The sequence below is a fragment of the Serratia sp. NA_13 genome (assembly GCF_052691735.1).
In genome coordinates this window covers 633,233-689,644 of sequence record NZ_JBQZFV010000001.1, presented here as the reverse complement: position 1 = coordinate 689,644, position 56,412 = coordinate 633,233, and the positions used below count along the sequence as shown (strand labels likewise).

Sequence of the window (56,412 nt, the reverse complement as noted above, 5' to 3'; positions counted from 1 at the left end):
AGGCTCAGTCCTCCGTCATTAGGCGTAACCGGGCAAACATTCTTATTACGTTTGGGTCAGTTTATCCCCAGGGATCTCTGCGTCTTCAGCGCCTGTTTGCGCCTGTCTGACGAGATAAATCGGGATAAACATGCCTTAGCGTGCGTTATTCGCCGTTTGGGAGAGAAATCATGATTTATTGGATCTTTTTAGGTTTGGCTATCGTGACCGAAATTATCGGTACCCTGTCAATGAAATACGCCAGCGTCAGCGGCGGCATGACCGGCCATATTGTGATGTATGTGATGATCACTGCATCATACGTCATGCTGTCATTGGCGATTAAACGCGTTGCCCTTGGCGTTGCTTACGCGCTGTGGGAAGGGATCGGTATCCTGTTTATTACCTTGTTCAGCGTATTGTGGTTCGATGAGCCGATCTCGGTTTTGAAGGTGTTGGGTCTGGTGACGTTGATCGCCGGGATCTTGTTGGTGAAGTCCGGTACCCGCAAACCACGAAAACAGGCCAGCCCGCGAGGTGACAACCATGCAACAGCTTGAGTTGTACCACATTGGGTTCTTGGGACTGGCGATTGTGTTGGAAATTGTCGCCAACATCTTCCTGAAGATGTCGGACGGTTTCCGTAAAATCTGGTTAGGCCTGCTTTCATTGCTGTCGGTGCTGGGGGCGTTCAGTGCTCTGGCACAGGCGGTGAAGGGGATAGACCTGTCGGTGGCTTATGCATTGTGGGGCGGTTTCGGTATTGCCGCGACAATCGCCGCTGGCTGGATCCTGTTTGGCCAGCGGTTGAATGCCAAAGGATGGATTGGTCTGGTGTTGTTACTGGCGGGGATGGTGATCATCAAACTGGCTTAATCAGCAGCAAATACGACCAAATAAAACCGCAGGCGTTATCGTCTGCGGTTTTTTGCGTTACAGCGCGGCAATGATTTTGATTTCAACCTTGTACTTCGGGTTCATCAATTTGGCTTGCACGGTGCAGCGCACTGGGGCGCTACCCGCAACTACCCAGGCATCCCAGGCGGCGTTCATCGCAGCAAAATCGGCACCGTCGGCCAGAAAAATGGTGGCGTCCAGCACCCGGCTTTTATCTGACCCAACGCGTGCCAGGATCACGTCAATTGCTGCCAGGGCGTTAGCAGTCTGCGCGGTCGCATCATCATCCAGATTTTCCGGCACGCTGGTGTAATAAACAGTGTCGTTATGAACTACGGCTTCAGACCAGCGATCGGCAGGATCAATTCGTTCAATATTCATTCGGTTATCTCCATATCATAGTCACGTGTAGGGTATCACAGCCATCGGCAGAAATACTCGACGTTAAAGTCGGTGGTAGCCGCGCGGCAGGATTGGCATAATCAACGCTGAATAATTCCTGCAGAGAGATAGCGTGACAGACGATTTCGCAACAGACGGCGCCCTGGCGCAGGCAATCAAGGGTTTCAAACCGCGTGAAGCACAGCGGCAGATGGCGGAAGCGGTCACCGAAGCCATTAACTTCAAGCAGGAGTTGGTGGTCGAAGCGGGCACCGGCACCGGTAAAACCTTCGCCTACCTGGCACCGGCACTGCGGGCCGATCGCAAAGTGATTATTTCCACCGGTTCTAAAGCGCTGCAGGATCAGCTTTATGCACGCGATCTGCCCACCGTTGCCAAGGCGCTGAACTACAAAGGCAAGATGGCGCTGTTGAAGGGGCGATCCAACTACCTGTGTCTGGAACGTCTGGAACAGCAGTCGATGGCTGGTGGTGAACTGGCCGGACAGGCGCTGATCGACCTGGTCCATCTGCGCAAATGGTCATCAATGACCAAAGAGGGTGACATCAGCAGCTGCAGCGACGTGGCAGAAGACAGCTTCGTCTGGCCGCTGGTGACCAGCACCAACGATAACTGCCTGGGCAGCGACTGCCCGCTGTATAAAGATTGCTTTGTGGTCAAAGCCCGTCGCCGTGCTATGGATGCGGATGTGGTGGTAGTGAACCACCATCTGTTCCTGGCCGACATGGTCGTGAAAGAGGGCGGCTTTGCCGAACTGATCCCCGAGGCCGATGTGATGATCTTCGATGAAGCACATCAGATCCCGGACATCGCCAGCCAGTATTTTGGCAAACAGCTAACCAGCCGCCAGTTGCTGGATCTGGCCAAAGACATTTCCATTGCTTACCGCACCGAAGTGCGCGACGCGGCGCAGCTTCAAAAAAGCGCCGACCGTCTCAGTCAAAGTACCCAGGATTTCCGCTTAATGCTGGGAGAGCCAGGCTTTCGCGGTAATCTGCGCGAGGTACTAAGCCAGCCTAATGTGCAGCGCGCCTTGCTGTTGCTCGATGATGCGCTCGAACTCTGCTACGACGTAGTCAAGCTGTCCCTCGGCCGTTCAGCCTTGCTGGATGCCGCCTTCGAACGCGCCACGCTTTATCGTGCGCGCCTCAAACGTTTGAAAGAGGTGACGGAACCGGGTTTCAGTTACTGGTACGAGTGCAACTCACGCCATTTTGTTTTGGCGCTGACGCCGTTGACGGTGGCCGATCGTTTCCGTGAGCTGTTGGATGAGAAACCAGGCAGTTGGATTTTTACCTCGGCAACCTTATCGGTTAATGAGCAAATGGGGCATTTTACCGATCGTCTGGGCCTGAACAAGGCCAAAACCTTGCTGCTGGCCAGCCCGTTCGACTATGCGAAACAGGCATTGCTGTGCGTGCCGCGCTTTTTGCCGTCACCGAACCAGCCGGGTGGTGCCCGGCAATTGGCGCGTATGCTGCGGCCATTGATTGAGGCCAATAATGGCCGCTGTTTCTTCCTCTGTACCTCGCACCAGATGATGCGTGAATTGGCGGAAGAATTCCGTGCAACCATGACCTTGCCGGTGTTGTTGCAGGGGGAAACCAGTAAGGGCCTACTGTTGGCGCAATTTGTTGAGTCCGGTAACGCGCTGCTGGTGGCGACCAGCAGTTTCTGGGAAGGGGTTGACGTGCGCGGCGACGCCCTGTCGTGCGTGATTATCGACAAGCTGCCGTTTACTTCGCCCGACGATCCTTTGTTGAAAGCGAGGATTGAAGATTGCCGGCTGCGCGGTGGCGATCCTTTTAACGATGTGCAATTGCCGGATGCGGTCATCACTCTGAAACAGGGCGTTGGGCGCTTGATCCGCGATACCGACGATCGCGGTGTGTTGGTGATCTGTGATAACCGCCTGGTGATGCGGCCCTATGGCGAAGTATTCCTCAACAGCCTGCCGCCGACGCCACGTACCCGTGATATCGCCCAGGCGATTGCCTTCCTGCAGGCGGAGCGCTAGCGGATAGGCGTGACCACAGGGCTATGCTACAATGCGCGCCCTGTATGAAAAACCCTGTTTTTTTCCCGCCTGAGGTTGGCATGTCCACGCGAATTTTAGCGATCGATACAGCGACGGAAGCCTGTTCCGTTGCCATCTGGAATCAAGGCGAAATCCACGCCCTGTTTGAACTGTGCCCACGTGAGCATACGCAGCGCATTTTACCTATGGTGCAGCAAGTGTTGGCGGAATCCGGCGTCATTCTTAATCAACTCGATGCTCTGGCCTTTGGCCGTGGGCCAGGGAGTTTTACCGGCGTGCGTATTGGCATAGGTATCGCGCAGGGTCTGGCACTGGGAGCCGGCCTGCCGTTATTGGGCATATCCACGTTGCAGACTATGGCGCAAGGTGCCTGGCGCGTCACCGGGGCAGATCGAGTGCTGGCGGCGATAGATGCGCGCATGGGTGAAGTTTACTGGGGCCAATTTGAGCGTCAGCAAGACGGGCATTGGCTGGAAAGCGAAGGTGAAGCGGTACTTTCACCCCCGCAGGCGCTGGCGCGTGCGCAAGGTCTGCAGGGGCTCTGGGTGCATGTTGGCACAGGCTGGCAAACCTATCCGGATCTGGTCACCGGTTCCTCGTTAAGCTTGAGCGATGGCCAAATGCTGTTGCCGCAGGCGGAAGATATGCTGCCGTTGGCGTTGCATGCCTGGCAACAGGGGCTGGCGGTAGCGGTAGAAAATGCCGAGCCGACCTACCTGCGTAACGAAGTCACCTGGAAAAAATTGCCGGGGCGTGAATAGCGCGGCCTATTGTGCTTTGCTGGCGATCGGCATATGAATGAACTGCAACTTGCTCGGTGAAATGATGTCAAAGTTACAGCTATTTCAGGAGATTGCGACGATGCTAACCCGCACTGTAAGTAAAAAAATGGCGCTGCTGGCTATTGCCGGTGGCGCGTTTGCGTTGTCGGGCTGTGTTACCGTGCCCGATGCAATTAAAGGCAGCACGGAAACGCCGGTGCAGCAGTTGTCCTCGGTGCAAAATGCACCGAACCTGTTTGTGGGGGCAGAAGCCCGTTTTGGCGGCACCGTGGTGAATGTTGCCAATGAACAGGGGCGTACGGTGCTGGAAATTGCCGCCGTGCCGCTTGATTCCGGTGCCCGACCGATTTTGGGCGAGCCTTCACGAGGACGTTTGCTGGCCTCGGTTAACGGTTTCCTGGAGCCGGTTGATTTCAAAGGTCAGTTGGTTACCGTGGTAGGGCCAATTACCGGCGTCAGAGACGGCAAGATTGGCATGACGGCGTACAAGTTTGTCACCATGAACGCCACCGGTTATAAACGCTGGCACCTTAGCCAACAGGTGATGATGCCACCAGCACCGATGGGCCCATGGGGCTGGCGTAGCGGTACCTGGGGCCCTGGCTGGGGCGTGGGCTACGGGTGGTACAATCCAGGTCCGGTGCAGGTGCAAACCATAGTTACCGAGTAGTGTTCGCGAGAAGTTAAGAATTTTGATAGGGCGGCTACGGCCGCCTTTTCTTTTGGCGCAGGGAAACGGCGCCAATTAGTGACGTACATCGCAACCTTAATATTGTTTAAAACTCAGACTGGTCTGCTGAGTTAAAATATTGTTATGGTTTGGCTGCATGTTTAGAGGCTGCGATGATAATGAATAATGATTTCAGGAGTAATACCTTGGATAAGGTTTGGTTAAAACGTTACCCGGCAGATGTTCCGGCAGAGATCGACGCCGATCGTTATTCATCTTTGGTCGAAATGTTTGAAAATGCGGTTCAGCGTTACGCGGATCAACCTGCTTTCATGAACATGGGTGAGGTCATGACCTACCGTAAGCTGGAAGAGCGCAGTCGAGCTTTTGCCGCTTACCTGCAAAATGAATTGGGTCTGCAGAAGGGTGACCGCGTTGCCCTGATGATGCCGAATCTGTTGCAGTATCCGATCGCGTTGTTAGGCATTTTGCGAGCCGGTATGGTGGTGGTCAACGTCAACCCGCTGTATACGCCGCGTGAACTGGAGCACCAATTGAACGATAGCGGTGCCAGCGCCATCGTGATCGTCTCCAACTTCGCCCACACCTTAGAGAAAGTGGTGTTCAACACCCAGGTAAAGCACGTGATCCTGACGCGAATGGGCGACCAGCTCTCCGCCGCCAAAGGCACGCTGGTTAACTTTGTGGTGAAATACATTAAGCGGTTGGTGCCGAAATACCATTTGCCGACTGCTATTTCTTTCCGCAGTGCACTGCAACGCGGACGCCGGTTGCAGTATGTCAAACCCGATATCATCAACTCTGACCTGGCATTCCTGCAATATACCGGTGGCACTACCGGTGTGGCGAAAGGCGCGATGCTGACGCACCGCAACATGCAGGCTAATCTGGAGCAAGCCAAAGCAGCCTATTTGCCGCTGTTTCGTGAAGGGCAGGAACTGGTGGTGACGGCGTTGCCGCTGTATCACATTTTCGCGTTGACGGTGAACTGCCTGCTGTTTATCGATCTGGGGGGGCGCAATTTGCTGATCACCAACCCGCGTGATATTCCGGGAATGGTCAAAGAACTGGGTAAATACCCGTTCACCGCCATGAGTGGGGTGAACACCCTGTTCAATGCGTTATTGAACAATGAGGACTTCCACAAGCTGGATTTCTCCACGCTGCGTTTTTCCGTCGGCGGTGGCATGTCCGTACAGAAATCGGTGGCGGACAAGTGGGAGAAAACTACCGGTAAACACCTGCTGGAAGGATATGGCCTAACGGAATGCGCACCGTTAGTGTCGGGCAACCCTTATGATCTGAAACACTACAGCGGCAGCATCGGTTTGCCGGTGCCGTCGACGGATATTCGTCTGGTGGATGATAATGGTAATGATGTGCCGGTCGGCGAGCCGGGTGAACTGTGGGTTAAAGGGCCGCAAGTTATGTTAGGCTACTGGCAGCGGCCGGATGCCACTGATGAAGTGTTAAAAGATGGCTGGCTCGCGACAGGCGATATAGTTACAGTGGACGAGATGGGCTTTGTGCGCGTCGTCGATCGTAAGAAAGACATGATCCTGGTTTCCGGTTTCAACGTATATCCGAACGAGATTGAAGATGTGGTCAGTCAGCACCCTAAAGTGTTGGAATGCGCGGCGATTGGCGTGCCAAGTGACGTCTCCGGTGAAGCGGTCAAGATCTGCGTGGTGAAGAAAGACGAATCCTTGACCAAAGAAGAGCTGTTGACCCATTGTCGTCGGCAGCTTACCGGGTATAAAGTGCCTAAAATTGTTGAGTTCCGCGACGAGTTGCCGAAGTCTAACGTCGGTAAAATTTTGCGGCGAGAACTGCGTGATGAGCAGAAAAAACCTGTGGCGGCCGATGCCGCCTAGGCTATCATCTACGCCTTACAGATCAACAACGCCGGTGAATGCCGGCGTTGTTGTGTTTGAATCATGAAAGCGACCAAGAGAATGACGTTTTGAACTATCAGTTGATCACTACCGATGCCGGATTGCAGCAGGTCTGCGAGCAGGCGAAAAAGCATGCCCAGATTGCGCTGGACACCGAATTTGTCAGAACGCGCACTTACTATCCGCAGTTAGGCCTGATTCAGTTATACGATGGTGAACAACTCTCCCTGATTGACCCCTTGCCAATCAAGCAGTGGCAGCCGTTTATCGAGCTGCTGAGCAACACCCAGGTGGTGAAATTCCTGCACGCCGGCAGTGAGGATCTGGAAGTATTCCTCAACGCGTTCAAAACGCTACCGACGCCAATGGTGGACACCCAGATCCTGGCGGCCTTTACCGGTCGACCAATGTCTTGTGGCTTCGCAACCCTGGTGGCAGAGTACATGCAGGTGGAGCTGGACAAAAGCGAAGCCCGGACCGACTGGCTGGCGCGTCCACTGACGGAAAAACAGTGTGTCTACGCCGCTGCTGATGTGTTCTATCTGTTGCCAATGGCCAAACGGCTGGTGCAGGAGACGGAAGAGGCCGGTTGGACGGCGGCTGCTGGCAATGAATGCCTGCTGTTGTGTCAACGCCGTAGCGAGACGCTGGCGCCAGAGTTGGCCTACCGCGAAATTACCAACGCCTGGCAATTACGCCCCCGCCAGTTGGGTTGCTTGCAGAAACTGGCTGAATGGCGACTGCGTCAGGCACGTGAGCGTGATCTGGCGGTGAACTTCGTGGTTCGTGAGGAGAATCTCTGGCAGGTAGCACGTCATATGCCAACCTCGTTGGGTGAACTGGATTCGCTGGGGCTGAGCGGCCCGGAAATTCGTTATCACGGTAAAACGCTGGTGGCGCTGGTGGCAGAGGCCGCCGAGCTGGAAGAATCGGCATTGCCGGAGCCGTTACCGAACCTGATCGACCAGCCGGGTTATAAGAAAGTGTTTAAGGAAATCAAAGCGGCGATCGTCATTGCCAGTGAGAAAAGCGGGTTGAGCAGCGAATTGCTGGCATCACGTCGGCAGATTAACCAGTTGTTGAACTGGCATTGGAAATTGAAGGTTGGCGACAATTTGCCAGAATTAGTCAGCGGATGGCGCGGTGATTTATTAGCGGCGCCACTTCAGGATATTTTGAAGGATTATTAATCGGACTGTGAAAACGTTGGGGTAGGGTAAGGAAACCCTGCTCTGATAATGTATTAGAAATAATCGAAGTAGAGACTCTTACCGGCAGCATTTACTTTAAACAACCGTGACGCAAGATTAATTGAGATTAATCCCAAAGGATAAAAACGTTTAATAAGTCTTTTTTATCTCAATAACTGGTTATGCATACAGTCACCCCCTGTATAAAATACACAGGGGGTAATTAATGCGTCACACTCATTTAGTTACTTCTTCCGATTCCGGTAATGTCACGTTGAGTTCAAGCACCGAAATATCGTCCCCTTTCTGCTCAAACTGCACGTGCAGCATTTCAGGGTCGATTTGAATGTATTTGCAAATTACCGCCAGAATATCGCGTTTCAAATCAGGCAGATACGGGGGCTCACTGTCCCCCCGACGACGCTCCGCGACGATAATCTGCAGCCGTTCCTTGGCTATATTGGCTGTCTGCTTTTTGCGGGACAGAAAGAAGTCTAGTAATGCCATGGTTTATCCCCCAAAAAGGCGTTTCAGGAAACCCTTCTTCTCTTCTTCAATGAAGCGGAAGGGGCGTTCTTCCCCTAACAAGCGGCTAACGGTGTCATCATAGGCCTTGCCGGCGTCTGATTCGGCATCAAGGATCACCGGTTCACCCTGGTTGGAGGCCCGCAGCACGGACTGGTCTTCCGGGATAACGCCGACCAGTGGAATGCGCAGGATTTCCAGGACGTCTTCCATGCTCAGCATATCGCCACGGCTCACGCGGCCCGGGTTATAGCGAGTCAGTAGCAGGTGTTCCTTAATCGCCGACTCGCCTCTTTCAGCGCGACGGGATTTGGACGACAAAATGCCCAGGATACGGTCGGAGTCACGTACTGAGGAAACTTCCGGGTTGGTGGTGATGATGGCTTCGTCTGCGAAGTACAGGGCCATCAGCGCGCCGGTTTCGATACCTGCAGGAGAGTCACAGACCACGAAGTCAAAATCCATCTCGCCCAAATCGTTGAGGATCTTTTCAACGCCTTCACGGGTCAGCGCGTCTTTATCGCGCGTTTGCGAAGCTGGCAGGATAAACAGGTTATCGGTGCGCTTGTCTTTGATCAACGCCTGGTTCAGCGTGGCATCACCCTGAATGACGTTAACGAAATCATAAACAACCCGGCGTTCACAGCCCATGATCAGGTCAAGATTCCGCAGACCGATATCAAAATCGATCACCACGGTTTTCTTACCTTTTTGGGCCAGGCCGGTAGCGATGGCCGCGCTTGAAGTGGTCTTGCCAACGCCCCCTTTACCCGATGTAACAACAATAATGCGTGCCATGAAATGGATTCCTTGTCAAAAGGGCTTAATTTAAAGGTTGTATGGTTAAAGCGTTATCCAACAGGCTGAGTCGTACTGCCTGCCCGACATAGTCGGACGGGATTTGGTCGCTCAACCAGTACTGCCCTGCGATAGAGACTAGCTCAGCACCCAGGTGCGTGCAAAAAATCTGGCACTGTGTATCACCTGAAGCACCAGCCAGCGCACGACCGCGCATCATGCCGTAAACGTGAATATTGCCGTCGGCAATTAATTCAGCGCCGGCGCTGACGCTGCTGGTCACGATCAGATCGCTGTTGCGGGCATAAATCTGTTGGCCGGAACGAACAGGGGTACTAATGATGCGCGTCTTGGCGGGGGCGTTGGGATCCACCGCCGGAGCTGACGCGGGCGCCGATTCCGGGGTAGCCATCTTCTGGCCTTTGCCTTCGTTCAATAACGGCAGCCCGGCACGGGCTATTGCACGTTTTTGCCGCTCATCTCTGCAACCGCTGATGCCCACAACGCGCAGCCCTGCTGCCGTGACAGCCTGTTGAAGTTCTTTCCAGTTTGCGTCGCCGTTCAGCGTTGCAACGTTGATAACAACAGGGGCATTTTTCAAAAAAGCGGGCGCTTGCTCGACTTTTTCTTGTAACGCCTGACGTATTACCTCGGGTTCCGAATTATACAAATGAACAACCGATAGGGTAAAACTGCTGCCTTTTAGCTCAATTGGCGATTGTGACATCTATCCTGACTCAGTCTCAGCAACTTTAAATCCCCGGAATACCAATCGGGGTGCGATATTCCGAAGTACTATAAGCATGTTATAGTCAGAGTTATATCCAGGCAAGACGCTGCCCCAATTAAATAGAGTTAAAAACATGCTTTGTGTGATCTATAGAAGCTCGAAACGCGATCAAACTTATCTTTATGTCGAAAAAAAAGACGATTTCTCCCGAGTACCGGAAGATCTGCTGAAAAGTTTCGGCACGCCGCAATTGGCAATGGTGCTTTCTCTTGAGGGACGGGAGAAATTAGCCTCGGCAGATATTGAGAAAGTGAAAGAGGCCCTGAAAGAAGAAGGGTTTTATCTGCAGGTTCCACCGCCTCTGGAAAATTTATTAAAACAGCACTTGTCTGACGACAAAAAATAACCGTCGTTGGTGTGCAGGGGCTACTCTGGATCAGTAACCCCAAACTGACAAAGGAGCTGGGTGATGAGAGAGTCGGCGAAGACAGCGATAGTGGTTCTGCTGGCACTGGGAACTGGCGTCTGTCCGCAACTGATGGCACAGGTCGCTTCACCAGTCACAACTGCTGCGCCAGCACAAAGCACGTTGGCTGAAACCGGTCGCGATCCGGCACAGTTCCCAGCCTATATTGAACAACTGAAACGTCAGGCGCTGGCGCAGGGCATTAGCCCGGCTATCGTCGACAGTGCTTTTGCCAACGTGCATTTTGTCGATCGAGTGATCAAGGCAGACCGCAATCAGCCGGAAAAGAAAATAACTCTGGATGATTATCTAAAACGCGTATTGCCACCGGCCAAAATCGCGCAGGGCCGTGCTCTTTACCGGCAATATCAACCCCAGCTGTCTCGCGTTACCGCTCACTACGGTGTTCCTGGGCGTTATGTGGTGGCGCTGTGGGGGATGGAAAGCGCCTTCGGCAAAATCCAGGGGCGTGAGGATGTGATATCTGCGCTGGCTACACTGGCGTTTGAAGGTCGTCGTGAAGCCTTCTTCAGCCAACAGCTCATGGCAGCACTGCAGATCCTCGAACAGGGGCATGTCAGTCGCGAACAATTGAAAGGCTCCTGGGCCGGTGCGATGGGCCAGTGCCAGTTTATGCCGACTTCATTCCTGAACTATGCGGCGGATGGTGATGGCGATGGCCGTATTGATATCTGGAACAACGTTGACGATGTGTTTGCCTCTACGGCCCGTTATCTGTCGCGTGAAGGTTGGCAACCGGGCGTGGGCTGGGGCAGGGAAGTTATACTGCCTGCCGGTTTCAGCAGCGAGAACCTGGGGCTGAAAGTTAGCCAGGCCCACAGCGTCAATGAATGGCAAAAGCGTGGCGTGCGCCGTGCAAATGGTTCACCTTTGCCGCATTCTACCCTGCGCAGTTGGGTGATTACGCCGGATGGCATGCAGGGCCGGGCGTTCATGGTTTATGACAATTTTCGCACGATCATGCACTGGAATCGCTCTTACTATTTTGCCATCGGTGTGGGTATGATGGCTGACGGTATCGGGCAATAAGTCAGGGCCAGAGTACCTCCACCCGCGCGTGGGATAACGGGTTTAGCAAGCTAAGCCCCGACATGATTGTAGGGAGAAGCGGTATGTATCAACATAGAGACTGGCAGGGTTCATTACTTGATTTTCCGGTAAACAAAGTGGTTTGTGTAGGCAGTAACTACGCCGATCATATAAAGGAAATGGGGAGTGCGACCTCGGCAGAGCCGGTAGTGTTTATCAAGCCTGAAACGGCGCTGTGCGATATCCGCCAGCCGGTGGCGATCCCCAAAGAGTTCGGTTCGGTACATCATGAAGTTGAACTGGCGGTGTTGATCGGCACGCCGTTAAAACAGGCTAATGAAGATCGGGTGGCTCGAGCCATCGCCGGTTACGGTGTTGCGCTTGATTTGACGCTGCGTGAGCTGCAGGCGGGTTTCAAGAAGGCGGGGCAGCCCTGGGAAAAAGCCAAGGGTTTTGACGGCTCCTGCCCTATCTCCGGTTTTATTCCGGTGGCAGAGTTTGGCGATCCGCAAAATGCCGAGCTGACACTGACGGTCAATGACCAGGTGCGTCAGCAGGGCAATACTCGCGATATGATTACCCCGATCCTGCCGCTGATCAGCTATATGAGCCGCTTCTTCACGCTGCGCGCTGGAGACATTATTCTTACCGGTACTCCGCAAGGCGTTGGCCCGATGAGCTCAGGCGACATGCTGAAAATCACGCTCAACGGTAAATCATTAACGACTCGCGTGATTTAATGCCAGGCAAGACCCACTAAAAAAGGCCCCTCGGGGCCTTTTAGGTTGCTGACAAAGCAGGAAAAAGCGTGGTTTTTCCTGCTTTGTGGTGAGCAGCCGAAAATCAATAAATTGATTTTCCTGATTTTTATTTATCGGCCTCTACTCGCTTTGGGCAGGAATGAGGTTTGTCATCAGTCTGAAAGGCCCCTCGGGGCCTTTTGTCTTTTTCTTCGGTCAGGGGTGGGCAAAGTACTTATTTACGGCCCAGCAAGAAACCGAAAACAATCCCGACGGCAGCGGCGATAGCCACACCGGCAAGTGGGTTGGATTCAACCTGAGTCCGCACCGTATCAGCCGCATCGCGAGCCGCGTAGCTGGCCTGAGAGGCATATTTGCGGGCTGCGCCTTTAACCTGATGATCCGGTGCGTCCGTTGCCTTACCAAAGGCTTCTTCAACGGCACCGGCAGCTTCATTGACCTTGTCTTCTGCTTTTCCAAACATACTCGGCTCCCTATCTCGGTTATCAAAGGCGAACATTAAACATAGCAGGATTATGTCGTGTTTGGCGGCAAATCGTGCGTTATAAGATGAATCTTAGCGGTAAGTTGCAGAGTTGCCAGGCAATAATCCTGGTGCAAAACGAAAAGGTGATAGGCTTGTGATTTGTACGTATAATTAAGCGATAAAAGCCGTGTTTTTATCCGCAGGAAGCAAACCACCGTCGGCTTATAGTTACGGTGCTGAAGGTTGAATGCCGTTGTTTTAAATGGCATTTTTTTTAAGCGCATATGTTGTTATCGCTATGATTATATTGTGTTTTCAGCCTTTCCATTTGGCTGGGATATCTATATAGTGCACCCTCAAAACCTGTACGCAGGTTATCTATTCATTTACCTATACCGGACGCGAACATGTCACAAACCCCTTTTTGGCAACAAAAAACGCTGGCAGAAATGTCAGAACAAGAGTGGGAATCTTTGTGCGACGGTTGTGGGCAATGCTGTCTGAATAAGCTGATCGACGAAGATACCGACGAGATTTATTTCACCAACGTAGCCTGTGACCAGCTGAATATTAAATCGTGCCAGTGCCGCAACTATGAACGTCGATTTGAGCTGGAAGAGGACTGCATCAAGTTGACACGTGAGAACCTCACGACATTTGACTGGCTGCCACCGACCTGCGCATATCGCCTGATTGGCGAAGGCAAACCGTTGTTTTCCTGGCACCCACTGGTTAGCGGTTCCAAAGCGGCAATGCACGGTGAGCGCATTACGGTGCGGCATATTGCGGTACGTGAAAGTGAAGTGGTGGACTGGCAGGACCACATAATGAATAAGCCAGACTGGGCGCGATAGGAGTTAACTTCTTATAGGGAGATAAGAATGAGGAAGCCTGCATTGTTTTTTTTGCTTTTATTAGCCAACACGGTAAGTGCCGCAGATTGGAAAGTAGATGACAGTAGGGAATTTATTCACAATGGTATACTGACAATCAGACAGATTGACGGTCACTATAAAATTACATTCCCTGACCAGTCTATTCTTAGAACAGGGAGCATTGTAGTTGATGGTGATATCTTGTATGTGAATGAGCCCAATGGTTTTAGCGGCATTTATGGTGACAGGATAATCAAACACCTGCTTTCAGCGCAAACAGCAGTTGCAAGATATGACGACAGGTATAAAACCAAGTCATCACAAGAGATCATCGACCTTCCAGATTTGAAATTGAAGCTGGAACAGCTAAAAAATGAACCCGCTTCGGCGGGTTTTTAGTGGCTGGGTTGAGGTGATAGTCTTAACCCCATCAGACTTGTAGTGGCAGTTTCCGGCCCTTGTTAGTTTGAACAAGCACTGGTAGGGACGCTAAATGAAAAAAGCCCCTGCAAAGAAGAGGGGCAAGACACACAACAACACCAGGGAAATCGTTAATACTAACTTGCGGATACTATAAGGTTTTCGCGGTAAAACTTCATCAAAATATCGATGCAATAATGCATCACTATGATGAGTTTTTTTGTATAAGGCGAGTGAGAGCAGATAAGTCGTTCGGCTATAGTACGATTCCAAACTGGAAAAGTGAGGTTGTCATCGCGCGAATAAGGCTTTTTTCCTCTCTAACTTAATGTTATGTAAATTACATGCCAAATGTTGCCCGGATGCTTCTTTTTATACAAAAGGTTAGGTAATTTGACCGTTCTCACGCTAAGTTCCGAGAGTAAAATAATGAAAATGATACGTTTGTTTGCCGTGGCTGGGGCGCTGATAGTGCTCGTTTACTACCTTACGCACACCTAATATAACTATATCTCTGAAAAATATTCGCAAATCCATAAAAAATGGCGCCCTAAGGCGCCGTTTTTTATTCGGGCATGCTTAACGACCAAACAGGTCACGGCGACGCGGACGAACAAACTGCGCAGCCAATACGATGATGGCGAACATCAGATAGGCCGTGAAGATCCCAACCAACCACTGTGGCATTTCCAGAGTCAGGAACTCCCATTGGCGCACGGAACAGTCACCTGATGCGTGAAACACGGCTGGCAGCCACTTATCCAGCGGCAGCCAGGATGGGAAACTGACAAAGAAATCACAGGTATTAAACGGTGAAGGATGCAGTTGGATCATGGTGTGCTTCCAGGCCAATTGCAGGCCTTCCCAGGCGCTGTAAATCCATAGCAGGATCGCGGCATAACGTAGTGGTGTTTTCGGTGCTATGGCACCGAGCAGCGAGGCGCCAAGAATACCAAACAGCGCGCAGCGTTCGTAAATGCACATCACACAGGGTTGCAGCAGCATTACGTGCTGAAAATAGAGAGCAACCAATTCCAGCACCAGCGCAGTCAGGGCCATCAGCAGCCAAGCACCGCGCCCCTGCGAGCAGCGGTTAAAGAATTGCAACATATATTTATTCTTCCATGCAGTAAGCAATTGAACTGGCAGTGTAAACCAATTCAACTCTGCTGCCAGCTACCTGAGCCTGATTCAGCACAAAAATAGTCGCTGACAGCGGAGTGGGTTAACAGGATCAGTGAGCCGCGGCTTCAATCGATGGCAGCGTCAGCCAATGCCACTGGGTCAGCAGGTCAGTCATGGGTGCCAAGGTAAACTGGACGCACAGCAGACCCACAAGGGTTAATACCACAGTATAGGGTAAAGCCATCCATACCATCCGCCCGTAAGACAAACGCACCAGCGGTGCCAGCGCAGAGGTCAGCAGGAACAGGAAAGCCGCCTGGCCATTCGGCGTGGCGACCGACGGCAGATTGGTGCCGGTATTAATGGCGACCGCCAGCATTTCGAACTGCTTCAGGGAAATCGCACCGTTTTCAAACGCAGTACGCGCTTCATTGATGTATACCGTACCGACGAACACGTTGTCAGATACCGAAGACAGCAGGCCATTAAACAGATAAAACAGCGCCAGTTGTGAAGAGGGTTGCGCTTGCAGAACAAACTGAATAATCGGGGTAAACAGGTGTTGCTCAATAATCACCGCCACCACGGTGAAAAATACCGTCAGCAGCGCGGTAAAAGGCAGCGCTTCCTGAAATGCCTTGCCGATGGCGTGTTCATCGGTGACGCCGCACAGAGAAGTGGCGAGGATAATGACCGACAGACCAATCAGGCCCACTTCCGCCAGATGAAAGGCCAGCGCCACCACAAGCCAAATGCCGATCAGTGCCTGAATGACCAATCTGACCTGTTCTTGTTTACTGCGTCCGGCGGTAGCCTGGCGGTCAAATTCGGTCAGCACATCACGTACGCGCTTCGGCAGTTTTGCTCCGTAGCCAAAGACGCTGAAGCGTTCGAGCAGTAAGCAAACCAGCAGACCGCACACAAACACCGGCAGGGTCACCGGCGCCATACGCAGGAAGAAGTCAACAAATCCCCAGTCGGCGCTTTTGGCGATAATCAGGTTCTGCGGTTCACCCACCATGGTCATTACGCCGCCCAGTGCGGTACCGACGCCAGCATGCATCAGCAGGCTGCGCAGGAAGGCTCGGAACTGCTCGAGCGTCTGTTTATGATCGTCACTGGCCAGGCTGCTGTCATCACCGACGTCGACATTATCGTCAGAACGGTTTGAAGCCACGTTGTGATAGATAGAGTAAAAGCCGGTTGCGACGCTGATGACCACCGCCACTACCGTCAGTGCATCGAGGAAGGCTGACAATAGCGCCGCTGCAAAGCAGAACGCCAACGAAAGCAGCATTTTCGAGCGGATATTGAGCAGTAGCTTGGTGAAGACGAACAGCAGCAACTGCTTCATAAAGTAGATGCCCGCCACCATAAAGATCAGCAACAGCAGTACTTCCAGATTATGGGCAATTTCTTCACCCACTCTATCGGGACTGGTCATGCCAATCAGCACCGACTCAATGGCCAGCAGACCGCCTGGCAGCAGTGGGTAACACTTCAGCGCCATTGCCAGGGTAAAGATAAATTCAACCACAAACAGCCAACCCGCGATGAACGGATCGACCAGGAAGAAAACCAGTGGGTTGACCACCAGGAAAATCAGAATGGCCAGTTTGTACCAGTCCGGTGATTGCCCGAGGAAGTTTTTCACCAAGGCACTGCGTAAGGTCGTTTCCATTGTGTGTTACACGTCCTGAAAATAAGTTGTCTCATACTAGCCTAACAATGCCGCCGGGGCAGATGCAATAAGGGCTTACTTTACGATGAGAAATTTCTCTAAGCGGTGTTTTTGCAGGTTTTTTGCCACTTTATGCACAGTTTCGTTCAATGTTTTTCGCTCACGCTAGGTCATGCAATAGCGATCTGGTATGATCAGCCGACTACTATTACTGATTATCGTCGCTACGGAACGTCAAACACATGGTCATAAAGGCGCAGAGTCCTGCCGGTTTCGCGGAAGAATACATTATCGAGAGTATCTGGAATAATCGCTTCCCTCCTGGCACTATTTTGCCCGCGGAGCGTGAGCTTTCAGAACTGATTGGTGTTACGCGCACCACGTTACGTGAAGTTTTACAACGCCTGGCCCGAGATGGCTGGTTGACCATTCAGCATGGCAAACCGACCAAAGTAAATAATTTCTGGGAAACATCAGGCCTCAATATTCTTGAGACAGTGGCACGCCTCGACCATCAGAGCGTTCCACAATTGATCGACAACCTGCTGTCTGTGCGCACCAATATTGCGGCGATCTTTATTCGCGCAGCGGTGCGTAACCATCCAGAGGCCGCTCAGGAAGTGCTGGCGAAAGCCACTCAGGTGGAAGATCAGGCGGATGCTTTCAACCTGTTGGACTACGAAATTTTCCGTGGTCTGGCGTTTGCTTCCGGCAACCCGATTTACGGCCTGATCTTTAACGGTCTGAAAGGCTTGTACACCCGCGTTGGCCGTTACTACTTCTCAAACCCGGAGTCTCGCAAGCTGGCGCTGACTTTCTATAGCAAGCTGTCGACGCTGTGCCATGAGAAGTCGTACGATCAGGTAATGGACTGCGTGCGTAACTACGGTAAAGATAGCGGCGCCATTTGGCAAAGCATGCAAGGCACTATGCCAAGCGATCTGACCGAAGCCCGTCGCTAATCTCAACACCACATTACGTAAAAGGGGCGCCATTTGGCGCCCCTTTAGGTTGCTGACAAAACAGGAAAAAGCGTGGTTTTTCCTGTTTTATGGTGAGCAGCCGAAAATCAATAAATTGATTTTCCTGATTTTTATTTATCGGCATCTACTTGCTCTGGGCAGGAATGAGGTTTGTCATCAGTCTGAAGGGGCGCCATTTGGCACCCCTTTAGTTATTGTAGAGTCTTACAGCGGTGTTGGGCGCGGTGGGCAACGCTCCAGCAGCTCGACGCTGCCGTCTTCGTTCTGTTGCTCCAAAATAATATCGAAGCCCCACAGACGGTGCAGGTGTTTCAGCACTTCACGCCGACTTTTATCCAGCGGCGCGCGATCCTGCGGGATATAACGCAATGTTAATGAACGGTCGCCGCGTAAATCTACATTCCAGATCTGTATGTTCGGCTCGTGATCGCTCAGATTATATTGCGCCGACAGCTCCTGACGGATTGCGCGGTAACCGGCTTCATCATGGATCGCGGCTATTTCCAGGTAGTTATTGCGATCGTCGTCCAGCACGGTGAACAGCCGGAAATCACGCATGATCTTCGGCGACAGGAACTGACTGATAAAGCTTTCATCCTTGAAGTCACGCATGGCGAAGTGAAGTGTTTCCAGCCAGTCTTTACCGGCGATGTCCGGGAACCAGTAACGATCTTCTTCCGTCGGCGATTGGCAGATGCGCTTGATGTCCTGGAACATGGCAAAGCCCAGAGCGTAAGGGTTAATGCCGTTGTAATAAGGACTGTTGTAAGGCGGTTGATACACCACGTTGGTATGGCTGTGCAAAAACTCCAGCATAAAACGTTCGGTGACCCGACCCTCGTCGTACAGATGATTGAGGATGGTGTAGTGCCAGAATGTCGCCCAGCCTTCGTTCATTACCTGGGTTTGTTTCTGCGGATAAAAATACTGGCTCACTTTGCGCACAATACGCAGAATCTCACGCTGCCAGGGTTCCAGCAGCGGCGCATTTTTTTCCATAAAGTAGAGAATGTTTTCCTGCGGTTCGCTTGGATAGCGGCGCGCCTGCTCCGGTGCCTCTTCACGTTCAACCCGTGGCAGGGTCTTCCACAGCGTGTTTACCTGGCTTTGCAGGTACTCTTCGCGGCTTTTTTGCCGGGCTGTTTCTTCGATCAGTGAAATTTTCTGCGGCCGTTTGTAACGGTCCACACCGTAGTTCATCAACGCATGGCAAGAGTCGAGTAGCTTCTCCACTTCTTCAACGCCGTAGCGCTCTTCGCACTGACTGATGTAGTGGCGGGCGAATAGCAGGTAATCGACAATCGAACTGGCGTCGGTCCAACTGCGGAACAGGTAGTTATTCTTGAAGAAGGAATTGTGCCCATAGCAGGCGTGCGCCATCACCAAAGCCTGCATGGTGATGGTGTTTTCTTCCATCAGGTAGGCGATGCAGGGATTGGAGTTGATCACAATCTCATAGGCCAGGCCCTGCTGCCCATGCTTATAGCGCTGCTCGGTCTCGATGAACTTTTTACCGAATGACCAATGGGTGTAGTTAATCGGCATGCCGACGCTGGAATAAGCGTCCATCATCTGCTCTGAGGTAATGACCTCGATCTGATGCGGGTAGGTGTCGAGCTTGTAATGTTTGGCTACGCGATCGATATGCTCCAGATACACCTGTAGCAACTCGAACGTCCAGTCCGGTCCATCGCTCAGACGTTTATCTTCCTTGACCTTATCATGTGTTGAAGTAGTCATCAGCGCACCCTCGTTATTACGGACCTTGCTCGAACGGCAGACCCTGTATCAATCGTAGCTCAATCTGCGCAGAGGTAATAATCATATAAAGCTTAAAAATTCAACGATCTGTCACCGGGATCCCCCTGGATAGCTACCGGGGAGCTTTAACCCTGAGTTTTTTCTGCTGGAACAGAATCTCACGCCGGCAAAGCGTTATATCAGTAAGGTTGTAATTTATTAGTTTATTATTCTGTTGCACTGGCGCTGTTTCATTTTTATCTTCTGTTAAATCCTTGTTGCTTTCTTGGCTTTGCCTTGATGCAATCAATGCAATCATTGATTGCATAACGGCCCGTGTTTCGCTCTGAAATCCTTCTTTCACCGCATCTTATCGCTATTTATAGGTAGCTATTGCAAAAGAGACGGCCATGAACGATAAATTAGTTGTGAATGTTGTCACGTTTGATGACGAAGATGTTGGAAGGATTTTTCCACTGAGTTAATTTCCTGTGAGCAGAAGATTATGCTTTGTGAAGCCTTAAGCTGGAGTCAGCGATGCGAGTGGTAATTTTAGGTAGTGGAGTGGTGGGTGTTGCCAGCGCCTGGTATTTGGCGAAAGCGGGGCATGAGGTGACGGTTGTCGATCGTCAACCCGGCCCGGCTATGGAAACCAGCGCGGCGAACGCAGGTCAGATCTCTCCGGGCTATGCGGCTCCGTGGGCTGCGCCTGGTGTGCCTTTGAAGGCGGTCAAATGGATGTTCCAGCGCCATGCACCTTTGGCGGTTCGTCTGGACGGCAGCAGCTTCCAACTGAGCTGGATGTGGCAGATGCTCAAAAACTGCAATACCGAACACTACATGACCAATAAAGGGCGTATGGTGCGGCTGGCGGAATACAGTCGTGACTGTATCAAGGCGCTGCGCCAGGAAACCGGCATCCAATACGAAGGCCGTCAGGGCGGGACGCTGCAACTGTTCCGTACCCAGCAACAGTTTGAAAGTGCGTCCAAAGATATTGCGGTGCTGGAAGATGCCGGCGTGCCCTACAAACTGCTGGAAGCCAGTCAGTTGGCCAGCGTTGAACCTGCGCTGGCGCAGGTGGCGCATAAGCTGACCGGTGGGCTGCAACTGCCTAACGATGAAACCGGCGATTGCCAACTCTTTACCCAGCAACTGGCCAAACTGGCACAGCAGGCCGGGGTGACCTTCCTGTATAACCGCAGCGTCGACCGTCTGTTGGTGGAAGGGGACAAGATCAGCGGTGTGCAGTGTGGTGGGGAGATTTTCAAAGCCGACAGCTATGTGGTGGCCTTTGGTTCTTATTCCACCGCGCTGTTGCGCGATCTGGTGTCGATCCCTGTCTATCCGCTGAAAGGCTACTCGCTGACCATTCCTATTACCGATGAGTCCGCCGCGCCGTTCTCAACCGTGCTGGATGAAACCTACAAAATTGCCATTACCCGTTTTGATCAGCGTATTCGCGTCGGCGGCATGGCGGAAATCGTGGGTTTCAATACTCAGCTTGAACAAAAGCGTAGAGAGACGTTGGAGATGGTGGTTCGCGATCTTTACCCTAACGGTGGACGGGTAGAAGACGCGACCTTCTGGACCGGTTTGCGGCCGATGACGCCGGACGGCACGCCGATTGTCGGCAAGACCTCGCTGAAAAATCTGTTCCTGAATACCGGCCACGGTACCTTGGGCTGGACAATGGCCTGTGGTTCCGGCCAACTGCTTTCCGATTTGATTTCCGGTATCACTCCGGCCATTCCTTCAGACGATCTGGGGGTGGCACGTTACAGCGCCGGATTTCGCAGCCTTTACACCGGCCCCTTGAACGATGTGCATCCTGCGCGTTAAAAACCCTAATTTATAATGTTATTGTCACGGGCGTTGGCCCGTGACCGCATTTGCCGGCCCCTAGGAGTGCCCATGCCTCGCCCGATTTCCGCTACGTTACACCTTGGCGCTTTTGATAATAATCTGCAGGTGGTCCGTCGTTTCGCCCCCACCGCCAAAGTCTGGTCGGTGGTCAAGGCCAATGCCTATGGTCACGGTATCAAACATGTCTGGCGCAGTATGGCGCAGACCGATGGTTTTGCCTTGCTGGATCTTGCCGAAGCCATTTTGCTGCGTGAGTCCGGCTGGCAAGGACCGATTTTGCTGCTGGAAGGTTTTTTCAAACCACAGGATTTGGCCCTGCTGGACCGCTATCGTTTGACGACCTCGGTACACAGCGACTGGCAACTGGCGGCGATAGCCGAGGCCAAACTGTCGGCACCGCTGGATGTTTATCTGAAAGTGAACAGCGGCATGAATCGTCTGGGGTTTACGCCGGAACGTTTTCACGCAGCCTGGATGAAGGCCCAGGAGATCGGCAACATAGCCAGCCTGACGCTGATGAGTCATTTCGCCACCGCTGACGGCGCACAGGGCGTCGATGCGCAAATGGCCGCCATTGAGCAGGCGGCGACGGGTATCACTTCACCGCGCTGCCTGGCCAACTCTGCCGCCACCTTGTGGCATCCGCAAACCCACGGCAGTTGGGTGCGGCCGGGCATCGTGCTCTATGGTGCTTCGCCCAGCGGCCAGTGGAGCGATATTGCAGATAGCGGTCTGCAACCTACCATGACGCTGAGTAGCGAAATTATCGGTATTCAAACGCTGAAATCCGGTGATCAGGTGGGTTATGGCTGGCGTTACCGAGCCGAGGGAGCACAACGCATCGGCGTGGTGGCCTGTGGTTATGCCGATGGCTATCCGCGTCATGCGCAAACCGGCACGCCAGTCTGGGTGGACGGTGTGCTGACACGAACGCTAGGCACGGTTTCAATGGATATGCTGGTGGTCGATCTGACGCCTTGTCCGCATGCGGGTATTGGGGCAGAGGTGGAGCTGTGGGGACGACGCCTGCCGGTTGACGATGTCGCCGCCGCGGCAGGCACGCTGGGTTATGAATTACTGACGGCGTTGGCCGCCAGAGTGCCAATTATCACCGAGGCCTAAGCCTCAGGCAATTTTCTTCAACTGACCCTTTATTTGCTTGCTGCGCTGTCGTGCGTGCAGCGCCAGCAGGCAACCCACCAGCATTACCAGTGCCAGTGACAGCTTGGGCGGCAACGGCAGCGCCATCGCCAACAAGCCCAGAGCGGCACCGCCGGCCATCTGCACAAAACCGACCAAGGCAGAAGCTACCCCGGCTTCATTGGAATATGGCTCCAGCGCGTAACTGGTTGCCGGACCCATCACAAAAGCCAGCCCAGCGCAGGCAAAAGCGACCGGCAGCATATAGGCCAGCCAGTGACTTTGCGCCGTACCAGACAGTAATGAAACGCCCAGCAGTAGCCCAATAGCCCCGATACCCATCAAGATACCGCCGGTTGCCAGACAGACGGGACGCCCGACCTTGTGAATGATGCGGTTGGCGAAAAAACTCACCAGCATGATCCAAAAGCCGTTGGCGCCAAACACCAACGAGAATTGCAACGGCGTCAGCCCGGCGGTTCCCATTAGCACGTTAGGGGCTAGCGAGACGTAGGTCAGCGCCATGCCCATGGCACCGGAGTTGACCACGGCGAAGGACAGAAAGCGGCGGTCGCAGGCGATGCGGGCATATTGTCGCACCGGCAATCCTTTGACGTGCACCGTGTCCGCCGGACGGGTTTCCGGCAGGCGGAGGGCGATCAGTACCAGTACCGCCAGCGAGTAACACACCAGGAACCAGAATGGTGCGCGCCAGCCATAGGCTTCTGCCAGCAGCCCACCCAGCAAGGGGGCCAGAGCAGGAATAATATTCAGCGTACCGTTGAGAAAACCGAAGGCACGGGCCGCATCGTCGCCGTTCATCCGATCGCGCACGCCGCTGAATGCCACCACGGCGGTACAGCAGACCGCCACACCCTGCAACAGGCGTGAGGCGACAAACATCGTTGGCGTGGTGGCCAGCGCCGCCATTGCCGCGCCAATCATGTAAATCACAATACCGGCCAGAGCCACCGGCTTGCGGCCGTAGTTATCCACCAGCGGGCCGGCAATAACCTGGCCGAGGCCCAACACCAGAATAAACAGAGAAATGGTGGACTGAATCAGCGCTTCACTGCTGTTAAGGCCAGCGGCGATGGCGGGAATGGTCGGCAGATAGAGATCGATACCCAATGGGCCGAGCAGCACCAGGCTAAGAAGCAGAAACAGAAATTTTTGCATAACAAAAACAGCACATCCGAGTGACAAAGAGGGCTAGAGTAGAGATTCTGGCGCTAAATGGAAAGAGGCAAAGTCCAGGCTCGCCGCCGGTACGCCAGTCCTGTTCTATTTATGACGCAGTGGCTTTGCGATAGTAAAGTGCCGATACCGTATCCGCCACGTAACGCGCCTGATGTTTGGCGTCATCCAAGGCCCGATGGGGCGTGCCTTCAAATGCCCGTTCTTTCTTCGGGTTAAAGCCCAGCATTTCTGCGAGGGTGATCACCGTGCGCACATCTTGCGTGTCCCAAAACTTCCACGGACAGGGCATCTCAAGCTGCTGGAAGGCATGCTCGAGAATGGCGCAATCGAACTCCTTGCCGTTGCCCCAGACCTTGACCTTATCGGTGCTGTTCATATGGATAAATCGGCTCAGGTTGGTCAGCGCGCGTTTGAGGCTTTCTGTGCCGCCGAAAGCCAGCTTGCGCGCTTCGTCGGACTGTTTCGCCCACCAGGCGACGGTATCCAGGCTGATGGTTCTGCCGGGCTGATCTTTTTGGCTGCTGACGGCGTTTTCAAACTCCGCGCCGAGCTGCCCGGTTTGGGGATCGAAAAATACCGCAGCGACCACCAGGATAACCGCGCTGGGTTTTATATCCAGCGTTTCAATATCTAACATCAGATGGTGCATTGGCTCTCCCGGCCGGTTGAGGTACCACATAATATTACTACAAACCGGGCCAGGATGCGCCGTCAGCCCCGACGGTTGCCGGCGGTATTGGCCAGTGTTACCGCGAGCACCGCCAGTAATATCAGGGCCATGGCCGGTGCCAGCACTCCCCACGGCGCCCGTTCGATATAGGGCATGCCTTCCGCCAGCACCAGCCCCCATTCTGCGCTGGGTGGCTGTGGACCCAGGCCAAGGAAACCCAGGGCGGCCAGCGCCAGCGCAATGCCCGGCAGGCGCAGCATGGCATGGCGCAGAAGTGGCCCCCATAAGACAGGCAGCAGGTAATGCGTCAACGTACGCAGTCGACCCACCCCCAATACCGGCAGCATGCGGATATAGGGCTGAGTGCGGGCTTCCATCAGCAACGAAGCGCAATGGGCGGCCAGCGGAGCCCAACTGATCAACATCACCGCGCAGGCGGCACCGTGGGCCGAAGGGCCACTAATGGCAACCACTAACAGGCCTGCGATAATCGGTGGTGTGGCGTTGGCCAGTTCAATCATTCCGCACATCAGACGGGGCATCAGCCCGAACATGATCCCGAGGAACAGCGAAGCGAAGCTGACCGCCAATGCCAGCAGGCTGGTATTCAGCGCACCGTAAGCAACGCGTGCCAAAATGTCCCGACCGGTGGCATCCGCGCCGAAGGGCAGGTCAAGGCTGGGCGGCTGGAGGCGAATATGCAGTGACGAAAGTGGATCGCGAATGATCCCGCTCAGTACCAACCAGCACAACAACAGCGCGGCCAAGGCGGCGAAAACATAACTGCCTTTGCCGCTGTGCTGTGGCGGCGTCGAATTGGCCAGACTTGGCGCTACCCGACCCAGCAACAGATAATGCGCGCCCTGTGCCAAAAAACCGGTGCTGAAGGCGATCAGCAACAAGATCAGAACGCCGCACTGCAGCGTTGGCAGATCTTGTGCGATGGCGGCGCCTAATGTCGCTCTGCCCAGACCGGGAATGGCGAACACTTTCTCGACGGCGATGGCGCCGCCGGTAAGCCCAACCAGCACCAAACCGATTTGCGGTAACAAGGCGGGTAGCGTGCGGTGCAACACCGCCAGCAGACAAGGCCACCGGGGGATACCGGCCAGGCTCCAGGTGATTAACCAGCGCTCGGATAAGGTCGCAGCCAGGCCGTCACTGAACAACAGGCCCAGCAGGCCACCGGCAGGTAAACCCAATGCCAGAGCCGGCAGCACCACATGACGCAAACTTTGCCAGCCGTAGGGGGGAAACCAGTTTAGCCAGACGGCGCCGAGGATCAGTAACAGCGCGGCCAGTAGAAACTCGGGCAGGGCGGTCAGCGCCACCGCCAACACGCCTGCAGGGCGGCGGTATTCGCCATGCAAGCCGCGCCAAAGGGTTGGTAACGCCAGCAACAATGCGACCAACAGCGCTATCGCCAGCGCATAGCCCATTAACGTCAGAGAAACCCCGGTAGCCTGTAACAGCCCCTCCAGTACCGGACGACCGGAGATCCATGAGTGACCGGCGTCGCCATGCAATACGCCATTAAGCCAGCGGCCAAGCAGCAGCAGCGGTCCATCGTCCAGACCAAAGCGTTGGCGAATGGCATTCAGGGCTTCGGGCGTCGCTTCCTGTTCGGCCGAACGAGCACGCAGCAGGCTAATTGCCGGGTCGCGACCGGATAGCCAGGGCATCAGACCGATCAGGGATATCATTGCCAGCAGGGCAAACAGGCGCGAGGCCAGAGGCAATAGCCGTTGCGCTAGTCGCATCAGGGCTGTCCGCTGGCGATCATGCTGCGCACTGTCACCAGTTGGCGTTCTCGCGGATCGCGCTCTGCGTTCTTCATGCCTGCGGCTTCACCCTGGATCACTCGTTCATGCAGTAGCGGGATCGCGGCATTGGTGGCCAGTATGCGGTTTTCCGCCGCCATGATCGCCTGACGCCGCTGTGCACCGGCCGCAATGGCGGCAGCCTGGGTCAAAGCTGCATCCACCTGCGGGTCGCACAACTGGGCGATATTGAACGAGCCCTGACAGGCGAAATCGCTGAACATATAAGCCAGCGGATCGCCAGAGTCCAACACCGTGGCTCGCGACAGAATAAATGCGTCGAATTTACCCGCCAGCGCATCGGCTTCAATATGCGCATATTCCCGCACTTCCTGTTTCACCACAAAGCCTGCCGCGCTGAGCTGTTGAGCCAGATAGACGGCGACTTCCGGCAACTCGGCGCGATCGCTGAAGGTGGCCAGAGTGATTACTTGTCCCTTCACCGTCGTGGTTGGCCGCAAGGGGTGAGGCTGCCGCAATGGTGCGGCCCAGGGCAGTGCCGGTCCAAGCAGCCCGCTGGCGACATCGGCACGGCCTTCGTAGACATTGTCCACCAGAGGCTGACGCTCAATAGCCGCTGCTGCGGCGGCACGCATCTGCGGATCGCGAAAGGCACCCACTCGGGTGTTCAGGTACAGGGTGTTGGTGCGCGGCATCGGCACTTCATGGATCAGTTCTGCTGCAATCAGTGGCAATTGTGATACCGGCACGGCCTCAACCAGATCGGCACTGCCGGTGCGCAAGGCAGCAGCACGGGCGGAGCCGTCCGGTACAAAGCTGACATCGATGCCCGGCGCTGCGGCTTTTTGGCCCCAATAACCTTCAAAACGCTTTAATCGTGCGCTGCTGGTCCCGTTGATTTCCGTCAGTACAAAAGCGCCGGTCCCGGCCAGCAAAGGATTAACCACGCCGTTAGCACCGTAAGCCCGTTCGGCAAGGATAGCCAGTTGTGGGCTGGACAGCCGTTGCGGAAGTAAAGGGTCGGGGACCACGGTGGAGATAATCACGGCGCGAGCGCCTTCTGTGCTGACTGATAATTCAATGCCGTCCAGGATACGCGGTTTTGGCGCGGCGTTGATTGCCGCCGAAAGTGAGCGCACGACGCTCTGTGCCGTCATCACACTGCCGTCGTGGAAGCTAACACCCGGCCGCAACACAAAGCGCCAGCGGTGTTGATCTATTTGCTGCCATTCGGTGGCCAAGGCCGGTTCGGCATCACCATTGGCATTCAGCAGCACCAGCGTTTCGGTATTGCTCCAGCGCGAAAGTTTAAACGCGTCATCGCTGAGCGGCGTGAGCCCAGAACGAGGCGGTTGCAGCATGGCCAGCCGGATGCGCCGTTCTTCGCCGGCACTGGCTTTCGGTTCGGCAGGATCAAAACAGCCGCCAAGCAGCAAACTGCTGGCGAGCAGGCAGCCGGTGGGGCCAATAAAGCGCAGATTCAACATGAAAAGGTCCTCAGAATGTCAGGGCTGATAAAGGGCGGGTAACGATGGAATTGCAGCCAGCAGTTTGCAGGTGGCGGTATGCCTCGGGCTGCGCAGTAGTTCATCGGTTGGGCGATCTTCCACGATGGCGCCGCAGGCCATCACCAACGTTCGTTGGCATAGGGCGGCGACCAGTGAAATATCATGAGAGACAAGCAACATGCCCATATTTTGTTGACCAGTAAGCTTGTCGAGCAGGCCGATGATCTGCTGACGCAGCGGCAGATCCAGACCGCTGACCGGTTCATCGGCGATTAAAAAACGGGGTTGTAACGCTATAGCACGCGCCAACGCCACCCGTTGTGCCTGCCCACCGGAGAGCTGGCCGGGGCGGGCGTGTAGCAGATGCTCATCCAATTCGACCTGCCGCAATGCCCGTTCAGCGGCAATGCTCAAATCCTGCCAGGGTGCCAGTTGACGCAGAGGAGCAATAATCAACTCGGCCACGGTGTGGCGCGGGTTAAGTGAAGCATGGGCATCTTGTGGTACGTATTGCACCAAACGTCGATACCAGCGCAACTGGCTCATGGGGGTTGGGCGGACGGCGTTGCCCTGGCACAGGATATGACCGGCATCTGCTGTATCCAATGCCAGCAACAGCCTGAGTAGCGTCGATTTCCCCGCGCCGGAGCAACCTACCAGCCCGACGCGCTCCCCAGGGTACAGATTCAGGTCGGTAGGTTTCAGTCCGTCAGATGGTGATGAATATCGGAGGCAGACTTGCTGCAGGCTGATGAAGGGCAGCGTTTCACTGATTGACATGCCATTCACTCCGTTAACCTGCCAGACTCAACGGCGATGTCTGTTTGAAGGTTGGACGCTGCGCTGTGGCAACCAACTGCCGGGTATAGGGGTGAGCAGGGTGATTCAATAATTGTGCGAACGATCCCTGCTCGACTATTTTGCCATCCACCATGACGATGGCACGCTGACACAGGTTGGCGGCAACGGTGAGATCGTGAGTAATAAACAGCAATGCCGGTGCGTGAGGACGTTCGGTGTAACCTTTCAGGATAGCGAGCAGTTGATGTTGGCTGACCATGTCCAACGCAGTGGTGGGCTCATCGGCGATTAGCAGGCTTTTCTCACCCACCAATGCCAGCGCTGCGCAGACTCGCTGGCATTGTCCGCCAGACAGTTGGCCCGGATAGCGTGACATGATGATCTCTGGTGGCAAGCCTAATGCCGCCAGCAACTCGGCAGCGCAGCGCTGTGCCGGTTGTTTTTTCATGTTGTTCTGACCGCGTAGTGCCAGGATTAACTGCTCGCCCACGCGGGTCAGGGGATTGAGGCTAGTAAAGGGATCCTGAAAGATGGCCGCCAGTGCAGGGCGTTTGTGCCGTTGCAAACGCCGGCCAGCGAGTTCTTGTCCTTGCAGCCTAATTGAGCCATTGACTGTCGCGTCAGTCGGCAGCGTTCCCAAAATGGCGGCGGCAGTGAGTGATTTACCTGAACCCGATGCACCCAACAGACACAGACGTTCGCCGGCATACAGCGTAAAATTCAAATCGTGAATTTTGACGTCTCCGTCAAGCGACAGCGTCAGGTGTTCTACGGTGAGTAACGGCGAGGTTTGGTTATCCATTGATGCATCTTTTGGGGTTTTCTTGTTATGTAATAACATAACACTTGTGAGCTCAAAATAACCAGCGGATTTAGGAAATACTTTGGAATAGTCTAAAGCGGGGTAAGCAAGGTATGATGCTGAGGGTTTTGTTGTCAGGTTGGTCTTATCGGTGAGAACGCTTATTTTTATTTTGTGTATGGCGGGTTATCTGCTGGTGTTGAGTTACCTTGGTGTTTTCGTCACGGATAAAATATGTGAGAAATCCAATAACTACACCAAGGTGTGCCACCTGGTCGATATTTCGGAGCCGTATATTCCAAAGTAATCGGCTGTCAGCTCAAATAATCAGCGGTGATAAGCGGCGTCAACAGCCCTGATAATGCCGCCAGCGTTGCCCACTGCCGCCACCCAAGGTGTGCCAGCCAATCCTGGCGCAGTGGCGGTGTCGCAAGCTGACCCACCGCAACAGTACCGGCCAGCAGCAGCGTCAGAAAAATGAATACCAACCCACGGCTCCATGCATTGAATTCGATGTGCAGCACATTGGCGTAGTACAGCCGCATTAGAATATAATAGACCAGCATCACCCAGGCGAAATGGGGGCGTTTTTTCAGCACCTGATAAAGTAGAAATGCGATGAAAATGCTGTGGCATACGGAGATCAGCGGCGCTTCAATTGGGCGCCTGACGCAACCGTTATAGACCGCCAGATAAATATTAAACACCAACTGGGCATAGATAGTATAGATATACCAGCCATAGATGATTTTGAGTTTTTTGGGGGTTGGCGGGGTTGGGCAATAATCCGTTATCATTGGAGCCTCCAGAGCTGGCTAGCGTTATACCACCTAAAAACTAAATGAAATTTAAACGCCAAACAGACTTTATTTTACCCCTGACCTGGAACTAAGCCGCATTCGCCAGGTTTGTTGAACACGGCAACATGCAAGGTGTTTTTATGTGGTTAATAATGGTAATTCATTGATATGAAAGATTATAAAAGCGATAACTCCGCAATATATCTGCTGATTATCACTCTGGGACTCTATTTTTTCCTGCCACCGGCGCTGGTCGCTTTCTTCTTTGATTGGTTAAACCTCAACCCCTTTAGCATTATTCGCTTCTGGCATTTTAATCCGTTTTCCGCCGATCGCGGTATCCCCCTCTATCAAACCTTTATATACATATTAACCTTATGGGTTATAGCGAATATCCTGCTGGTGCTTATTTTGCTGTTGGCTCGGCGTCTCTATGCCCGGTTAGTCAGAAGAACTTGTTGAGCACGGGCACCAGGTAGATCAAATTGCTTCCAGTTGGTATGCCAGCCAAATGCTGGCATTAGTTTGATGACCAACACCCGAAGTTTCCGCAATCAGCCCAGGGTTTCTGCCTACGGCCAGTTAGTTCGCCTGCTGAAAAAGTATCCTCATGCTTGTAATCCCTTATCGATAAAGATAATAATTATCATTAATATTTCCTTTCTTTACATACAGCACACCGATAGAACTTTTGCGCTTTTGTCAGCCAGCGCTGCTGATGGGGGGCGGGTCGGGGCTGACTTAATGATACTTTCCGGGGATTACCAATATGCAGATGATTTTTCCTGTCAAACGGTCGCGTGTTTTGTGTGCGCTCGCGATGTTCCTGCCGTTGACCTCGCTTGCCGAAGATACCCTGGTGGTTAGCGCCAGACCTGCGGATACCGCCGAGTCTGCGACTCAGGGTTACCAGGCGACCACCAGCCAAGGGGCGACCAAAACCGACCAGCCGCTGATCCTGACGGCGCAGTCTGTTTCCGTGGTGACACGCCAACAAATGAGCGACCAGAGTACCCAAACGGTTAATGATGCACTGAAATATACTCCGGGCGTTTTCACCAACTTCGCCGGCGGCGCGACACGCTATGACACCATTGCATTGCGCGGTTTCCACGGTGGGGATGTCAATAACACTTTTCTCGACGGTTTGCGCCTGTTAAGTGACGGTGGCAGCTATAATGCCTTGCAGGTTGATCCCTGGTTCCTGGAGCGTATTGACGTCATCAAGGGGCCTTCTTCCGTGATGTATGGGCAGAGCATTCCGGGCGGGCTGGTGGCCTTGACCTCCAAGCGCCCGCAGTTTGCTACACAGGGAAAGGTTAATCTTTCGGCGGGTAATAACAGCACCAAGGGCGCGGCTTTCGATGTGACCGGTCCTTTGTCGGAGCAGTGGGCTTATCGGCTGACCGGAATGACGCGCAGCAGCGATACCATGTATGACCATCAGCGCGAAGAACGCTATGCAATTTCGCCGTCATTGCTGTGGCAACCAGATGAAAATACCTCACTGTTACTGAAAGCTTACCTGCAAAAGGATCCCTCCGGCGGTTATCACAGTGCTGTACCGGCAGATGGCAGTCTCTATTCCCGCTCGGGTGACAAACTGGGGCGTGGATTTTTTGATGGTGAGAGCAGCCGTAACGTCTTCAAACGTTGGGAGCAGATTTACAGCTACGCCTTCTCACACAGTTTTAACGACGTTTGGTCATTCCGCCAGAATGCCAGCTATACCCATTCTAACGTTGAACTGCAGCAGGTTTATCAGATTGGTTGGGATCAGGATCACCAGTTACTGAACCGCTATTACAGTGGCTCGGCAACCTCACTGGACGCATTCGCCGTCGACAACCAACTGGAAGCCGATTTTGCTACCGGGCCGCTGGATCACCGAGTGATGCTGGGTCTGGATTACCAGCGTTTTCGTAATAACCTGTGGGATGAGTCTGCCGGCGCCTCTCAATTGAACCCTTATACCGGCGTGTCGGGTGGCGCGGGGTTGACCAACCTGACGCATACCGATTCCCGACGCCACTATGAACAGATGGGCGTTTATCTGCAGGATGAAATCAGCCTGCAGAACTGGTATCTGAATCTGTCTGGCCGTTTTGACCGTATGGAGGCCAAAAATGCGGGACTCAACACCGGCACCAGTGATGAACGTCGAGACGACAACTTTAGCGGCCGCGCCTCGTTGCTGTACCGCTTTGACAGCGGTTTCTCACCTTACGCCAGTTATAGCACGGCGGTGACGCCGGAAACGCTGTCCGATCAAAACGGCCATTTGCTGAAGCCGAGCACCAGCGAGCAGTACGAGGTGGGCCTGAAATATCAGCCGCCGGGCAGTTCATCAATCTACAGCATGGCACTGTATGACCTGACGCAGAATGACGTTGCCAACCGCGTGGTGCAGCAAAGTTATTATCTGCCTGCCGGAAAAGTACATTCTCAGGGGATTGAACTGGAGGCTCGCAGCAAGTTAACCGAACATCTCGATCTGATAGCGGGTTACACCTATAACAAGGTGAAGTTTAAAGATGCAATTGACGGCAACAACGGCAATACGCCGTATCTGGCGCCGGAGAAAATCGCTTCCCTGTGGGGCAAATACGCTACCTCCTACGGCGTGGATCTGGGGGCTGGGGTGCGTTATATCGGCAAGCAGTGGGCGGATAACGAAAATACGCTACGTATTCCTGCGGTGACGCTGGTGGATACTTCGATGCGAATGAATCTGGATCGGGTTAATCCATCGTTGAAAGGGGCTTATGTGCAGTTAAATGTAAGTAACCTGACCGACCGAAAATATGTCGCGGCTTGTTATGGCACCGGTTATTGCTATTGGGGGGCAGAACGCTCCGTGGTGGCGATAGTAGGGTACGATTTTTAAGGGAAGGCTCATGACTGCCCCGTTGGTTTTTGGCGGGGCGGTTTCTCAAGCGTTAGAATAAGGAGAACATCAACACTACCGGTAGGCTCAATGGCCAGGTCAGGCCAATGGTTAATGCACTGATAAAACGAATTTTAATGGTGTCCCGGCTGACCAGATAGGTAAAAATCATAGAAACTAACAGGCCAATTAAATAAAAGTATTGTGTTGCTACCCACAGCGACGACATGAAACCAATCCCAGTTGTATTTTTAAGCCTTAAATTTTAAGGGCTCAACCTCACATAATCAACGCTTATTAATTCTTTCTTTTATTAACGGTATATAACCACAGTATTTGTAGATATATACCAATTTACCGGTTTTATCAGATTGACTGGAGCGAGCGTGATTTGAAAATGTTAAGGATATGTAATATATTGGTGTCTTATAAAGCAAAATTAGGCGTTATTATGAGCTTTTGGAGAATCGTATTTACCATCATCTTGCCCCCTTTGGGTGTACTGCTGGATAAAGGGATCGGCGGGGCGTTTATCCTCAACATTATCCTGACTCTGCTCGGCTACTTCCCCGGTCTGATCCACGCATTCTGGATCCAGACCAAACAGTAATGGTTTACGGGCATATCGCCCAGGGAAGCGGTATGTTCAACCTAACGCTATCAACCCTGGTATGGGCACATGCCGGGGTTTTTATCTTTGAAGAGGCTAATGAATATTGAGGCCGTAGACAAACAACCATGAAAAAAGCATCGCCAGCAGGCCTGCGATACAAAGAATGGAGATCATTTCCTTCACTGAATAATTCCCTTTTGATTTCGTCGAAATTACTTCTCTTTGTTTTTACGTTGGATTTTAGATCGTAATAGGTAAAAATCCTAGTTTTAATGTGGTGGTGTTACTGATTCGTAGACTTATGTACACGGAAATCTGGCAGAGCAGCTGGGCCGAATGGAACGTCAGAAGGGATATGGCGGAGGGTTATATTCGTAGCTATTGCTGCTGTTGATGTGAACTATATGCAACGGAGCATATAAGGCGTTTTGGCTTGGTGCGGATGGCGCTGGAAGCATGGCTATGTTGACTATCGGGTCTGGCGTAACGGCTCCGCGTGGTTAAAGAGGGAATTTGTGATGAATGCAAAACCTACAGTAGTCCTGGTTCATGGATTTTGGGGTGGTGCCGCCCACTGGGCAAAGTCATTACCGAATTGTCGCATAAAGGATATCACTCGATTCATGCCGTAGAGATGCCGCTGACATCGCTGGCCAGCACCTTCGGCAATGAGATAACAGAACCGGCCTGGAAACACAAACCTTCCTGGTATCAAATTTCCAGCAATGACCGAATGATTGCACCGGAAAATCAACGATATATGTCGGAGCGGTTGAAAGCTAAGTTGGGGCTGATTGCGACCCAGCAGGCTACCAGATTGCCACTGGAGCAGATCCAGTTGTCCAGGGGGGGGACCATCGCTATTAGCCTGGAACCGGCTGGCGGCTCGCCAACCGGACAACCGACGGGACCGGTACTGTACAGTGGGCTGTTAGCCTCGTTGTAATGGCCTATAGCGTTAAACCGACTTACGATGTTCGGCAGCATGCATCGCCAGATAGGTTTTGAGATTATCGTCACTAATCCCCAGAGTCGATAAAATCTCGGCCATAAAGCTGACTGGAGCGCTACCGGGGGCGGTGATCACGCGCCGATCGGCCACGGCGTAAGGCACATCCTGATAGTTCGCAGCCCCACGATAATTAAGTTGCGACAGGTTTTCCGGCGAATTGGAAGTATGGCGGAGGTTATCTAGTACACCCGCTTGTGCCAATACGCGGGTTCCATCGCAAATACCGGCGACAACGATGTTTTTCTCATATGCCTGTGCAACCAGCTCGATGATATTGGGTGCTTGTTCTGTTTGCCATGCGGTGCCGCCACAAACGATCAGCAGGTCGATTTCATCCAGTTGGATGGACTCAATTGACAACTGCGGAGTCACCAGCATGCCGCTGGAAGAGGTAACCTGAAGCCCCTTGGGTGAGGCAAAACGGGCGTCGAAGTCATAATAACCACGGCCGGTGGAGTTGATCAGTGCGGTTTCCCAGTCGGAGAAATTCTCGGTAAGAATGGTGATAACTCGTGTCATTGGCGCGTATTTCCTTGTGCATTTGGTCATGGGCGTGGAGATTTTCTCCCGCAGGAATACCCAGTTTAAGGGTGAGCACTGCCAATTTCTGTCAGTAGAGTTTGCGACCGATCATTGTGTTCAATAGCACGGTTGATATCAAAAAAATCCCGCACAGCGGCGGGATTAAGGGATGATAGCGACAAACTGGATGTTGTTCTGATTATGCGGTGTTGTGTGTTTCCAGACCACGACAGTAGCGCACCTGAATTTCGACGACAAGACGAAAAACTGCAATAGCGCAGGTATCAGAATATCCTCATAAGAAACTGAAATTGTTTGTTAAATGGTTAACTCAATGGAAAGGGGCATAGCCTGATAGCGATTATTGAGCCACTTCCTTGTGGAGAGGCGTCCTAGCGTCGTTTCCGCTTGGTGTTGAAAGTAGTTCCCCTTTTTTGCCGCAAATACGTGACAAAGGAAAATACGACAACTGCGATCAAAACGACGATGATTGCAACGGGAAGTAATTCCATAGCACTCACCTGATATGGCAATTCGGCATCCCATTAAATAGGAATTTTCCTAATTCGCGCAATAAGCATTGCGTTAGGGAAGCGTAATTAGGAATTACCTTAGTTGTTGCCCCTCAGGTTCTCTTAAGGAGAAAAAAACCATTAAACGAACAGTAACTTACGGCTTTATCTGAGCGGCAGGGAAGGCTGGAGGGGGATTTAATTGAGAGCGGCGTTAGGTAAATCTGAGTTAAAACTTTCCAGTGGCAGTTTTGATCATCTTTATAAAAGAAAACGGCCGATTAGTCTGATTAACCGGCCGTGGGTAAAGATGTTATTTATGCTGTCTGCTTGTGAAAAAGCTCGCGGAACACCGGATAGATATCGTCCGGCTCGCGGATATGTTGCATGGCAAAATTTTCGAATTTCGCCTGCAGATCTTCATACTCACGCCACAGTGTTTGATGGGCACGGCGGGTGATTTCAATGTAGCTATAGTAACGCACCATCGGCAGCAGCTTCTTCGCCAGCAGTTCGTGACACAGCGGTGAGTCATCGGCCCAGTTGTCGCCATCCGACGCCTGTGCGGCGTAGATATTCCATTGTGCCGGGTCGTAACGCTCTTCAACCACTTCATTCATCAGTTTCAGCGCGCTGGAAACTATGGTGCCGCCAGTTTCCTGCGAGTAGAAGAACTCCTGTTCATCCACTTCCTTCGCCTGGGTATGGTGACGGATGTACACCACGTCGACGTTTTTATAGGTTCTGCTTAGGAACAGATAGAGCAGAATATAGAAACGTTTGGCCATGTCTTTGGTGGCCTGATCCATCGAGCCGGAAACGTCCATCAGGCAGAACATCACCGCCTGGCTGGAGGGTTCGGGCCGACGCTCATAGTTCTTGTAACGTAAGTCGAAGGTGTCGATAAAAGGCACGCTTTCGATTTTTTTGCGCAGCTCGGCAATTTCCTTCCGCAGCCGTTCCTCTTCCAGCAGTTGCACCGGTTCGGTGTTTTCCATCTGGGTGAGTTCGTCTTCCAACTCATGCAAGGCGCGCCGTTTACCGGCGGTCATGGCGGTTCGTCTCGCCAGTGAATTTTGCAGCGAACGTACTACGCTGATGTTAGCCGGCACGCCGTTGGCAGTGTAACCGGCTCTATGGGTCTTGTACTCGGTGAGCTGCTTGTACTGATTCTTTTTCAGGTTTGGCAGCGCCAGATCCTCAAACAGCAGGTCGAGATATTCGTCCTTGGAGATCTGGAAAACGAATTCGTCCTCGCCTTCGCCGTCCTGGCTGGCGTTACCCTGGCCGCCACCACCGCCGCCGCCGCCCTGTGGGCGTTCAACGCGGTCATTCTGGACAAAGTGGTCATTACCGGGATGAACGCGGTGGCGTGTGCCACCGCGACCCTGATGGAACATCGGTTCGTTGATATCGCCAGTAGGGATCGAGACTGACTCCCCGCTGTCTACGTCGGTGACCGAACGCTTGTTGATGGCTTCGGCAATCGACTGTTTGATTTGCGACTTGTAACGACGCAAGAAGCGCTGGCGGTTCACCATGCTCTTGTTTTTACCGTTCAGCCGTCGGTCAATAAAATAAGCCATACTTCCCCCAAACGACGCTGCCAACTTTCTACGCCATCTCCATGACGCTAATTCTCATTAGACGTTATGAAGACTTTCTGACCCGCAGATACCATTCACACAGCAAGCGAACTTGTTTGCGGGTGTAGCCTTTTTCCATCATGCGATCGACGAAGTCGTCGTGTTTCTTCTGCTCGTCCGTTGAGGTTTTAGCGTTAAACGAAATGACCGGCAGCAACTCTTCGGTGTTCGAGAACATTTTCTTCTCGATCACGGTACGCAGCTTCTCATAGCTGGTCCAGTTAGGGTTGCGGCCACTGTTATTAGCCCGCGCGCGCAGCACGAAGTTGACTATTTCGTTGCGGAAATCTTTCGGGTTGCTGATGCCGGCCGGCTTCTCGATTTTTTCCAGTTCGGCGTTCAGAGATTCGCGATCGAACAGTTGGCCGGTGTCTGGATCACGGTACTCTTGATCCTGGATCCAGAAATCTGCATAGGTCACGTAGCGGTCAAAAATGTTCTGCCCGTATTCTGAGTAAGATTCCAGATAAGCCGTCTGGATCTCTTTGCCGATAAACTCGGCGTATTTCGGGATCAGGTAGCCTTTCAGGTGTTCCAGATATTTCTCTGATTGATCCTGAGGGAACTGCTCACGTTCGATCTGCTGTTCCAGCACGTAGAACAGGTGTACCGGGTTAGCGGCGACCTCTGCGTGATCGAAGTTGAACACCCTTGAGAGAATTTTAAACGCGAAACGGGTAGACAGGCCGTTCATGCCTTCATCGACCCCGGCATAGTCACGGTATTCCTGATACGACTTGGCTTTGGGATCGGTGTCCTTCAGGCTTTCACCGTCATAAACGCGCATTTTCGAGTAAATGCTCGAGTTTTCCGGCTCTTTCATGCGAGAGAGCACGGTAAAGCGGGCCAGCGTTTCCAGAGTACCAGGGGCGCATGGCGCATGGGTCAGCTCACTGTGATCCAGCAGCTTGTCGTAGATTTTTATCTCTTCCGAAACCCGCAGGCAGTAAGGCACTTTGACAATGTAAACACGGTCGAGGAAAGCCTCGTTGTTTTTGTTGTTACGGAAAGTCACCCATTCTGATTCGTTGGAGTGAGCCAGGATAATGCCGCTGAACGGCAGAGCGGAAATCCCCTCTGTCCCGTTGTAGTTACCTTCCTGGGTGGCGGTCAGCAGAGGGTGCAGCACCTTGATTGGCGCTTTAAACATCTCTACGAACTCCATTATCCCCTGGTTGGCGCGGCACAGCGCACCGGAATAACCATAGGCGTCCGGATCGTTTTGCGCGTGATTCTCCAGCTTGCGGATATCGACCTTACCGACCAGCGCAGAGATATCCTGGTTGTTCTCATCGCCCGGTTCGGTTTTGGCGATGGCAATCTGTTCCAGAATAGAAGGGCGTACTTTGACTACTTTGAATTTGGTGATATCGCCGCCAAACTCATGCAGGCGTTTGGCCGCCCACGGCGACATGATAGTACCGAGGTAGCGATTCGGGATGTTATATTCTTTTTCCAGAATATTGGCATCTTCCTGCGGGTTGAACAGGCACAGCGGGTGGTCGTTAACCGGGCTGCGTTCACCGTTGGCGCTCAGGGTGTAAATCGGCACCAGCTGCATCAGCGCTTTCAGGCGTTCCGCCAGCGATGATTTCCCGCCGCCCACCGGGCCCAACAGGTAAAGGATTTGTTTCTTCTCTTCGAGGCCCTGCGCGGCATGTTTCAGGTAAGAGACTATCTGCTCGATAGCTTCCTCCATGCCGTAGAACTCTTCGAATGCCGGATAGCGTGCGATCACGCGGTTGGAGAACAGGCGAGACATGCGTGACTCAAGCGCAGTGTCGACCATTACTGGTTCACCGATAGCCATCAGCAGACGTTCGGCCGCATTGGCATATGCACTGCGATCTTGCCGGCAAATGGTAAGAAAGTCCTGCAGTGTGAACTCTTCGTCCTTGGCAGCTTCGTAGCGCTGGCGATAGTGGTCAAATATGTTCATGGCGATGCCCGTCCTTTCGTTATTAGCACAGGTTAAAGGGAGCTGGTGATAGTGTTTTGGCTCCCGAAAGAAGACGTTATCCCTGAGTACAGCAACTCGTATGCCAACTTGGTGCGCTTATTATCGCGAGTTGCGCTGTATTGCCACTGGCTCAGGATTTACTCATCTTCTGATTTAAGCTTAGTTTGCATACCAGAAAATTTCCTGTGTGGTAAAAAGCTTTTTTTAAGTCATATCAATGACTCAGTTATTACAGGGATAACCAAATGCCTTGTCTGGCGCGGCCTGCGGCAAAAAACGTCATGGTTCTGCCATGATTAATTCATATTTAGGTTCTAAGTTATTCGATCTTGGCCGTTTTCTATTGTAAAGATTCAGCGCGTCACGAAATTCTCACATAAACTAAGCACGCAATTAACTCTGTTATTTATGGAAAAAGAACCAGTGAAGATTTTTAAACTCAAAACGCTAGCAATTATCGCTTCCGCAATGGTTTGTGCGCAAAGTGCTCAGGCAGGAACTTGGTCACTCGGTGCTTCCGCGCTGGTTAGCCCGGATCCGTATCGTGGCTATCAGGAGCGCGTGTATCCGGTACCCGTCATTAACTATGAAGGTGACGACTTCTACTTCCGTACGTTGACCGCTGGTTATTACCTGTGGAAAGATCAGCAAAACCAACTGAGTCTGATGGGCTACTTTTCACCGCTGGGCTATCGTCCGGGTGACAGCGACGACGACCGTATGAAGCAGTTGAACAAGCGTCGCGGTACGCTGATGGCCGGTCTGGCCTATTCGCATTTTGCTGAGTGGGGCATTCTGCGTACCACCTTTACCGGTGATACGTTAGACTACAGCAACGGTATGGTGGGTGATTTCGCCTATCTGTACAAATTTGATCTGGGCGATATCACCCTGGTACCTGGTGCGGGTGTGACGTGGAGCAGCAAGAACCAGAACAAATACTACTATGGCATCAGCGAAAACGAGTCCCGCCGCAGCGGCCTGGACAGCTACACGCCGAGCGATAGCTGGGCACCTTATGTTGAGCTGAGTGCCAACTATAAGATTAACAAAGACTGGGACGCATTCTTCCTCGGGCGTTATATCAGCCTGTCCAGCGAAGTAAAAGACAGCCCAATGGTGGATAAATCTTACACCGGGGTGTTGATGACGGGTGTGAAATACACCTTCTAATCGAGGGTTGCACCAGTATCGGGCAATGTATGTATCATAAAGGGGCGCTAGCGCCCCTTTATGTTGCTGACAAAGCAGGAAAAAGCGTGGTTTTTCCTGCTTTGTGGTGAGCAGCCGAAAATCAATGAATTGATTTTCCTGATTTTTATTTATCGGCCTCTACTCGCTCTGGGCAGGAATGAGGTTTGTCATCAGTCTGAAGGGGCGCTAGCGCCCCTTTTGCACATCTGTAGTGCGCAGTTACTGGGCGGCGATGTTTGCCGCCCTTAACGGGATCAGGCGTTGTTACGAATACGGAAGGTCACGGCCAGTCGAGCCGGCTGTTCACCGGCTGCCACCAGGGGCTTACTTACGCGACCGGTTTCCACACAAACCATGGTTTTATAACCGTCATTCGGCATATCCGCCATGCTGCAAGAAAGCTCCACGCCGGGGTTCCAGGCAATAACGTCACTCATATGATGGTGATGAACCTCAATGGTGCGCTTTAATGATGCATCCTTGATCAGGCTGAAGGCGTCCGGTTGGGTATAAACCCGGTCGGTCTGACCGACGAAGGTCACGTCACCCACCTGACGAGCCTGTGCGCCGGCGGCCACTTTATCAATGTAAGGTTCGCCGAGGCCCGCTACCTTGACCTGCGCAATATCACCAATCTGGAAGTAAGTGTGCAGGGCTGCGGTCGCTTGATAGTCACCGTGGGATTCCAGCTCGATTTCACATTCCTCACCCAGTTTGAAACGGGCGATCAGCGTGAAGGCATGTGGCCACAGGCTGCGGGTCTGCTCGTTGTCTTTCAGCGTGAAGGTCAGAATAACGCCGTTGTCGTCTTCATCATGCGCCGTCAGAGTCCACGGCTGATTGCGTGCGAAACCGTGAGAAGGTTTTGCCACTGGGCCAAACCAGGGCCAGCAGACAGGCACGCCGCCACGGATGGCATTGCCTTTTTTAAACGGTGTATTGTTGCTCAGCCAAATAACCGGTTTTTCACCGCTAGGTTGCCAGGCCAACAGATGCGCACCTTGAAGTGAGATAGCTGCGCGTACTTTCGGATGGGAAACCACTACGACAGGCAGTTCGTCGAGCTTGCGCTGACTGATAAAAGGGGAAATTTGTTCGGTAACGGGTAGGGTGAAAATCTTTTCGTTCATCGGGTTGCCTTTTGTACGCCGTAGAAACAAAAAAAGGGCGACAAAAATGTCACCCTCATCATCAGCTTAACATCAATCCATTATTTGGAGATGTGAGCGATCAGATCCAGAACCTTGTTGGAATAGCCAGTTTCGTTGTCGTACCAAGAAACCAGTTTCACGAAGGTGTCGCTCAGAGCGATACCGGCTTTGGCATCGAATACGGAAGTCAGAGTTTCGCCGTTGAAATCGGTAGAAACTACTTCGTCTTCGGTGTAGCCCAGAACGCCTTTCAGCTCGCCTTCAGAAGCCGCTTTGATAGCAGCACAGATTTCTTTGTAAGAAGCTGGTTTTGCCAGGCGAGCAGTCAGGTCAACCACAGACACGTTCGGAGTTGGAACGCGGAACGCCATACCGGTCAGTTTGCCGTTCAGTTCTGGGATAACTTTACCTACTGCTTTCGCAGCACCGGTAGAAGAAGGGATGATGTTCTGGGATGCGCCGCGGCCGCCGCGCCAGTCTTTGTGAGACGGGCCATCAACAGTTTTCTGAGTTGCGGTAGTTGCATGCACAGTGGTCATCAGAGCTTCAACGATACCGAACTTGTCGTTGATAACTTTAGCCAGTGGTGCCAAGCAGTTGGTAGTACAAGAAGCGTTAGAAACGATTTCCTGACCAGCGTAAGATTTGTGGTTAACACCCATAACGAACATTGGGGTGTCGTCTTTGGATGGGCCAGTCAGAACAACTTTCTTAGCGCCTGCAGCAATGTGTTTACGTGCAGTTTCGTCAGTCAGGAACAAGCCAGTTGCTTCAGCAACGACGTCAACGTTGACTTCGTTCCACTTCAGGTTAGCCGGATCTCTTTCTGAGGTACAACGGATGGTTTTACCGTTAACAACCAGGTGGCCGTCTTTAACTTCTACAGTGCCGTTGAAGCGGCCGTGAGTAGAGTCATATTTCAGCATGTAAGCCATGTACTCTGCGTCTAACAAGTCGTTGATTGCAACGATTTCGATGTCAGAACGTTCTTGAGCAGCACGAAAAACAATGCGACCGATACGGCCAAAACCGTTGATACCTACTTTGATAGTCATATATTCCACCAGCTATTTGTTAGTGAATAAAAGGTTGCCTGTAAAATTACAAAAACCTTACCAAGCGTCAAGCGGAATCGTGTCAATTCTTGCTGCAAATCAAACCTGGAAGCCGGGTTTGAGTGCTTATTGCACATTCCGTTTGCGTTCGGCCTCATCCGTTATATGGGGTCAAACCGCTAAGTATAAAGTCAGCCCGTGCAAGATATGTGATCGGCATCACATATCATCGTGGCGTGACCTTTATGGGCTACAGTTTAGGCCAAAAAGCGCTGCAGTGTTGTTAATTTTTTGTTATTATTACTCATTGTTTTCGTTGACATTATCCACATTCAGAGAAACGCACAAATGGCTAAAAAGACACCCCCTGAGCATCCGGCCACGGAACTGAATGAAATCCAACGTTATGTGACTCAGGAACGTGGTACCGAAGCGCCGTATTCCGGCAAATTGCTGCACAACAAACGTGAGGGCGTGTACCATTGCCTGTGCTGCAACCATCCGCTGTTTTACTCCGACAGCAAGTATGACTCCGGTTGCGGCTGGCCAAGTTTCTATCAGCCGGTTTCCGACGATGCTATTCGTTATCTTGATGATAATACGCATAATATGCATCGCGTTGAGATCCGCTGTGGGCATTGCGACGCCCACCTGGGGCATGTCTTCCCCGATGGGCCACAGCCTACCGGCGAGCGTTTTTGCGTTAACTCCGCGTCGCTGAGCTTTACCGACGGTGAGAATGGCGAAAAAACGGCCGGCTGACGGATTATTCAGTGAGAAAAATCGATTCAGCTAATTATTCTTCCACGAGTGAGGAGATGCTCTGATGGACGTAAAAGATCTGATTGCCGCCATGACGCCGGAAATCTATCAGCGACTGGTACTGGCCGTTGAGTTGGGCAAGTGGCCGGACGGTGTGGCGCTGACGCCGGAGCAGAAAGAAAACAGTCTGCAAGCGGTGATGCTGTGGCAGTCATTACACAACGCTGACCCGCAGCACATGAGTATTGGCACTGACGGGCAGATAGTGATGAAGAGTAAGCAGGAGCTGAAACAGCAGTTCATTGCTGAACCGCTGGTCAAGTTAAAGCCACAGTAAATTTGACAGCTGGGCGATGCTCGCATCGCCCGTTGAATTACCGTTTCGCGCCGTTAATCCCCAGTGATTCCGCCAGTTGATGCGCCAGGCGGTTATTGTCGTCAGCGCCATATTCCCAGAACATCGCACCGCCCAATCCCTTGCTTTTGATGTAGTCAGCCTTGAGTTCAACCGAACGCGGGTTCTCGTAGGAAATAGCGAACAGCGGTTTGCCCTCGGCGGATTTCATAGTCAGGTAGGGCACCTGGGCGTCATTGTCCCAATGGGCGGTGAAACGCTGTTGTGGATCGTTTAGCAGCTTGCTGACGATATCGTTGTATTTGAAATAGCTGTCCTTGGTCAGATCCAACCCCATAGCCTTGAACACGGCCGTTTCGCGTGCGGTGAAGTAGGGCTGGGAGACCGGGTTTTTGGCCGCGTCCGCTTTGTCCCAATCGATGCCCGGCTCGGTCGCCCGTTTTGGCACCCGGCCATAGAAACCAATCCCCAGGTTCAACTGAGCCGGCTTTAACCCGGCGGCCAGATAGTTATCCACCACAAAATTGGCGCTGTAACGATCGGCAGCGGCGACGGTTGGCCACTGTTTGGAGTCATACAGATTGGAGTTGAAGTATTGGGTGCCGTACGCCATGTCGTAAGTCATCAGGTTGATGTAGTCGAGGTAGGGCGCAATGCCTTTAACATCAACCCATTCCTGCGGGCTTTTCACGTTGGCCCCGACGGCGATGGTCAGCAACTTGCCTTTATCCAGCGCTTTATGCAGTTCCGCCAGCAACAGCGTGAAGTTGGCACGATCCGCCGGTTGGCTTTCAACCAGCCCCCAGGCACCGTTAACCGGGTATTCCCAGTCGAGATCGATGCCGTCCAAATGATATTGCTTGATGACCTGCTGCACCGAGCGGATAAACACCGCCCGGCTTTCCGCTGTGGCGGCCGCGCCGGAGAACCCGCGCGCGCCCCAACCACCGACGGACAGCAATACTCTCAGCTCCGGGTTCTGTTTACGCAGTATCGGCAACAGTTGCAAATCTGCCTTCACCTTGGGTGACAGATAAATTTGGTGCAGGCGGGACGGATCTTTTAACGCCGGGTTGGTTTCCTGTTTCTCGTCGTTGTAGATAAGACCGAAAGAATAATTGAGGTGGGTAATTTGTGTGACGTCGAGCTTGTTGATATCGCCGCCAGGACCGGCGGTAACATCACCGCCGCCGTTGAAATAACCGACGGAAAGGTAAGAGGCGGCATGAGCCATGCCGGCACCAGCCATACCAAGCTGCACCGCTACCAGTAAAGGCAGCAGTTTACGTGTTAATACCATGTCATCTCCTTTGGTCGGCAAAGCCGACCGAAACCGCCTGAGGCGGTAACATAAAGCCGGGCTCAATGGGCCCCGGATGCGTATAACTTACTGATGCCAATGCATCAGCGGTCATAACAGCAAAAGTGCCGCACGCGAACAAGATGTAATCACAGGAGAATGGTTGGAATGTGAGCGATGTCGAGATTTGGGCCAGAGGAAGGAAAGGGCGCAAAAAGCGCCCAATGGCATCAGCGGTCGATGAATTGTGACAGGGTAACTAATTGTGCCCCGGCCTGTTGCATTACCCGAAGGGCTTCCTGACTGTCGCCAGGCTGCAAATTAACCCCGCGGCAGCCGTCGGTAATCACCGTAGTTTTGTAGCCAAGCTCCAGCGCATCCAGAACGCTGAATTTTACGCAGTAGTCGGTTGCTAACCCCATAATCGCCAGATGGCTAATGTTCTGCGCTTTCAGCCAGCTGTCTAACTCAGTGTGCGAGCGGTGACCGTTGTCGAAGAAGGCGCTGTAGCTGTCGATAGCCGTATTTTGCCCTTTACGGAACACTGCGATAATCTCCCGTTGGTGCAATTGCCGATGAAACTCAGCGCCCTGGCTTTCCTGTACGCAGTGCACCGGCCACCAAACCTGCGGCAACCCTTCCAGCTCACCCAGGGTGCCCACCGGCGCGTTGGCGTTTACCGCAAAGCTGCGGTGATTGGCGGGGTGCCAGTCCTGGCTGGCGACCACCGGTTCACCGCGTGCGTTGCAGGCCGCTATGGCCTGATTGGCAACGCTAATAACGGCATCACCTTCGGTCACCGCCAATGCGCCGCCGGGGCAAAAGTCGTTTTGCAAATCGATAAGCAACAGGGCTGTTTTCATTGCGACTCCGTGGTGTATGGGTTAACCGTTAATGCTTAACTCGCCGCGCAGATCCTGTTGCATCTGGCTGCGGATTTGTTCTGGCGTCAGAGGTTGGCTCAGCAGGTAATGCAGCTTGGTCAATGCGGCCTCGACCGTCATATCAAACCCACTGATGACGCCGGCATGGGCCAGCGCATTACCGGTGGCGTAGCCTTCCATATTGACACGCCCGGAGATGCACTGCGTCAGGTTTACCACCACAATGCCGCGTTCAGAGGCATCGCGCAATTCATCCACCAGCTCTGCTTTTTGCGGTGCGTTGCCTACGCCGTAAGAGCGCAGGATCAAGGCTTTCACCGGCTGCAGCAGGAAATTGCGCACTACCGCGCCGGAGATACCTGGGTAAATGGTCACCACACCGATCGGTTGCGGCGTAATGTCATGCACCTTGAGTTCGCCAGTGCAGACCGGGCTGTCGATGCCGTTCTGGCGGCGAATATGAATACCGGCCTCCAGCAACGGCGGCAGATTGGGTGAAGCAAAGGCGTCGAAACCGTCAGCATGCGCCTTGGTGGTACGGTTGCCGCGGAACAGTTTGTTATTGAAGAACAGGCTGACTTCATTCACTGGATGGTTGGCCGCCAGATATAGCGCGTTCAGCAGGTTGGTCTGGCCATCGGAGCGCAGTTCCGCCAGTGGGATCTGAGAACCGGTAACAATCACCGGCTTGGCCAGGTTTTCCAGCATGAACGAAAGCGCCGAGGCGGTGAACGCCATGGTGTCGGTACCGTGCAGGATCACGAAGCCGTCATAGCGGTCATAGTTCAGTTTGATATCGTCGGCGATATGCTGCCAGTCTTCCGGCGTCATGTCAGAGGAGTCGATCAGCGGCGCATATTCATGAATGGTGAAGTCCGGCATTTCCGGCCGGTGGAATTCCGGCATCAGGGCCAGTTGCCGTTGCAGGTGGCCAGAGACTGGAATATAGCCGTGCTCAGAACGCTGCATACCGATGGTCCCGCCAGTGTAGGCGACGTAAATCGATTTCTTTTTCATAGTGATTGTTTTAACAGAAATAAGATGGGCTGAATTATAGGGGGATAAACGCAGAAAAAAAGCCCGACGGGTGCCGGGCTGAGGATTAATTTGTTAGCGGACTTCTCCGCAGGTCAAACAGATGGCATAGCGGTTTTGCGGGTCGTTCAGGTTATTGAACAAACCTGGCTGCTCTTTGACCGCCATGGCCACTGATGCCAAGGGTGCAGGCAGCATCGACTGGATGGCTGCTGGCAGCATGGCGTGAATGGAAACGCCAAATTGGCTGAGCACCATGTCGGTCAGGCTTGGCGTATCGACAAACCAGTTAAGCTGCCACTGTTTCAATTGCGCCAGTTCGGCGGCTTTCTTCACCGCGTCGTCGAAGTCACCCAACTGATCGACCAGACCATTGGTCTTGGCGTCGCTGCCCAGCCATACGTGACCCTGAGCAATCTGATCAACCTGCTGCGGTGTCATTTTGCGCGACTTGGCGACCAGGTCGATAAAGTTTTGATAACCTTTCTCGATGTTCAACTGCATCATCTGCGAGAACTCAGGTGGCAGTGCCTTGGTGACCGCCAGATCCGCCAGCGGCGAGGTTGCCACACCGTCGGTATGTACGCCGATGCTGTCCAGCGTCTGCTCGTAGGTGTTAATCACCCCGAAGATGCCAATGGAACCGGTGAGGGTGCTTGGGCTGGCGATGATGTAATCCGCCGGTGTAGAGACCCAATAGCCGCCTGAGGCCGCCATGCTACCCATGGAAACCACCACAGGTTTGCCGGCGGCACGTACCGCGGCCAACTCGGAGCGGATCACTTCCGAGGCACTGACGCTGCCCCCTGGGCTGTTGACCCGGAAAATCACCGCCTTGATAGCCGGATCCAGTCGCGCCTGACGCAGTTCTGCGGCAGTGGTATCGCCGCCAACGGTGCCTGGTGTTTGCGGGCCGTCCATGATCGCGCCGTTAGCGAAGATCACGGCGATTTTACCGCCTTGACCCGTCGTCGGCTTCGGCTGGTAGTCGTAGATACTGGTAGCGTTGAAATCATTGGCCTGTTTGTCCCAACCGAAAGTCTTGATCAGTTGGTTTTCGATAACGGTGCGCGACGCTAGTTCATCGACCAGTTTGTTATCCAGCGCATACTTCGCCGTATCCCCCCCAGCAGCCTGCATACCGCTCAGCACGCCTGCGGCCCCTGGGAACAGCTGTTGCGCCGTGATCTGGCGGTTAGCCGCTATGGTATCCAGATAGTTCTGCCACAATCCGCCAATCCAGCGGCTGTCTGCCTCACGGGCGGCCGGTGACATATCGTCACGGATCAAGGGTTCCACGGCGGATTTATAGGTACCGACGCGGAAGATGTTGGTGGTGACCTTGAGTTTTTCCAACAAAGATTTGTAGTAAAGGTTGTTGGTGGCGAAACCGTGCAGGTCGACCGCACCCTGAGGTGACAGGTAAACCTTGTTGGCGTAGCTGGCCAGATAATATTGTGTCTGGTTATAGCTGTCGCCAATGGCAAAGATCGGTTTGCCACTGTCACGGAATTCACGCAGCGCCTTGCCGATGTACTGCAGCGAAGGCTGATCGGCACCGGCAAAGTCATTCAACTGCAATACCATGCCGGTAATGTTTTTGTCGTCTTTGGCTTTGCGGATGCTGTCAACCAAGTCAAACAGGGAGTTTTCCTGCAGGCGGTTGCTGGAAGCGCCCAACAGTTCACGACCCCATTGGCGAACCTTGTTGTTCATCGACGGTTGGTCAACCACCACGCCGCTCAGGTCAACCAGCAACGCACCGCGGGTAGGGACGGCAGGGGTGGTAGCACTCTGGAATGAAAGATAGATGCCAACCCCAACCAGGATCAACAACACCAGGAACAAATTGAGGATCAGTTCCCTGATAAAGTTCAGCAGACGCCATGTCCACCTGAAAACGCCGGCAATGATTTGCCACAATGTGCGCATGTGCTCTCCAGCAAGAGTCGAGAATGTTCCGCTATCCTAATGAGCGGCCAAAGAAATGTCAGCTTTAAATAGTGGGTCACAGAGGCTAATGCCGAGGCTGTCACTCGCCGTTTAGCTATGTTACCGTGATTTGAATGAAAATTGTTATCAGGAGTTTACGATGGATGCACTGGAACTTTTACTGAATCGCCGCTCTGCGTCACGCCTCGTGGCCCCTGCGCCGACGGGTGAGGCGCGTCAGAATATCATCAGCGCGGGCCTGCGAGCGCCCGATCATGGTGCCTTGCAGCCATGGCGTTTTGTGATGATCGAAAACCAGGGTCTGGAGCGTTTTAGCCAATTGTTACAAGCTGCTGCAAAGCAGGACGAAATGGATGAAGCCGCGTTAGAAAAGGCGACAAAAGCGCCATTCCGCGCCCCGCTGATTATCACCGTGGTAGCCCATTGCACCGAAGAAACCAAGGTTCCGCGCTGGGAACAGGTGGTTTCTGCCGGTTGTGCGGTCCAGGCGATGCAGATGGCTGCACTGGCGCAGGGCTTCAACGGTATTTGGCGCACCGGCGCTTGGACCGAGCACCCACTGGTTCGTGAAGCCTTTGGCTGTCGCGAGCAGGACGAAATTGTCGGTTTCCTGTATTTGGGTACCCCACAGTTAAAAGCTTCTACCAAAGTGATCGCCCCAGACAGCACGCCTTTCGTCAGCTATTTCTGATCCCACCGGCGGGATTGCGGCAAAAATGTGCTAAATCCCACCATTCTGTGTTGTTTATGAGCAGGCTGTTCGGTTATCGGCAGCCCGCTCTTACCAATCCCGTCGGCAAGCGCTACCCTATGATATCTTGAATGCCGTTAACCGAAGGGAGTGGTATATGACATCGCCAGCGATCCGTTTAACCCAGTACAGCCATGGCGCCGGCTGCGGTTGTAAAATCTCACCGAAAGTTCTCGAAACTATTCTGCACAGCGAGCGGGAGAAATTTGTCGATCCGCGCTTGCTGGTCGGTAATGAAACCCGTGACGATGCGGCGGTGTATGATATCGGCAACGGCGTGGGCATTATCAGTACCACCGACTTCTTTATGCCGATCGTCGATAACCCGTTCGATTTCGGTCGCATCGCCGCCACCAACGCCATCAGCGACGTGTATGCCATGGGGGGGAAACCAATCATGGCGATTGCCATTCTGGGCTGGCCGATTGCCACGCTGCCGGCGGAAGTGGCGCAGCAGGTGATCGACGGTGGGCGTTATGCTTGCCAGCAGGCGGGTATCGCCCTGGCGGGGGGCCATTCTATTGATGCGCCGGAACCTATTTTTGGCCTGGCAGTGACTGGCATCGTCAATACCGAACGGGTAAAGAAAAACAGCGCGGCACAGGCCGGTGCCAAATTGTACCTGACCAAGCCGTTGGGCATTGGCGTGCTGACCACCGCCGAGAAGAAAAGCAAATTGTTGCCAGAGCATGAAGGCCTGGCGACCGAAGTGATGTGCCAACTGAATAAACCGGGCACGGATTTTGCCGAAGTCGAAGGTGTGACGGCGATGACCGATGTCACCGGCTTCGGTCTGCTGGGCCATCTGAGCGAAGTTTGCCAGGGTTCAGGGCTGCAGGCGACGCTATGGTTTGATCAGGTCCCTAAACTGCCTGACATCGAGCGTTATATTGCCGAAGGCTGCGTACCCGGCGGTACCGGGCGCAACTTTGAGAGTTACGGCCATCTGGTTGGTGAAATGACCGACCTGCAGCGCCAATTGCTGTGCGATCCGCAGACCTCCGGCGGCTTGCTACTGGCAGTACTGCCTGAAGCGGAGCAGCAGGTGCAGGCGATTGCCGAGCGCCACGGCATTCAACTCCAGGCTATCGGTGAACTGCATGCGGTCGTGCCGGGCAAGCCGTTGATCGAGGTTGTCTAGTGTTAGCTACCAGGGAACGGGAAGACAGCCAGGACTATCGCCGTATTTTTTTGCAGGATATCCCGCTGATTGACGTGCGTGCACCGGTTGAGTTTCAGCAGGGGGCTTTCGCTAATGCCATCAATCTGCCGTTAATGAACGACGATGAGCGGCAGGCGGTTGGCACCTGTTACAAACAGCAAGGGCAGCAAGCAGCGATTGCGCTCGGGCATAGTCTGGTCAATGGCCGATTGCGTGAGCAACGCACGGCGGCCTGGCTGGCGCAATGTGCCCAATGGCCGGAAGGCTATATTTACTGTTTCCGCGGCGGTTTGCGTTCGCAACTGGTGCAACAGTGGCTGCGTGAGGCCGGCGTCGCCTATCCGCGCATCACCGGCGGTTACAAGGCCCTGCGCAATTTTCTGCTCATCACGCTGGAGCAGAGCGCCGAACTGCCGATGGTGCTGATTGGCGGCAATACCGGCAGCGGTAAAACTCTGCTGGTCAATGAGCTGGCCGACGGCGTTGATCTGGAAGGTGCGGCGCACCACCGCGGGTCATCTTTTGGCCGAACGTTGGTGAGTCAAAGCGGCCAGATTGATTTTGAGAATCGTCTGGCTGTGTTATTGCTGAAAAAACAGCATGGTGGCTGCCGCCGCTGGGTGCTGGAAGATGAAGGGCGCATTATCGGCAGCAACAATCTGCCATTACCGATCTTCAACCGAATGCAGCAGGCACCGGTGGCGGTGATAGACGATCCTTTTGAGGTGCGTCTGGCACGGCTGCAGCACGAATATATCGATCGGATGCGTATTGAGTTTGAACACGCCTACGGTGCGCAGCTTGGCTGGCAAAAGTACGATGAATATCTGCATCACGGCCTGTTTGCCATTCGCCGCCGCCTGGGGCTGGAGCGTTTCCAACTGCTGACGCAGCACCTGGAACGGGCACTGCAGTATCAGCAGGCCAGTGGAAATAGTGACGAGCATCAGCAGTGGCTGGTGCCGTTGTTGCAGCACTACTACGATCCGATGTATCACTATCAATTGGAAAAGAAATCCCAGCGGATTGTGTTCCGCGGGAATTATGCTGAAGTAAGAGAATTCCTGATGACGTACAGCCAGAATAACGGTGAATAATGCGACTGTTTATTGCCGAGAAACCGAGTTTGGCTCGCGCCATTGCCGACGTACTTCCCAAGCCGCATCGCCGCGGCGACGGGTTTATCGCCTGCGGTAACAATGATGTGGTGACCTGGTGTGTGGGCCACTTGTTAGAACAGGCGCAGCCGGATGCCTACGACAGTCGTTATGCGCGCTGGTCGCTGGCGGATTTGCCGATCATCCCTGAAAAGTGGCAGTTGCAGCCACGGCCTTCTGTCAGCAAACAGCTTAATGCCATTAAAAAGCTGTTGCATGAGGCCGATGAAGTGGTGCATGCCGGTGACCCGGACAGGGAAGGCCAATTGCTGGTGGACGAGGTGCTGGACTATTTGGCCTTATCGCCGGAAAAACGTCATAGCGTCCGCCGTTGCCTGATCAACGATCTCAACCCGCAGGCGGTGGAGCGCGCTATCGAAAGGCTGCGTGACAACCGCGACTTTATCCCACTTTGTGTCTCCGCCCTGGCGCGTTCCCGCGCAGACTGGCTGTATGGTATCAACATGACCCGCGCCTACACCATTCTGGGGCGTAATGCCGGTTATGATGGTGTGTTGTCGGTGGGCCGGGTGCAAACGCCGGTGTTGGGGTTGGTAGTCAGGCGTGACGAAGATATTGAAAATTTTGTCTCGAAGGACTTCTTCGAAGTCAAAGCGCACATAGTGACGCCCAAAGACGAGCGTTTTGTCGCCCTGTGGCAACCGAGTGACTCCTGCGAGCCTTATCAGGACGAAGAAGGGCGCTTGCTGCACCGATCGCTGGCAGAACACGTGCTCAAGCGCATCGAGGGTCAGCCGGCGCTGGTCACCTCTTATAATGATAAACGGGAATCAGATACCGCCCCCTTGCCGTTTTCATTGTCGACCTTACAGATTGAGGCTTCCAAGCGCTTTAACCTGAGTGCGCAGCAGGTGCTGGAGGTGTGCCAGCGGCTGTACGAAACCCATAAATTGATTACCTATCCGCGTTCCGACTGCCGCTACCTGCCGGAAGAGCATTTTGCCGGGCGGCATTCGGTGTTGAACGCCATCAGTGTTCATCAGCCGGATCTGTATCCGCAGTCGGTGATCGACAGCGATCGTCGTAACCGGTGCTGGGACGACAAGAAGGTGGATGCCCACCACGCCATTATTCCTACTGCCCGTGCCAGTAAGGTCAGCCTCAGCCAGGATGAACTGAACGTTTATGGCTTGGTTGCACGGCAGTACCTGATGCAGTTCTGCCCAGATGCCATGTTCCGCAAATGCGTGATTGAGCTGGATATCGCCGGCGGCAAGTTTATCGCCAAGGCACGTTTTCTTGCTGAGGCAGGATGGCGAACGCTGCTTGGCAGTAAAGAGCGCGATGAAGAAAACGAAGGCGCTCCGTTGCCGGTAGTGGCGAAGGATGACGAGCTACTTTGTGAACGTGGTGAGGTGGTAGAACGCCAGACCCAACCGCCACGTCCGTTTACTGATGCCAGCCTGCTTTCCGCCATGACCGGGATTGCGCGTTTTGTTCAGGATAAAGCGTTAAAGAAAATCCTGCGGGCGACCGATGGTTTAGGGACCGAGGCCACGCGCGCGGGTATCATTGAGTTGCTGTTCAAGCGGGCATTTTTGTATAAGAAAGGGCGTTATATTCACTCCAGTGAAACCGGCCGGGCGTTGATCCATTCGCTGCCGGATATTGCTGCCCGTCCTGATATGACCGCCAACTGGGAAGCCACGCTGACGCAAATCAGTGAGAAATCCTGCCGTTATCAGGACTTTATGCAACCTCTGGTAGGTACTCTGCAGGAACTGATCTATCAGGCCAAGCAGAGCCGGGCGAGTATGGCATTTCGCGGGTTGCCGCCTTCACCTTCCGCCGGGACGAAAAAACGCAAGAAAAGCGCCGGTAAGGCGCGGGAGAAGAGCGAATGAATCACGGCTTACTGTTGCTGGCCGGTAGCGCACTGCTGTTTTGCACTACGGCGATGGCCAACCGTGGCGATGTCGATGTGGTGGTGCCGGTGTCGCCGGAGATCTGGGGTGCGGCAAAAAACGCTGCGGCTCAACCGATAGCACAATCTTGCAGTCGTTGTTGCATCTATCAGGATCAAAACTATTCTGAAGGGGCGGTACTCAAGGTGGAAGGGGAAGCGTTGCAGTGCGTACGCGACCCCAATGTGGTGGGGACTAATCCGTTAGTCTGGGTGCGTCTGAAGAAGTGACGCTGTAACTCAGCCTTGCGCCCGCAGTGCGCTAATATAGGCGGTTAATAGTGGTACATCCGCCGGAGCCAGGGGGTAGTCAAATGCCTGCTCCGGTGCCAACCAGATAAAATCAGAATGGCAGCGGTTTTGTAATTCGCCGCTAAAGGTTTCAACCTGCCAGGCATGGAGTCGGATGACGCGCTCACTTTGCTGCCACTGGTTGCTGGCGACATAGCGGCCAACCCTGGCCACGATTCCCAACTCTTCGTCCAGTTCACGCGCCAGTGCCTGTGGCTGGCTCTCACCTGCTTCAACCTTGCCACCGGGAAACTCCCACAGTCCGGCCTGATCGCTGTCAGCATTACGCTGTGCCAAAAGAATCTGGCCATTTCTTTCAATGATGGCGGCGACGACATCGATAATTTTCATAGGAACCACATAGCGAAACCCCGGCAATGACCGGGGTTGGGGCAATTACAGCGAGAATTCCGCCCAAACTGGCGCGTGATCCGACGGCTTTTCCATCCCGCGGATCTGATAATCGATGCCGGTGGCGGTGCAGCGTGCGGCCAATGGCGTGCTGGCCAATAGCAGATCGATACGCAGACCCCGGTTTTCATCGAAACCACGTGAACGGTAGTCGAACCATGAGAATTGATCGCTACGTTCCGGGTTAGCCTGGCGGTAGGTATCGACCAGGCCCCAGTTCATCAGGCGATCCATCCATTCGCGCTCCTCCGGCAGGAAGGAGCACTTACCAGTACGTAGCCAGCGTTTACGGCTTTCCTCGCCGATGCCGATATCGTAATCGGTTGGACTGATATTCACGTCACCCATCACCAGTACCGGTGAGTCCACCGACATTTGCTGCTCCAGGTAGTTTTGCAAATCCTGGTAGAAGCGTGTCTTGGCGGGGAATTTGATCGGATGGTCACGGCTTTCCCCTTGCGGGAAGTAGCCATTGATCACCGTCAAAGTGCCTCGTGGCGTCGCCAGATCGGCCATAATGATGCGGCGCTGTGCGTCTTCATCATCGGTAGGGAAACCACGGCGCACGGCAAGCGGCTTTTCTTTGGTTAGCAGCGCCACGCCATAGTGACCTTTTTGACCATGATAGAACACGTGATAGCCATGCTGGCTGACTTCTTCCAGCGGGAACATGTCATCGTGAACTTTCGTTTCCTGCAGGCCGATCACGTCGGGCTGGTGCTGTTCGATGATCGCGGCCAGTTGGTGCGGACGCGCACGCAGTCCATTGATATTAAAAGAGACAAACTTCATGAGCGGTGCCGTTTTTACAAGAAAAATGTGTTGAGATAGTAGCAGAGTTTGACCAGAAATGTAACGCAGGCCAGCGGCATCAGGCCGCCGGCGGCAAGCCGAATTATTTTGCCCAGCGGTCGTAAGTCTTGGGCTGATAGTCGTCAAATTGTTGCAGTAAGGTTTGCGCAGACTCACTGATGTGCATGGTGCCCAGATAGTCATGGCGCATAAAGCCCTGATCGGCGACGTGCAGCAGGAAGCTGTTTAGTGGGCGATAGAACCCGTTCACGTCCAGCAAGCCAACCGGTTTACTGTGATAACCGATCTGACCCCAGGTCCAGATTTCAAACAGTTCCTCAAGGGTACCTATGCCGCCGGGCAGCGCAATAAAACCATCTGCCAGAGCCGCCATGCGCGCCTTACGGGTGTGCATGTCCGGAACCACTTCCAGTTCAGTCAGGCCACGATGTGCGGTTTCTGCTTCTACCAACCGCTCGGGAATAATGCCCACGGCCTCACCACCTGCGGCAAGCACGGCATCAGCCACGATGCCCATCAACCCTTTTTTGCCGCCACCATAGATGAGGCGTCGGCCCTGAGTAGCAAGCGTTTGCCCCAATTGCCGCGCGTTCTCGGCATAAGCAGGGTTAACGCCTTCGCTGGCACCACAAAAAACGCAGATATTGTTACGCATGCACTTCTTCCTTACTGCATTAAAGAAGTCAGTGGTATAGCGAATAGTTGACCGGAGTTCAAGTTGAGGATGCGCTGAATGGTTAAGACAATTGATAAATGATGAACTGAGAGAGTGATGGAATGCTGTCAGGTTTGATTTGATTCTGGGGGATATACAAAGATGGTGGTGGGGGAAGGATTATTCGTCGCTGTGCGACTCCCCCTGCGGGCCGCGCTGAAGCGCGTTGTCTCACTGCGTGAGACTCGAACCTTGTCGAAGCTTCTCATCCCTCCCGGTAAGGAGTGATGTTGATGCTGTCAGGTTTGTTTTGATTCTGGGGGGTATACAAGGATGGTGGTGGGG

General features: G+C 53.5%; 55 protein-coding genes, 1 tRNA gene, 1 other RNA gene and 1 pseudogene (1 of these 58 running past the window's edge). 27 read left to right on the top strand and 31 right to left on the bottom strand.

From position 1 onward, the window contains the following. Positions 1-170: 170 nt before the first annotated feature. Complete coding sequence (gene mdtJ, locus ACUTSU_RS03185) at positions 171-539, top strand: multidrug/spermidine efflux SMR transporter subunit MdtJ (protein ID WP_445653756.1); 369 nt, start codon at positions 171-173, stop codon at positions 537-539. Next, the gene (gene mdtI / locus ACUTSU_RS03180) at positions 526-855 is read left to right on the top strand and encodes a multidrug/spermidine efflux SMR transporter subunit MdtI (RefSeq protein WP_020827249.1); all 330 of its coding nucleotides are present in this window, start codon (positions 526-528) and stop codon (positions 853-855) included. Before mdtJ ends, mdtI begins: the two co-directional genes overlap by 14 nt. A gap of 57 nt (positions 856-912) precedes the next feature. Here mdtI and ACUTSU_RS03175 read toward each other — a convergent pair whose 3' ends face one another. Then, a complete protein-coding gene (locus ACUTSU_RS03175) occupies positions 913-1,257 on the bottom strand; it encodes a RidA family protein (RefSeq protein WP_445650659.1) in 345 nt (114 codons plus the stop codon). A gap of 133 nt (positions 1,258-1,390) precedes the next feature. On the opposite strand from ACUTSU_RS03175, the gene ACUTSU_RS03170 reads away from it, so the two are divergent. From ACUTSU_RS03170 to rnd, 5 genes are all read left to right on the top strand, one after another. Beyond that, positions 1,391-3,295, top strand: coding sequence for an ATP-dependent DNA helicase (locus tag ACUTSU_RS03170; RefSeq protein WP_445650660.1), 1,905 nt, complete (start codon positions 1,391-1,393; stop codon positions 3,293-3,295). An 80-nt stretch (positions 3,296-3,375) separates the two neighbouring features. Then, positions 3,376-4,077, top strand: a complete 702-nt coding sequence (gene tsaB, locus ACUTSU_RS03165; protein WP_445653755.1) for a tRNA (adenosine(37)-N6)-threonylcarbamoyltransferase complex dimerization subunit type 1 TsaB — start codon at positions 3,376-3,378, stop codon at positions 4,075-4,077. Between the two features lie 100 nt (positions 4,078-4,177). Then, a complete protein-coding gene (locus tag ACUTSU_RS03160; protein ID WP_445650662.1) occupies positions 4,178-4,768 on the top strand; it encodes a Slp family lipoprotein in 591 nt (196 codons plus the stop codon). A gap of 206 nt (positions 4,769-4,974) precedes the next feature. Continuing rightward, positions 4,975-6,663 (top strand): long-chain-fatty-acid--CoA ligase FadD, encoded by a 1,689-nt coding sequence (fadD, locus tag ACUTSU_RS03155; RefSeq protein ID WP_445653754.1) that lies wholly within the window; start codon positions 4,975-4,977, stop codon positions 6,661-6,663. An 89-nt stretch (positions 6,664-6,752) separates the two neighbouring features. After that, positions 6,753-7,874: a ribonuclease D gene (gene rnd / locus ACUTSU_RS03150; protein ID WP_445650664.1), complete on the top strand. Its 1,122-nt coding sequence runs from the start codon at positions 6,753-6,755 to the stop codon at positions 7,872-7,874. A gap of 237 nt (positions 7,875-8,111) precedes the next feature. On the opposite strand, the gene minE is transcribed toward rnd, so the two are convergent. Genes minE through minC form a run of 3 tightly spaced genes read right to left on the bottom strand, consistent with a single transcriptional unit; the run spans position 8,112 to position 9,924 of the window. After that, on the bottom strand, positions 8,112-8,381 hold the full coding sequence (minE, locus tag ACUTSU_RS03145; protein ID WP_012145482.1) for a cell division topological specificity factor MinE: 270 nt from the start codon (positions 8,379-8,381) through the stop codon (positions 8,112-8,114). A gap of 3 nt (positions 8,382-8,384) precedes the next feature. Continuing rightward, entirely contained in the window at positions 8,385-9,197 is an 813-nt protein-coding gene (minD, locus tag ACUTSU_RS03140) for a septum site-determining protein MinD (protein ID WP_135316866.1), read from the bottom strand. A 25-nt stretch (positions 9,198-9,222) separates the two neighbouring features. Beyond that, positions 9,223-9,924, bottom strand: coding sequence for a septum site-determining protein MinC (minC, locus tag ACUTSU_RS03135; protein WP_445650665.1), 702 nt, complete (start codon positions 9,922-9,924; stop codon positions 9,223-9,225). 136 nt (positions 9,925-10,060) lie between these two features. Between minC and ACUTSU_RS03130 the strand changes: the two genes are divergently transcribed. The 3 genes from ACUTSU_RS03130 (at position 10,061) to ACUTSU_RS03120 (ending at position 12,183) form a co-directional block, all read left to right on the top strand. Further along, positions 10,061-10,333, top strand: a complete 273-nt coding sequence (locus ACUTSU_RS03130; RefSeq protein WP_012145479.1) for a YcgL domain-containing protein — start codon at positions 10,061-10,063, stop codon at positions 10,331-10,333. A 132-nt stretch (positions 10,334-10,465) separates the two neighbouring features. Beyond that, complete coding sequence (locus ACUTSU_RS03125; protein ID WP_445650745.1) at positions 10,466-11,443, top strand: lytic murein transglycosylase; 978 nt, start codon at positions 10,466-10,468, stop codon at positions 11,441-11,443. 83 nt (positions 11,444-11,526) lie between these two features. Continuing rightward, positions 11,527-12,183 carry a fumarylacetoacetate hydrolase family protein gene (locus ACUTSU_RS03120; RefSeq protein WP_445650666.1) on the top strand — a complete coding sequence of 219 codons (657 nt, stop codon included), beginning with the start codon at positions 11,527-11,529 and terminating at the stop codon, positions 12,181-12,183. Between the two features lie 235 nt (positions 12,184-12,418). Here ACUTSU_RS03120 and ACUTSU_RS03115 read toward each other — a convergent pair whose 3' ends face one another. Next, a complete protein-coding gene (locus tag ACUTSU_RS03115; protein WP_445650667.1) occupies positions 12,419-12,667 on the bottom strand; it encodes a glycine zipper domain-containing protein in 249 nt (82 codons plus the stop codon). A 410-nt stretch (positions 12,668-13,077) separates the two neighbouring features. Here ACUTSU_RS03115 and ACUTSU_RS03110 point away from each other — a divergent pair, with 410 nt between their 5' ends. Both ACUTSU_RS03110 and ACUTSU_RS03105 read left to right on the top strand, forming a co-directional pair. Then, entirely contained in the window at positions 13,078-13,524 is a 447-nt protein-coding gene (locus ACUTSU_RS03110) for a YcgN family cysteine cluster protein (protein WP_261092079.1), read from the top strand. A 27-nt stretch (positions 13,525-13,551) separates the two neighbouring features. Next, complete coding sequence (locus ACUTSU_RS03105) at positions 13,552-13,944, top strand: hypothetical protein (RefSeq protein WP_445650668.1); 393 nt, start codon at positions 13,552-13,554, stop codon at positions 13,942-13,944. A gap of 600 nt (positions 13,945-14,544) precedes the next feature. Here ACUTSU_RS03105 and dsbB read toward each other — a convergent pair. Further along, the gene (gene dsbB, locus ACUTSU_RS03100; protein WP_445650669.1) at positions 14,545-15,075 is read right to left on the bottom strand and encodes a disulfide bond formation protein DsbB; all 531 of its coding nucleotides are present in this window, start codon (positions 15,073-15,075) and stop codon (positions 14,545-14,547) included. Between the two features lie 124 nt (positions 15,076-15,199). Continuing rightward, entirely contained in the window at positions 15,200-16,771 is a 1,572-nt protein-coding gene (gene nhaB, locus ACUTSU_RS03095) for a sodium/proton antiporter NhaB (RefSeq protein WP_445653753.1), read from the bottom strand. Between the two features lie 242 nt (positions 16,772-17,013). Here nhaB and fadR point away from each other — a divergent pair, with 242 nt between their 5' ends. Further along, entirely contained in the window at positions 17,014-17,733 is a 720-nt protein-coding gene (gene fadR / locus ACUTSU_RS03090) for a fatty acid metabolism transcriptional regulator FadR (protein WP_012145472.1), read from the top strand. A 225-nt stretch (positions 17,734-17,958) separates the two neighbouring features. Here fadR and ACUTSU_RS03085 read toward each other — a convergent pair whose 3' ends face one another. Both ACUTSU_RS03085 and ACUTSU_RS03080 read right to left on the bottom strand, forming a co-directional pair. Then, a complete protein-coding gene (locus tag ACUTSU_RS03085) occupies positions 17,959-19,494 on the bottom strand; it encodes a SpoVR family protein (RefSeq protein ID WP_153860174.1) in 1,536 nt (511 codons plus the stop codon). Positions 19,495-19,627: 133 nt separating this feature from the next. Beyond that, positions 19,628-19,858: a hypothetical protein gene (locus ACUTSU_RS03080; protein ID WP_445653752.1), complete on the bottom strand. Its 231-nt coding sequence runs from the start codon at positions 19,856-19,858 to the stop codon at positions 19,628-19,630. A 173-nt stretch (positions 19,859-20,031) separates the two neighbouring features. On the opposite strand from ACUTSU_RS03080, the gene ACUTSU_RS03075 reads away from it, so the two are divergent. Together ACUTSU_RS03075 and dadX are read left to right on the top strand one after the other, a co-directional pair. Then, positions 20,032-21,336 carry a D-amino acid dehydrogenase gene (locus tag ACUTSU_RS03075; protein ID WP_445650671.1) on the top strand — a complete coding sequence of 435 codons (1,305 nt, stop codon included), beginning with the start codon at positions 20,032-20,034 and terminating at the stop codon, positions 21,334-21,336. A gap of 72 nt (positions 21,337-21,408) precedes the next feature. Beyond that, a complete protein-coding gene (dadX, locus tag ACUTSU_RS03070; protein ID WP_445650672.1) occupies positions 21,409-22,482 on the top strand; it encodes a catabolic alanine racemase DadX in 1,074 nt (357 codons plus the stop codon). Between the two features lie 3 nt (positions 22,483-22,485). Here the strand turns inward: dadX and ACUTSU_RS03065 are convergent, their stop codons facing one another. The 7 genes from ACUTSU_RS03065 to ACUTSU_RS03035 all read right to left on the bottom strand — a co-directional run bounded on the left by ACUTSU_RS03065 (position 22,486) and on the right by ACUTSU_RS03035 (position 30,059). After that, on the bottom strand, positions 22,486-23,679 hold the full coding sequence (locus ACUTSU_RS03065; protein ID WP_445650673.1) for a multidrug effflux MFS transporter: 1,194 nt from the start codon (positions 23,677-23,679) through the stop codon (positions 22,486-22,488). A gap of 109 nt (positions 23,680-23,788) precedes the next feature. After that, positions 23,789-24,349 (bottom strand): 3'-5' exonuclease, encoded by a 561-nt coding sequence (locus ACUTSU_RS03060; RefSeq protein ID WP_445650674.1) that lies wholly within the window; start codon positions 24,347-24,349, stop codon positions 23,789-23,791. Between the two features lie 62 nt (positions 24,350-24,411). Further along, positions 24,412-26,130, bottom strand: coding sequence for an ABC transporter permease subunit (locus ACUTSU_RS03055; protein WP_445653751.1), 1,719 nt, complete (start codon positions 26,128-26,130; stop codon positions 24,412-24,414). Next, a complete protein-coding gene (locus ACUTSU_RS03050; protein ID WP_445653750.1) occupies positions 26,130-27,638 on the bottom strand; it encodes an ABC transporter substrate-binding protein in 1,509 nt (502 codons plus the stop codon). The genes ACUTSU_RS03055 and ACUTSU_RS03050 overlap by 1 nt, the downstream gene beginning before the upstream one ends. 18 nt (positions 27,639-27,656) lie before the next feature. Beyond that, positions 27,657-28,439: an ABC transporter ATP-binding protein gene (locus tag ACUTSU_RS03045; RefSeq protein WP_445650677.1), complete on the bottom strand. Its 783-nt coding sequence runs from the start codon at positions 28,437-28,439 to the stop codon at positions 27,657-27,659. A 13-nt stretch (positions 28,440-28,452) separates the two neighbouring features. After that, a complete protein-coding gene (locus tag ACUTSU_RS03040; protein WP_445650678.1) occupies positions 28,453-29,262 on the bottom strand; it encodes an ATP-binding cassette domain-containing protein in 810 nt (269 codons plus the stop codon). Between the two features lie 314 nt (positions 29,263-29,576). Next, a complete protein-coding gene (locus tag ACUTSU_RS03035; protein ID WP_445653749.1) occupies positions 29,577-30,059 on the bottom strand; it encodes a hypothetical protein in 483 nt (160 codons plus the stop codon). 171 nt (positions 30,060-30,230) lie between these two features. On the opposite strand from ACUTSU_RS03035, the gene ACUTSU_RS03030 reads away from it, so the two are divergent. Both ACUTSU_RS03030 and ACUTSU_RS03025 read left to right on the top strand, forming a co-directional pair. Beyond that, the gene (locus ACUTSU_RS03030; protein WP_445653748.1) at positions 30,231-30,524 is read left to right on the top strand and encodes a hypothetical protein; all 294 of its coding nucleotides are present in this window, start codon (positions 30,231-30,233) and stop codon (positions 30,522-30,524) included. 307 nt (positions 30,525-30,831) lie between these two features. Beyond that, a complete protein-coding gene (locus ACUTSU_RS03025; protein ID WP_445653747.1) occupies positions 30,832-32,949 on the top strand; it encodes a TonB-dependent siderophore receptor in 2,118 nt (705 codons plus the stop codon). 52 nt (positions 32,950-33,001) lie between these two features. On the opposite strand, the gene ACUTSU_RS03020 is transcribed toward ACUTSU_RS03025, so the two are convergent. After that, positions 33,002-33,178, bottom strand: coding sequence for a GhoT/OrtT family toxin (locus ACUTSU_RS03020; RefSeq protein WP_012145459.1), 177 nt, complete (start codon positions 33,176-33,178; stop codon positions 33,002-33,004). Positions 33,179-33,400: 222 nt separating this feature from the next. Between ACUTSU_RS03020 and ACUTSU_RS03015 the strand changes: the two genes are divergently transcribed. Both ACUTSU_RS03015 and ACUTSU_RS03010 read left to right on the top strand, forming a co-directional pair. Continuing rightward, positions 33,401-33,559, top strand: a complete 159-nt coding sequence (locus ACUTSU_RS03015) for a YqaE/Pmp3 family membrane protein (protein ID WP_006322621.1) — start codon at positions 33,401-33,403, stop codon at positions 33,557-33,559. Between the two features lie 859 nt (positions 33,560-34,418). Beyond that, a pseudogene (locus ACUTSU_RS03010) lies at positions 34,419-34,508 on the top strand (anti-sigma factor); the annotation flags it as partial. Between the two features lie 12 nt (positions 34,509-34,520). Here the strand turns inward: ACUTSU_RS03010 and ACUTSU_RS03005 are convergent. The 3 genes from ACUTSU_RS03005 to yeaG all read right to left on the bottom strand — a co-directional run bounded on the left by ACUTSU_RS03005 (position 34,521) and on the right by yeaG (position 39,193). After that, the gene (locus tag ACUTSU_RS03005) at positions 34,521-35,093 is read right to left on the bottom strand and encodes a type 1 glutamine amidotransferase family protein (protein ID WP_445653746.1); all 573 of its coding nucleotides are present in this window, start codon (positions 35,091-35,093) and stop codon (positions 34,521-34,523) included. Between the two features lie 832 nt (positions 35,094-35,925). After that, the gene (locus ACUTSU_RS03000) at positions 35,926-37,194 is read right to left on the bottom strand and encodes a YeaH/YhbH family protein (protein WP_261093650.1); all 1,269 of its coding nucleotides are present in this window, start codon (positions 37,192-37,194) and stop codon (positions 35,926-35,928) included. 64 nt (positions 37,195-37,258) lie between these two features. Continuing rightward, entirely contained in the window at positions 37,259-39,193 is a 1,935-nt protein-coding gene (gene yeaG, locus ACUTSU_RS02995) for a protein kinase YeaG (protein WP_012145456.1), read from the bottom strand. Between the two features lie 429 nt (positions 39,194-39,622). Between yeaG and ACUTSU_RS02990 the strand changes: the two genes are divergently transcribed. Further along, positions 39,623-40,387 carry a MipA/OmpV family protein gene (locus ACUTSU_RS02990; protein ID WP_445650682.1) on the top strand — a complete coding sequence of 255 codons (765 nt, stop codon included), beginning with the start codon at positions 39,623-39,625 and terminating at the stop codon, positions 40,385-40,387. 275 nt (positions 40,388-40,662) lie between these two features. Here the strand turns inward: ACUTSU_RS02990 and ACUTSU_RS02985 are convergent, their stop codons facing one another. Next, positions 40,663-41,538 (bottom strand): D-hexose-6-phosphate mutarotase, encoded by an 876-nt coding sequence (locus tag ACUTSU_RS02985; protein WP_445653745.1) that lies wholly within the window; start codon positions 41,536-41,538, stop codon positions 40,663-40,665. 80 nt (positions 41,539-41,618) lie between these two features. Continuing rightward, complete coding sequence (gene gapA, locus ACUTSU_RS02980) at positions 41,619-42,614, bottom strand: glyceraldehyde-3-phosphate dehydrogenase (protein ID WP_012145453.1); 996 nt, start codon at positions 42,612-42,614, stop codon at positions 41,619-41,621. A gap of 348 nt (positions 42,615-42,962) precedes the next feature. Between gapA and msrB the strand changes: the two genes are divergently transcribed. Beyond that, entirely contained in the window at positions 42,963-43,376 is a 414-nt protein-coding gene (gene msrB, locus ACUTSU_RS02975) for a peptide-methionine (R)-S-oxide reductase MsrB (protein ID WP_445650684.1), read from the top strand. Between the two features lie 64 nt (positions 43,377-43,440). Then, on the top strand, positions 43,441-43,713 hold the full coding sequence (locus tag ACUTSU_RS02970; protein WP_012145451.1) for a YeaC family protein: 273 nt from the start codon (positions 43,441-43,443) through the stop codon (positions 43,711-43,713). Between the two features lie 37 nt (positions 43,714-43,750). Here the strand turns inward: ACUTSU_RS02970 and ACUTSU_RS02965 are convergent, their stop codons facing one another. The 4 genes from ACUTSU_RS02965 to sppA all read right to left on the bottom strand — a co-directional run bounded on the left by ACUTSU_RS02965 (position 43,751) and on the right by sppA (position 48,882). Next, positions 43,751-45,031 (bottom strand): glycoside hydrolase family 18 protein, encoded by a 1,281-nt coding sequence (locus ACUTSU_RS02965; protein ID WP_445650685.1) that lies wholly within the window; start codon positions 45,029-45,031, stop codon positions 43,751-43,753. A 230-nt stretch (positions 45,032-45,261) separates the two neighbouring features. Then, on the bottom strand, positions 45,262-45,894 hold the full coding sequence (gene pncA, locus ACUTSU_RS02960; protein WP_445650686.1) for a bifunctional nicotinamidase/pyrazinamidase: 633 nt from the start codon (positions 45,892-45,894) through the stop codon (positions 45,262-45,264). 21 nt (positions 45,895-45,915) lie between these two features. After that, positions 45,916-46,932 (bottom strand): asparaginase, encoded by a 1,017-nt coding sequence (gene ansA / locus ACUTSU_RS02955; RefSeq protein WP_445650687.1) that lies wholly within the window; start codon positions 46,930-46,932, stop codon positions 45,916-45,918. A gap of 93 nt (positions 46,933-47,025) precedes the next feature. Then, a complete protein-coding gene (gene sppA / locus ACUTSU_RS02950; protein ID WP_445653744.1) occupies positions 47,026-48,882 on the bottom strand; it encodes a signal peptide peptidase SppA in 1,857 nt (618 codons plus the stop codon). A 160-nt stretch (positions 48,883-49,042) separates the two neighbouring features. On the opposite strand from sppA, the gene ACUTSU_RS02945 reads away from it, so the two are divergent. The 5 genes from ACUTSU_RS02945 to ACUTSU_RS02925 all read left to right on the top strand — a co-directional run bounded on the left by ACUTSU_RS02945 (position 49,043) and on the right by ACUTSU_RS02925 (position 54,128). Then, positions 49,043-49,594 (top strand): NAD(P)H nitroreductase, encoded by a 552-nt coding sequence (locus ACUTSU_RS02945; RefSeq protein ID WP_445650689.1) that lies wholly within the window; start codon positions 49,043-49,045, stop codon positions 49,592-49,594. 157 nt (positions 49,595-49,751) lie between these two features. Further along, on the top strand, positions 49,752-50,795 hold the full coding sequence (gene selD / locus ACUTSU_RS02940; protein WP_445650690.1) for a selenide, water dikinase SelD: 1,044 nt from the start codon (positions 49,752-49,754) through the stop codon (positions 50,793-50,795). Next, on the top strand, positions 50,795-51,913 hold the full coding sequence (mnmH, locus tag ACUTSU_RS02935; protein WP_445650691.1) for a tRNA 2-selenouridine(34) synthase MnmH: 1,119 nt from the start codon (positions 50,795-50,797) through the stop codon (positions 51,911-51,913). The genes selD and mnmH overlap by 1 nt, the downstream gene beginning before the upstream one ends. Next, a complete protein-coding gene (locus tag ACUTSU_RS02930) occupies positions 51,913-53,838 on the top strand; it encodes a DNA topoisomerase III (RefSeq protein ID WP_445650692.1) in 1,926 nt (641 codons plus the stop codon). Before mnmH ends, ACUTSU_RS02930 begins: the two co-directional genes overlap by 1 nt. Further along, positions 53,835-54,128, top strand: coding sequence for a DUF1496 domain-containing protein (locus ACUTSU_RS02925; protein ID WP_445650693.1), 294 nt, complete (start codon positions 53,835-53,837; stop codon positions 54,126-54,128). Before ACUTSU_RS02930 ends, ACUTSU_RS02925 begins: the two co-directional genes overlap by 4 nt. 9 nt (positions 54,129-54,137) lie before the next feature. On the opposite strand, the gene ACUTSU_RS02920 is transcribed toward ACUTSU_RS02925, so the two are convergent. From ACUTSU_RS02920 to ACUTSU_RS02900, 5 genes are all read right to left on the bottom strand, one after another. Continuing rightward, entirely contained in the window at positions 54,138-54,539 is a 402-nt protein-coding gene (locus ACUTSU_RS02920) for a pyrimidine (deoxy)nucleoside triphosphate diphosphatase (protein ID WP_445650694.1), read from the bottom strand. A gap of 45 nt (positions 54,540-54,584) precedes the next feature. After that, on the bottom strand, positions 54,585-55,391 hold the full coding sequence (gene xthA, locus ACUTSU_RS02915; protein ID WP_445653743.1) for an exodeoxyribonuclease III: 807 nt from the start codon (positions 55,389-55,391) through the stop codon (positions 54,585-54,587). A 103-nt stretch (positions 55,392-55,494) separates the two neighbouring features. Further along, the gene (locus tag ACUTSU_RS02910) at positions 55,495-56,067 is read right to left on the bottom strand and encodes an LOG family protein (RefSeq protein WP_445650696.1); all 573 of its coding nucleotides are present in this window, start codon (positions 56,065-56,067) and stop codon (positions 55,495-55,497) included. Positions 56,068-56,230: 163 nt separating this feature from the next. Then, positions 56,231-56,357, bottom strand: a non-coding RNA gene (locus ACUTSU_RS02905) — RtT sRNA. 44 nt (positions 56,358-56,401) lie between these two features. Next, positions 56,402-56,412, bottom strand: a tRNA-Tyr gene (locus ACUTSU_RS02900) (it continues 74 nt past the right edge of the window).

Excerpts from the sequence above, each read along its gene's own strand:
- ansA (WP_445650687.1), bottom strand. The coding sequence starts at position 46,932 with ATGAAAAAGAAATCGATTTACGTCGCCTACACTGGCGGGACCATCGGT.
- ACUTSU_RS03020 (WP_012145459.1), bottom strand. The coding sequence starts at position 33,178 with ATGTCGTCGCTGTGGGTAGCAACACAATACTTTTATTTAATTGGCCTG.
- ACUTSU_RS03125 (WP_445650745.1), top strand. The coding sequence starts at position 10,466 with ATGGCACAGGTCGCTTCACCAGTCACAACTGCTGCGCCAGCACAAAGC.
- ACUTSU_RS03120 (WP_445650666.1), top strand. The coding sequence starts at position 11,527 with ATGTATCAACATAGAGACTGGCAGGGTTCATTACTTGATTTTCCGGTA.
- ACUTSU_RS03055 (WP_445653751.1), bottom strand. The coding sequence starts at position 26,130 with ATGCGACTAGCGCAACGGCTATTGCCTCTGGCCTCGCGCCTGTTTGCC.
- ACUTSU_RS03110 (WP_261092079.1), top strand. The coding sequence starts at position 13,078 with ATGTCACAAACCCCTTTTTGGCAACAAAAAACGCTGGCAGAAATGTCA.
- fadR (WP_012145472.1), top strand. The coding sequence starts at position 17,014 with ATGGTCATAAAGGCGCAGAGTCCTGCCGGTTTCGCGGAAGAATACATT.
- ACUTSU_RS03040 (WP_445650678.1), bottom strand. The coding sequence starts at position 29,262 with ATGGATAACCAAACCTCGCCGTTACTCACCGTAGAACACCTGACGCTG.
- ACUTSU_RS03045 (WP_445650677.1), bottom strand. The coding sequence starts at position 28,439 with ATGTCAATCAGTGAAACGCTGCCCTTCATCAGCCTGCAGCAAGTCTGC.
- ACUTSU_RS02990 (WP_445650682.1), top strand. The coding sequence starts at position 39,623 with ATGGAAAAAGAACCAGTGAAGATTTTTAAACTCAAAACGCTAGCAATT.
- mdtI (WP_020827249.1), top strand. The coding sequence starts at position 526 with ATGCAACAGCTTGAGTTGTACCACATTGGGTTCTTGGGACTGGCGATT.
- ACUTSU_RS03015 (WP_006322621.1), top strand. The coding sequence starts at position 33,401 with ATGAGCTTTTGGAGAATCGTATTTACCATCATCTTGCCCCCTTTGGGT.
- ACUTSU_RS02945 (WP_445650689.1), top strand. The coding sequence starts at position 49,043 with ATGGATGCACTGGAACTTTTACTGAATCGCCGCTCTGCGTCACGCCTC.
- sppA (WP_445653744.1), bottom strand. The coding sequence starts at position 48,882 with ATGCGCACATTGTGGCAAATCATTGCCGGCGTTTTCAGGTGGACATGG.
- ACUTSU_RS03065 (WP_445650673.1), bottom strand. The coding sequence starts at position 23,679 with ATGCAAAAATTTCTGTTTCTGCTTCTTAGCCTGGTGCTGCTCGGCCCA.
- dsbB (WP_445650669.1), bottom strand. The coding sequence starts at position 15,075 with ATGTTGCAATTCTTTAACCGCTGCTCGCAGGGGCGCGGTGCTTGGCTG.
- ACUTSU_RS03160 (WP_445650662.1), top strand. The coding sequence starts at position 4,178 with ATGCTAACCCGCACTGTAAGTAAAAAAATGGCGCTGCTGGCTATTGCC.
- ACUTSU_RS02985 (WP_445653745.1), bottom strand. The coding sequence starts at position 41,538 with ATGAACGAAAAGATTTTCACCCTACCCGTTACCGAACAAATTTCCCCT.
- msrB (WP_445650684.1), top strand. The coding sequence starts at position 42,963 with ATGGCTAAAAAGACACCCCCTGAGCATCCGGCCACGGAACTGAATGAA.
- ACUTSU_RS02925 (WP_445650693.1), top strand. The coding sequence starts at position 53,835 with ATGAATCACGGCTTACTGTTGCTGGCCGGTAGCGCACTGCTGTTTTGC.
- mdtJ (WP_445653756.1), top strand. The coding sequence starts at position 171 with ATGATTTATTGGATCTTTTTAGGTTTGGCTATCGTGACCGAAATTATC.
- ACUTSU_RS02910 (WP_445650696.1), bottom strand. The coding sequence starts at position 56,067 with ATGCGTAACAATATCTGCGTTTTTTGTGGTGCCAGCGAAGGCGTTAAC.
- ACUTSU_RS03030 (WP_445653748.1), top strand. The coding sequence starts at position 30,231 with ATGAAAGATTATAAAAGCGATAACTCCGCAATATATCTGCTGATTATC.
- selD (WP_445650690.1), top strand. The coding sequence starts at position 49,752 with ATGACATCGCCAGCGATCCGTTTAACCCAGTACAGCCATGGCGCCGGC.
- ACUTSU_RS03105 (WP_445650668.1), top strand. The coding sequence starts at position 13,552 with ATGAGGAAGCCTGCATTGTTTTTTTTGCTTTTATTAGCCAACACGGTA.
- ACUTSU_RS03130 (WP_012145479.1), top strand. The coding sequence starts at position 10,061 with ATGCTTTGTGTGATCTATAGAAGCTCGAAACGCGATCAAACTTATCTT.
- ACUTSU_RS03005 (WP_445653746.1), bottom strand. The coding sequence starts at position 35,093 with ATGACACGAGTTATCACCATTCTTACCGAGAATTTCTCCGACTGGGAA.
- minC (WP_445650665.1), bottom strand. The coding sequence starts at position 9,924 with ATGTCACAATCGCCAATTGAGCTAAAAGGCAGCAGTTTTACCCTATCG.
- pncA (WP_445650686.1), bottom strand. The coding sequence starts at position 45,894 with ATGAAAACAGCCCTGTTGCTTATCGATTTGCAAAACGACTTTTGCCCC.
- ACUTSU_RS03060 (WP_445650674.1), bottom strand. The coding sequence starts at position 24,349 with ATGCACCATCTGATGTTAGATATTGAAACGCTGGATATAAAACCCAGC.
- ACUTSU_RS03115 (WP_445650667.1), bottom strand. The coding sequence starts at position 12,667 with ATGTTTGGAAAAGCAGAAGACAAGGTCAATGAAGCTGCCGGTGCCGTT.
- gapA (WP_012145453.1), bottom strand. The coding sequence starts at position 42,614 with ATGACTATCAAAGTAGGTATCAACGGTTTTGGCCGTATCGGTCGCATT.
- dadX (WP_445650672.1), top strand. The coding sequence starts at position 21,409 with ATGCCTCGCCCGATTTCCGCTACGTTACACCTTGGCGCTTTTGATAAT.
- yeaG (WP_012145456.1), bottom strand. The coding sequence starts at position 39,193 with ATGAACATATTTGACCACTATCGCCAGCGCTACGAAGCTGCCAAGGAC.
- ACUTSU_RS03085 (WP_153860174.1), bottom strand. The coding sequence starts at position 19,494 with ATGACTACTTCAACACATGATAAGGTCAAGGAAGATAAACGTCTGAGC.
- ACUTSU_RS02970 (WP_012145451.1), top strand. The coding sequence starts at position 43,441 with ATGGACGTAAAAGATCTGATTGCCGCCATGACGCCGGAAATCTATCAG.
- xthA (WP_445653743.1), bottom strand. The coding sequence starts at position 55,391 with ATGAAGTTTGTCTCTTTTAATATCAATGGACTGCGTGCGCGTCCGCAC.
- ACUTSU_RS03050 (WP_445653750.1), bottom strand. The coding sequence starts at position 27,638 with ATGTTGAATCTGCGCTTTATTGGCCCCACCGGCTGCCTGCTCGCCAGC.
- ACUTSU_RS03175 (WP_445650659.1), bottom strand. The coding sequence starts at position 1,257 with ATGAATATTGAACGAATTGATCCTGCCGATCGCTGGTCTGAAGCCGTA.
- minD (WP_135316866.1), bottom strand. The coding sequence starts at position 9,197 with ATGGCACGCATTATTGTTGTTACATCGGGTAAAGGGGGCGTTGGCAAG.
- tsaB (WP_445653755.1), top strand. The coding sequence starts at position 3,376 with ATGTCCACGCGAATTTTAGCGATCGATACAGCGACGGAAGCCTGTTCC.
- minE (WP_012145482.1), bottom strand. The coding sequence starts at position 8,381 with ATGGCATTACTAGACTTCTTTCTGTCCCGCAAAAAGCAGACAGCCAAT.
- ACUTSU_RS03075 (WP_445650671.1), top strand. The coding sequence starts at position 20,032 with ATGCGAGTGGTAATTTTAGGTAGTGGAGTGGTGGGTGTTGCCAGCGCC.
- ACUTSU_RS02920 (WP_445650694.1), bottom strand. The coding sequence starts at position 54,539 with ATGAAAATTATCGATGTCGTCGCCGCCATCATTGAAAGAAATGGCCAG.
- ACUTSU_RS03000 (WP_261093650.1), bottom strand. The coding sequence starts at position 37,194 with ATGGCTTATTTTATTGACCGACGGCTGAACGGTAAAAACAAGAGCATG.
- ACUTSU_RS03035 (WP_445653749.1), bottom strand. The coding sequence starts at position 30,059 with ATGATAACGGATTATTGCCCAACCCCGCCAACCCCCAAAAAACTCAAA.
- ACUTSU_RS03025 (WP_445653747.1), top strand. The coding sequence starts at position 30,832 with ATGCAGATGATTTTTCCTGTCAAACGGTCGCGTGTTTTGTGTGCGCTC.
- ACUTSU_RS02965 (WP_445650685.1), bottom strand. The coding sequence starts at position 45,031 with ATGGTATTAACACGTAAACTGCTGCCTTTACTGGTAGCGGTGCAGCTT.
- nhaB (WP_445653753.1), bottom strand. The coding sequence starts at position 16,771 with ATGGAAACGACCTTACGCAGTGCCTTGGTGAAAAACTTCCTCGGGCAA.
- ACUTSU_RS02930 (WP_445650692.1), top strand. The coding sequence starts at position 51,913 with ATGCGACTGTTTATTGCCGAGAAACCGAGTTTGGCTCGCGCCATTGCC.